The sequence below is a fragment of the Frankia sp. Allo2 genome (genome assembly GCF_000733325.1).
Taxonomy (GTDB): domain Bacteria; phylum Actinomycetota; class Actinomycetes; order Frankiales; family Frankiaceae; genus Frankia; species Frankia casuarinae.
In genome coordinates this window covers 1-57,671 of the sequence record NZ_JPHT01000011.1, presented here as the reverse complement: position 1 = coordinate 57,671, position 57,671 = coordinate 1, and the positions used below count along the sequence as shown (strand labels likewise).

38 protein-coding genes and 6 pseudogenes (1 of these 44 running past the window's edge) are annotated in these 57,671 nt (G+C 71.0%); 23 read left to right on the top strand and 21 right to left on the bottom strand.

Translation table 11 applies throughout. From position 1 onward, the window contains the following. Together ALLO2_RS10230 and ALLO2_RS10225 are read left to right on the top strand one after the other, a co-directional pair. On the top strand, positions 1-1,106 hold the 3' portion of the coding sequence (locus tag ALLO2_RS10230; RefSeq protein ID WP_035731493.1) for a polysaccharide biosynthesis tyrosine autokinase. It extends 706 nt beyond the left edge of the window; the window shows 1,106 of its 1,812 coding nt (coding positions 707-1,812); its start codon lies beyond the left edge, outside the window; its stop codon occupies positions 1,104-1,106. Positions 1,107-1,261: 155 nt separating this feature from the next. Further along, the gene (locus ALLO2_RS10225) at positions 1,262-3,145 is read left to right on the top strand and encodes a DUF4012 domain-containing protein (protein ID WP_369808142.1); all 1,884 of its coding nucleotides are present in this window, start codon (positions 1,262-1,264) and stop codon (positions 3,143-3,145) included. A gap of 75 nt (positions 3,146-3,220) precedes the next feature. Here ALLO2_RS10225 and ALLO2_RS10220 read toward each other — a convergent pair whose 3' ends face one another. From ALLO2_RS10220 to ALLO2_RS10195, 9 genes and pseudogenes are all read right to left on the bottom strand, one after another. Continuing rightward, complete coding sequence (locus tag ALLO2_RS10220) at positions 3,221-4,597, bottom strand: FAD-binding oxidoreductase (RefSeq protein ID WP_011437848.1); 1,377 nt, start codon at positions 4,595-4,597, stop codon at positions 3,221-3,223. Positions 4,598-4,844: 247 nt separating this feature from the next. After that, positions 4,845-5,046: pseudogene (locus ALLO2_RS24310) on the bottom strand (transposase family protein); the annotation flags it as partial. A 30-nt stretch (positions 5,047-5,076) separates the two neighbouring features. Then, a pseudogene (locus tag ALLO2_RS27800) lies at positions 5,077-5,343 on the bottom strand (isocitrate lyase/phosphoenolpyruvate mutase family protein); the annotation flags it as partial. Beyond that, a complete protein-coding gene (locus ALLO2_RS28190) occupies positions 5,249-5,608 on the bottom strand; it encodes an isocitrate lyase/phosphoenolpyruvate mutase family protein (RefSeq protein ID WP_084588392.1) in 360 nt (119 codons plus the stop codon). The gene ALLO2_RS28190 and the pseudogene ALLO2_RS27800, both read right to left, overlap by 95 nt. Positions 5,609-5,630: 22 nt before the next feature. Then, positions 5,631-5,729, bottom strand: a pseudogene (locus ALLO2_RS24300) (transposase); the annotation flags it as partial. A 7-nt stretch (positions 5,730-5,736) separates the two neighbouring features. Then, a pseudogene (locus tag ALLO2_RS26340) lies at positions 5,737-6,469 on the bottom strand (transposase). A gap of 171 nt (positions 6,470-6,640) precedes the next feature. After that, the gene (locus tag ALLO2_RS10205; protein ID WP_035731487.1) at positions 6,641-7,387 is read right to left on the bottom strand and encodes a succinate dehydrogenase/fumarate reductase iron-sulfur subunit; all 747 of its coding nucleotides are present in this window, start codon (positions 7,385-7,387) and stop codon (positions 6,641-6,643) included. Positions 7,388-7,430: 43 nt separating this feature from the next. Next, positions 7,431-9,368 carry a fumarate reductase/succinate dehydrogenase flavoprotein subunit gene (locus tag ALLO2_RS10200; protein WP_035731484.1) on the bottom strand — a complete coding sequence of 646 codons (1,938 nt, stop codon included), beginning with the start codon at positions 9,366-9,368 and terminating at the stop codon, positions 7,431-7,433. 122 nt (positions 9,369-9,490) lie between these two features. Next, complete coding sequence (locus ALLO2_RS10195; RefSeq protein WP_011437844.1) at positions 9,491-10,231, bottom strand: succinate dehydrogenase cytochrome b subunit; 741 nt, start codon at positions 10,229-10,231, stop codon at positions 9,491-9,493. Positions 10,232-10,323: 92 nt separating this feature from the next. Between ALLO2_RS10195 and ALLO2_RS10190 the strand changes: the two genes are divergently transcribed. The 3 genes from ALLO2_RS10190 to ALLO2_RS10180 all read left to right on the top strand — a co-directional run bounded on the left by ALLO2_RS10190 (position 10,324) and on the right by ALLO2_RS10180 (position 13,185). After that, positions 10,324-11,274, top strand: coding sequence for a LysR family transcriptional regulator (locus tag ALLO2_RS10190; RefSeq protein ID WP_035731478.1), 951 nt, complete (start codon positions 10,324-10,326; stop codon positions 11,272-11,274). Between the two features lie 345 nt (positions 11,275-11,619). Then, a complete protein-coding gene (locus ALLO2_RS10185; protein WP_011437842.1) occupies positions 11,620-11,991 on the top strand; it encodes a hypothetical protein in 372 nt (123 codons plus the stop codon). Between the two features lie 96 nt (positions 11,992-12,087). Further along, positions 12,088-13,185, top strand: a complete 1,098-nt coding sequence (locus ALLO2_RS10180; RefSeq protein WP_011437841.1) for an amidohydrolase family protein — start codon at positions 12,088-12,090, stop codon at positions 13,183-13,185. Between the two features lie 31 nt (positions 13,186-13,216). Here ALLO2_RS10180 and ALLO2_RS10175 read toward each other — a convergent pair whose 3' ends face one another. After that, the gene (locus ALLO2_RS10175; RefSeq protein ID WP_011437840.1) at positions 13,217-13,651 is read right to left on the bottom strand and encodes a response regulator; all 435 of its coding nucleotides are present in this window, start codon (positions 13,649-13,651) and stop codon (positions 13,217-13,219) included. A gap of 97 nt (positions 13,652-13,748) precedes the next feature. Then, positions 13,749-14,834 (bottom strand): PLP-dependent cysteine synthase family protein, encoded by a 1,086-nt coding sequence (locus ALLO2_RS10170; RefSeq protein ID WP_035731476.1) that lies wholly within the window; start codon positions 14,832-14,834, stop codon positions 13,749-13,751. A gap of 188 nt (positions 14,835-15,022) precedes the next feature. On the opposite strand from ALLO2_RS10170, the gene mshB reads away from it, so the two are divergent. Both mshB and ALLO2_RS10160 read left to right on the top strand, forming a co-directional pair. Next, complete coding sequence (gene mshB, locus ALLO2_RS10165; protein WP_023840348.1) at positions 15,023-15,946, top strand: N-acetyl-1-D-myo-inositol-2-amino-2-deoxy-alpha-D-glucopyranoside deacetylase; 924 nt, start codon at positions 15,023-15,025, stop codon at positions 15,944-15,946. A 41-nt stretch (positions 15,947-15,987) separates the two neighbouring features. Then, positions 15,988-16,212, top strand: coding sequence for a DUF1918 domain-containing protein (locus ALLO2_RS10160; protein WP_232235012.1), 225 nt, complete (start codon positions 15,988-15,990; stop codon positions 16,210-16,212). Positions 16,213-16,286: 74 nt separating this feature from the next. Here ALLO2_RS10160 and ALLO2_RS10155 read toward each other — a convergent pair whose 3' ends face one another. Both ALLO2_RS10155 and ALLO2_RS10150 read right to left on the bottom strand, forming a co-directional pair. Beyond that, the gene (locus tag ALLO2_RS10155; protein ID WP_232235011.1) at positions 16,287-18,107 is read right to left on the bottom strand and encodes a glycosyl hydrolase; all 1,821 of its coding nucleotides are present in this window, start codon (positions 18,105-18,107) and stop codon (positions 16,287-16,289) included. Positions 18,108-18,650: 543 nt separating this feature from the next. After that, positions 18,651-19,631: a CAP domain-containing protein gene (locus tag ALLO2_RS10150; RefSeq protein WP_023840345.1), complete on the bottom strand. Its 981-nt coding sequence runs from the start codon at positions 19,629-19,631 to the stop codon at positions 18,651-18,653. A gap of 390 nt (positions 19,632-20,021) precedes the next feature. Between ALLO2_RS10150 and ALLO2_RS10145 the strand changes: the two genes are divergently transcribed. Beyond that, complete coding sequence (locus ALLO2_RS10145; RefSeq protein WP_035731473.1) at positions 20,022-23,930, top strand: ATP-binding cassette domain-containing protein; 3,909 nt, start codon at positions 20,022-20,024, stop codon at positions 23,928-23,930. Positions 23,931-23,954: 24 nt separating this feature from the next. On the opposite strand, the gene ALLO2_RS10140 is transcribed toward ALLO2_RS10145, so the two are convergent. From ALLO2_RS10140 to soxR, 3 genes are all read right to left on the bottom strand, one after another. Then, positions 23,955-25,211, bottom strand: coding sequence for an ABC transporter substrate-binding protein (locus tag ALLO2_RS10140; RefSeq protein ID WP_011437834.1), 1,257 nt, complete (start codon positions 25,209-25,211; stop codon positions 23,955-23,957). A gap of 220 nt (positions 25,212-25,431) precedes the next feature. Further along, on the bottom strand, positions 25,432-26,196 hold the full coding sequence (locus ALLO2_RS10135) for an NADPH-dependent FMN reductase (protein ID WP_035731569.1): 765 nt from the start codon (positions 26,194-26,196) through the stop codon (positions 25,432-25,434). A gap of 113 nt (positions 26,197-26,309) precedes the next feature. Next, the gene (gene soxR, locus ALLO2_RS10130; RefSeq protein WP_011437832.1) at positions 26,310-26,801 is read right to left on the bottom strand and encodes a redox-sensitive transcriptional activator SoxR; all 492 of its coding nucleotides are present in this window, start codon (positions 26,799-26,801) and stop codon (positions 26,310-26,312) included. Between the two features lie 234 nt (positions 26,802-27,035). On the opposite strand from soxR, the gene ALLO2_RS10125 reads away from it, so the two are divergent. The 3 genes from ALLO2_RS10125 to ALLO2_RS10115 all read left to right on the top strand — a co-directional run bounded on the left by ALLO2_RS10125 (position 27,036) and on the right by ALLO2_RS10115 (position 30,810). Beyond that, positions 27,036-28,271: a UDP-glucose--hexose-1-phosphate uridylyltransferase gene (locus tag ALLO2_RS10125; protein ID WP_035731470.1), complete on the top strand. Its 1,236-nt coding sequence runs from the start codon at positions 27,036-27,038 to the stop codon at positions 28,269-28,271. 66 nt (positions 28,272-28,337) lie between these two features. Continuing rightward, on the top strand, positions 28,338-29,690 hold the full coding sequence (gene galK / locus ALLO2_RS10120) for a galactokinase (protein WP_023840340.1): 1,353 nt from the start codon (positions 28,338-28,340) through the stop codon (positions 29,688-29,690). Between the two features lie 595 nt (positions 29,691-30,285). After that, a complete protein-coding gene (locus tag ALLO2_RS10115) occupies positions 30,286-30,810 on the top strand; it encodes a hypothetical protein (protein ID WP_023840339.1) in 525 nt (174 codons plus the stop codon). Positions 30,811-30,828: 18 nt separating this feature from the next. Here ALLO2_RS10115 and fxsT read toward each other — a convergent pair whose 3' ends face one another. Next, positions 30,829-33,984, bottom strand: a complete 3,156-nt coding sequence (fxsT, locus tag ALLO2_RS10110; RefSeq protein WP_035731464.1) for an FxSxx-COOH system tetratricopeptide repeat protein — start codon at positions 33,982-33,984, stop codon at positions 30,829-30,831. Positions 33,985-34,015: 31 nt separating this feature from the next. Continuing rightward, positions 34,016-38,098: an ATP-dependent RNA helicase HrpA gene (gene hrpA, locus ALLO2_RS10105; RefSeq protein WP_051875054.1), complete on the bottom strand. Its 4,083-nt coding sequence runs from the start codon at positions 38,096-38,098 to the stop codon at positions 34,016-34,018. 553 nt (positions 38,099-38,651) lie between these two features. Between hrpA and ALLO2_RS10100 the strand changes: the two genes are divergently transcribed. Continuing rightward, entirely contained in the window at positions 38,652-41,303 is a 2,652-nt protein-coding gene (locus ALLO2_RS10100; protein ID WP_232235010.1) for a histidine kinase, read from the top strand. 134 nt (positions 41,304-41,437) lie between these two features. Here ALLO2_RS10100 and ALLO2_RS10095 read toward each other — a convergent pair whose 3' ends face one another. Next, positions 41,438-42,304: a helix-turn-helix transcriptional regulator gene (locus ALLO2_RS10095; RefSeq protein ID WP_011437825.1), complete on the bottom strand. Its 867-nt coding sequence runs from the start codon at positions 42,302-42,304 to the stop codon at positions 41,438-41,440. Between the two features lie 1,261 nt (positions 42,305-43,565). On the opposite strand from ALLO2_RS10095, the gene ALLO2_RS10090 reads away from it, so the two are divergent. From ALLO2_RS10090 to ALLO2_RS10060, 7 genes and pseudogenes are all read left to right on the top strand, one after another. Further along, entirely contained in the window at positions 43,566-43,802 is a 237-nt protein-coding gene (locus ALLO2_RS10090) for a DUF397 domain-containing protein (RefSeq protein WP_011437824.1), read from the top strand. Between the two features lie 185 nt (positions 43,803-43,987). Beyond that, positions 43,988-44,761, top strand: a complete 774-nt coding sequence (locus ALLO2_RS10085) for a hypothetical protein (protein WP_011437823.1) — start codon at positions 43,988-43,990, stop codon at positions 44,759-44,761. A gap of 189 nt (positions 44,762-44,950) precedes the next feature. Continuing rightward, positions 44,951-45,421, top strand: coding sequence for a heme-binding protein (locus ALLO2_RS10080; protein ID WP_011437822.1), 471 nt, complete (start codon positions 44,951-44,953; stop codon positions 45,419-45,421). 281 nt (positions 45,422-45,702) lie between these two features. Next, positions 45,703-46,887 (top strand): ABC transporter substrate-binding protein, encoded by a 1,185-nt coding sequence (locus ALLO2_RS10075; RefSeq protein WP_108913531.1) that lies wholly within the window; start codon positions 45,703-45,705, stop codon positions 46,885-46,887. A gap of 209 nt (positions 46,888-47,096) precedes the next feature. Then, a pseudogene (locus ALLO2_RS10070) lies at positions 47,097-48,086 on the top strand (malate dehydrogenase). Between the two features lie 416 nt (positions 48,087-48,502). After that, positions 48,503-50,017: a cation:proton antiporter gene (locus ALLO2_RS10065; RefSeq protein WP_023840335.1), complete on the top strand. Its 1,515-nt coding sequence runs from the start codon at positions 48,503-48,505 to the stop codon at positions 50,015-50,017. Positions 50,018-50,072: 55 nt separating this feature from the next. Beyond that, positions 50,073-51,467, top strand: coding sequence for a toll/interleukin-1 receptor domain-containing protein (locus ALLO2_RS10060; RefSeq protein ID WP_011437818.1), 1,395 nt, complete (start codon positions 50,073-50,075; stop codon positions 51,465-51,467). Between the two features lie 1,755 nt (positions 51,468-53,222). Here ALLO2_RS10060 and ALLO2_RS10050 read toward each other — a convergent pair. After that, positions 53,223-54,059, bottom strand: coding sequence for an aminotransferase class IV (locus ALLO2_RS10050; protein WP_232235009.1), 837 nt, complete (start codon positions 54,057-54,059; stop codon positions 53,223-53,225). A 194-nt stretch (positions 54,060-54,253) separates the two neighbouring features. Here ALLO2_RS10050 and ALLO2_RS10045 point away from each other — a divergent pair, with 194 nt between their 5' ends. Continuing rightward, positions 54,254-54,727 (top strand): SCP2 sterol-binding domain-containing protein, encoded by a 474-nt coding sequence (locus tag ALLO2_RS10045; RefSeq protein WP_011437813.1) that lies wholly within the window; start codon positions 54,254-54,256, stop codon positions 54,725-54,727. Positions 54,728-54,930: 203 nt separating this feature from the next. On the opposite strand, the gene ALLO2_RS10040 is transcribed toward ALLO2_RS10045, so the two are convergent. Beyond that, entirely contained in the window at positions 54,931-55,833 is a 903-nt protein-coding gene (locus ALLO2_RS10040) for a TerB family tellurite resistance protein (RefSeq protein ID WP_023840332.1), read from the bottom strand. A 344-nt stretch (positions 55,834-56,177) separates the two neighbouring features. Between ALLO2_RS10040 and ALLO2_RS10035 the strand changes: the two are divergent. The 3 genes and pseudogenes from ALLO2_RS10035 to ALLO2_RS10025 all read left to right on the top strand — a co-directional run. Then, positions 56,178-56,405, top strand: a pseudogene (locus ALLO2_RS10035) (protease); the annotation flags it as partial. Positions 56,406-56,475: 70 nt separating this feature from the next. Beyond that, entirely contained in the window at positions 56,476-57,048 is a 573-nt protein-coding gene (locus ALLO2_RS10030; protein ID WP_035731448.1) for an IS607 family transposase, read from the top strand. Beyond that, on the top strand, positions 57,045-57,671 hold a 627-nt coding region (locus ALLO2_RS10025; protein WP_035731446.1), incomplete at its 3' end, for a helix-turn-helix domain-containing protein. The genes ALLO2_RS10030 and ALLO2_RS10025, both read left to right, overlap by 4 nt.

Sequence of the window (57,671 nt, the reverse complement as noted above, 5' to 3'; positions counted from 1 at the left end):
CCAAGCCCCGCTCGGCCCGGGCGGAGGCGTTCCGCCAGCTGCGGACCAACCTGCAGTTCGTCGAGGTGGACACCGGACCTCGATCGATCCTGGTGAGCAGTGCGGTCCCCGGCGAGGGCAAGACCACCGTGGCCTGCAACCTCGCGATCACCCTGGCGCAGGGCGGTGCGCGGGTCTGCCTGATCGAGGGGGACCTGCGACGGCCGTCGTTCGGCGAGTACCTCGGGGTCGAGTCCGCCGCCGGGCTCACCTCGGTCCTCATCGGCGCCGCGGACCTCGACGACGTCCTGCAGCCCTGGGGGGAGGGTCGGGTCGGGGAGGGGCGCGTAGAGGTCCTCGCCAGCGGCCCCATCCCGCCGAATCCCAGCGAGCTGCTCGGCTCCAAGGGCATGGCCGGACTCATCAACCTGCTGTCCGCCCGCTTCGACATCCTCCTGGTCGACGCCCCGCCCCTGCTACCGGTGACTGACGCGGCCGTGCTCGCCACCCGGGTCGAGGGGGTTCTGCTGGTGNCGNGGGCNGGGCGGACCCGCCGCGAGCACCTCCGGCGGGCCGTCGAGGCGCTGCGGGCGGTCGACGCCCGGATGATCGGCACCGTGCTGAACATGGTGCCGGTCAAGGGACCCGACGCCTACGACTACGGCCCGGGCGACGGTTACGTGTCACGCGGCCGGCACGCCAGGACCTCCTCGCCCCGAACCCTGGAGATCCCGGCGCCCGATTCCGGGGTCCGGCCTGCTTGGCCGGTCACCTCGCCTCCGTCGCTGCCGTCACCGGCTCCTTCTTCTCCGGCTCCTGCTTCTCCGGCTTCGGCCGTGACGCCGGTTCCCGCCGCCACGGCGCGTCTCGGGATAGCCGACGGTGGCGACGAGTCGAGCTCGGCGCGGGACCCGCTGCCCGACGGCGCCACGACTGTCCCGAGCGCCACGACTGTCCCGAGCGCCACGACTGTCCCGAGCGGCGGACCGCACGTCAGGGTGCCGGCGGCACGCGGATCGGCCGAGGAGATCATCTCCGTCGGTGGAAGGACACCGCGCGGTACGGACCCGGCTGGCGGGACGACGCCGGATGACAACGGCGCGACCCGGCCGCCGTCCTCCCCATGACGGATTCGCCACCGGGGGAGAGAACCGGGTCCGCTCCGGGCCTGGATCCGGTGGTCCTGGATCCGGTTCCGGACCTGGACCGGGTTCCGGACCTGCTCACGCGGGCGCCCGTGGGTGGGCGGGACGTGGGTGGGCGGGACGTGGGTGGGCGGGACATGGGTGGAGGTGCTGAGGCCAGGGCGGGGCAGCACCGCGTCGGCCGTGGTCGCCGGCGTCACCGTGGTCGCCGAGCCCGGTACCGCCGGCTGGCCGCCGGGGTCGCGACGGCCCTCGTTGTGCTGGTGGCGATGACCGCCTGGGTGGTCGTGCGCGGAGTGCTGGCCAAGTCCCGTCTCGACGAGGCCAGGCAGCGGATCGCCGTCCTGCAGCGGCAGGTTCTGAGCGGAGACTTTCCCCGCGAGGCCGAGCTGCGATCGCAGATCGAGCAGATCCGGCGGCGGGCCACCGCTGCGCGGGCCCTGACCTCGGATCCGGTGTGGTCGGCGTTCGGGCGGCTGCCCGTCGCTGGCTGCCCGATGCGCTCGGCGGCGACGCTGATCCGAGAGGTGGACGCGGCCGCCGGCACCAGCCTGCCGGCCGTGGCCGACCTGGGTCCCTCCCTCGATCCGCGGGTGCTGCGCCAGCGTATGACGATCAATGTCCGGGCGCTCGCCGCGGTCCGCCGCCCGGCCGAGCGATCCTTCAACGCCCTCTCCGCGTTGCGGGCGGCGGCGGAGAACGTACCGGACTGCGGATGGGCCGGGCGGGTCAGCGGCATCGCCGACGCCCGCGCCGAGATGATCGATCGGAGCCGGCGCCTGGCCGGTGCGCTGGACACCGTTGTTCTGGCCGCCCGGGTCGGTCCCGAGATGCTCGGCGGGGGCGGTGTCCGTCGCTACCTGCTGATCGTCCAGAACCCGGCCGAGTCCCGCGCCAACGGGGGGATCATCGGTGGGTTCGGCCTGCTGACCGCGGAGCACGGGCGGCTGTCCATCGACGGCATCTCGGGCAACGGTGCTCTGCCGGGAGGCCCCACCCAGCAGCGACCGGCGACGGGGCTGCCGGTCCCGTTCGCGGCCCGTTACGGCGCCTTCTGGCCCGACCGTATCTGGGCGAATATCAACCTGACCCCCGACTATCCGATGGCCGGCAGGCTCTACAGCGCGTTCTACCGGGCCGGCACGGGCCTCGACGTCGACGGCACGATCAGCCTCGACCCCACGACGTTGTCGTATCTTCTCGCCGCGAGCCGGCCCGCGGTGCTCCCCGACGGCACGTCGGTGGCCGCGGGGCACCTGGTCGATCTCGTCGAGTCGCGCGTCTATGGCGAGATCATGGACGCGGCCGCCCGCGACCGCTTCTTCGCCCAGGTCGGTCAGGCCGTCTATGCGGCCGTGGAGTCGGGAGCCGGCGACACGACGAAGCTGGTGACCGCGCTGGGACGGGCCGCTCGCGAGGGTCGGCTGGAAATATCCAGCAACCACGCCGAGGAGCAGCGGATTCTTTCGTCCACGGCGCTGGGTGGTGCGCTGCCGGACGCGCCTGGGCCGTTTCTCGGGGTCGTCACCCAGAACGCGACGGCGAGCAAGCTGGACTACTGGCTACGGCGGCAGACCACCTACCGCATGCAGCGGCAGCCGAACGGCGCCGGCCTGGCGACGATCACGATCCGGCTCACCAACGCCGCCCCCGGCGGGCTGCCGGCCTATGTGCGCCACCGGCAGGATCTCAAGGATGCCGCTGGGAATCTCCGGGCGCAGAACAATCTCTGGCTCTCGGTGTACACGGGCCGAGGCAGCTGGCTCGTCGCTGCCCGGCTCGACGGTGTGCCCATCGGCCTCGCCGGCGGTTCCGAGTCCGGGCATCCCGTGCTCTCCACCTATCTCACCGTCGATCGCGGCCAGACCCGGACCCTGGAAATCAAGGTCNGGGAGCCGGTAGGCGGCCCGGCACTCACCGTGCGTCCACAGCCGTTGCCCGTCGCGGAGCGCCTGGAGGTGCAGGGGCTACCGGTCGTCCCTCCCTGGTCATCCCAAGGGTCGTCCCAAACCCAGAACTGACTACTCTGACTACAGAGAGTTCTTGACCTTCGCCCGCATCGAGTCGCCCGCATCGGGGCCTGATCCGCTTCGTCCTCAACGCAGCGGATCGAACGGGGACAGCTCGGCCGCGGGCGCACCGGTGGCGATGGCGTCGGCGAGGAGGCGGCCGGTGACCGGGCCGAGGGTGATGCCCCACATGCCGTGCCCGCCGGCGATGAAGACCCGCGGCGAGATGGTCGGGCCGATCAGCGGCAGACCGTCCGGGGTGCACGGGCGTGGTCCCACCCATTCGGCGGCGCGGGTGTCCAGGTCCACCCCGCGCAGCAGGCCGCGGGTCGCCTCGACCACCGCCCGGATGCGCCGCGGGTCGGCCGCCGCGTCCGGATGGCGGAACTCCATCATGCCGGCGACCCGCAGGCCGTCCCTCAGGGGCGTGCAGGCCACCCGGGAGGCGGGGAAGTAGATCGGACCGCTCGGCGGCTGTTCGGTCGCGACCAGGAAGCTGTATCCGCGACCGGCCTGGACGGGAAGGCGGACCCCGAACGGACGGGCCAGCCGGGGAAGCCAGGCGCCGGTGGCGATCACTGCCGCGTCGTAAGGCCCAGCGGGCCCCCCTGGTCCGAGCAACTCCACCCGGCCACCTGCCTCGCGCACCTCGTCGATGGCCATCGCCTCGTGCACGAGGCCGCCGCGTTCCCGGACGCTGTCGGCGAGGGCTGCGACGAAGCGGCCGGGATCGCAGAACCGCTGCCCCTGCACGGATACGACGTACCGGACCTGCTCGGACAGCAGAGGTTCGAGGTCGCGGGCGGCCACCGGGTCCAGCACCTCGGCATCGACGGGCTGGCCGGTCGCCCGGATCTCGGCGAGCTCCGTCAGGAGGGCGTCGAGGCCGGACCGGTCGCGATAGCCGGCCAGGAACGGGGCGGCGGCGCGGGTCGGCGCAGTCACGCCGCCCGCCGCGAGCTCGTCAAAGGCACCGAGAGCAGCGCGGGTCAACGGCACCAGCGCGCGCATGGCGGTTCGCCACCGCGCGGTCGTGCTGTGCCGGACGAATCCGGCGATGAAACGGGCGAGCCCCAGATCGGCGACCGGCGGCACGTACACCGGTGAGTCCGGGCGCAGGAGCACCCGCAGCCCGTAGCGCAGGACCGCGGGCTCCGGCAGGGGCGTCGCGAGCCCCGGGGTGAGCCAGCCGGCATTGCCCCAGGAGGATCCGGCCCCGGCCCAGGTGGGTCCGGCGGTGAGGTGGTCGCGGTCGAAGACCGTCACCCGCCTGCCGCGGTCCTGGAGGAACCACGCCACGCACAGCCCGACCATCCCGCCGCCGATCACCGCGACCTGGTCGGGAACGGCGTGCCCCGGCCGCGGGCGTGACCCGTGCGGCGCGCTCAGCCCCGCGGCGTTCCCGGCCAGTCGGGTCGTGTCCGTCGATTCCGTCACGTCCGCCTCAATCGGGTGATTTCCCACCGCCGCCATTATCCTCCCGCGACGCCGGATCCGCTGTCTACAGCACCACCTCACCGGCCTTCCGACTTATAGTCCGTCGTCGAGTCCCCTCACCGGCAGCCTCGCCCGCGACCGGGGCCACCAGGCCCTGCTCACCGGGCACGGAATCGGCCGGACCCAGGCCGCGGTGTTCCTCGCCGAGCTCGGGGACATCACCCAACCTTTCGTCGCGTTCCGTAGCGACAATGCCATGGGAGCGGGTTGATCTCTAGGTGGTGCGCTGGTGTTCCATGTGGAGCAGCACGAGGCAGGCCTTCACGACGGATCCAATCTTCCAGGGGTCGATCGTGACGTTGCGCAGGACGCTGAAGGTGCCCTTGAGCAGCCCGTTCCCTCGTTCACCGACGGCGCAGCGCATTGTGAATCATGTTGTGCCCCTTGTGCTCGCCGGTCAGGACACCGCCCCTCGGCGCCCCGTCGGGTCGCGTGGCTTGCACAAACACCGCGTCCGCGCCGGCATCCACATAGCGGTTCGCGCGGTTCAAGGCCTCGGCCACGCCGTGCCCGGCCACCAACGCTTCGGTTCGGGCGATCAAGAAACAGCTGGGCTCCAGCCCGCGGCGCGTGGCGCGGAGGCGTTTCTCCTGTTCTTCCACGCTGGCCAGGTCCCGCTCACCGGGGTACAGGATCGACCACTTGTCCAGCGTGTTGTCCTCGATGCACACCGCGCTCGCGCCGGCCTGGGAGATTGTCCGCGCCGCCAGGTCTACCTTGCGCGGGCCCCCCGTACCCGGAATCCATGTCCACAACCACCGGATAACGCGTCGCCCTCACCACGGTCCGTACCACACTGGCCATCTCGGAGGAATCCACTAGTCCGAGATCGGGAAGGCCCAGCACGGCGGACACACAGAAACTGCTCACCCAGACGAAGTCGATGTTCTGCTTGTCAGTCACACAAGCGGACAGGCCATCATGCACCCCCAACCCGAGACGTACAGGAGTATCGGTCGAGAACCAGTCGAGTGTCATGTCAGTGCCCTGTCAAATGATTCGGCGGGAAGTTGACCAGAAGATGGACGTGGTCGCGCTCGCCGTTGAACTCGACCAGTTCGGTCTCGACGTCGACGCACACGGCCCGCATGATTTCGTCTAGAAGATCACGGGAAATCTTGTTCCGCGGCTGCTGTGGTCGGGATCCAGCTGTTGTCGCTGGTGCGGGTGAGCCCGAGGTTGACCAGCCGGCGGAGGTTGGGAGCGGCCGCGCGGTGGTGGAGCCAGCTGTCGTTGCGGGCCACGCCGCGGTAGGGCACCCGGCGGTTGCCGTGGGCTGTCAGCCAGGCGATCCCGCGTTCGACCGGGGGCGCCAGCGGCGGTACTCGTCCGGCCAGGCCGGGTCGGTGGCCTCGTGGCGGGCGGCGGCCAGCAGGGCGTGTTTGGGGTGGATGGTGAGGGTTCGCCCGGTTTGGGAGGTGGCGCAACGGTCACGCGGGCAGGTGCGGCACAGGGTCCTGAACTGGTCCTGGCGGTGACCGTGGGCCTGGGGACGCCCCAGAGGGGTGGTGTGTCCGGCCGGGCAGGTGACCGTGGCGGCGGCGTCGAGCAGCCCCAGCCCGCCCGCGGCCTTCCACCGCAGATCACAGCGCAACGCCCGCACCGTCTCGACTCCGACAACCCGTGCAGGCTCCGCGGCACCACCGTGGCCGCCAGCACCTGCGGTGGCATACTCGGCCGCCCGTTCGACGACGGGTACATGTCGGTGAACATCCCCGCCGGGAACAGCACCTCCCGGTGCTCCGCCAGGAACGCGAACACACTGCCTGCCGGGATCAACTCCCGGCAGGTCTCCCACGCATCCGGCCCGACCGGCTCGCCCACCCACTCACCCTGCATGATCCCAACACTGGCGTCGACCACCACACCAGAACCCGGACCCGCAAGATTTTCAGTGATCTTCCACCCGTGCTGCGCGTACAGCCATTCGTCCAGTCAAACCTACGGACGTCGGGTGGACACCTATGGACGGAAAGCGCCGATCTTCAGGTCGGGGGATGCCTACCGGATCTACCGGAGGCCGATCGAGGCCCGCAGGACCTCGCGGTTGAGCGTGGCGATGCTGTCCAGTGGGATGCCCTTCGGGCAGGCGACGGTGCNCNCCCCGGTGTTGGTGCACCCGCCGAAGCCCTCGGCGTCCATGGCCTCGACCAGGTTGAGCGTGCGGCTCGCCCGCTCCGGGGCGCCCTGGGGCAGGCTGTTGAGGTGCACGACCTTCGCCGAGGTGAACAGCATGGCCGAGCCGTTGGGGCAGGCCGCGACACAGGCGCCGCAGCCGATGCAGGTGGCGTTGTCGAACGCGGTGTCCGCGACGGCCTTGGGCACCGGGGTGGAGTGCGCCTCGGGGGCGCTGCCCGTCGGGGCGCTGATGTAGCCGCCGGCCTGGATGATCCGGTCGAGGCCGGAGCGGTCCACCATCAGGTCGCGGACGACGCCGAACGCGACCGAGCGCCACGGCTCGACGTCGATGACGTCCCCGTCGGAGAACTCCCGCACATGCAGCTGGCAGGTGGTGGTCCGTTCCCGGGGGCCGTGGGCCTGGCCGTTGATGACCACTCCGCAGGCGCCGCAGATGCCCTCGCGGCAGTCGTGGTCGAAGCTGACCGGCTCCTCGCCCCGCAGGGTCAGCCGCTCGTTGAGCACGTCGAGCAGTTCGAGGAAGGACATGTCCGGGTTCGCGTCGGGCACCTCGTAGGTGACCATGCGGCCCGGTTCGTCCGGTCCGGCCTGGCGCCAGATCCGAAGGGTGAGCTTCACGGTCGGCTCCTCGTACAGTCGTGATCCATTGACCGGTACCGCCTCACGCGTAGTTACGCTGGGCGAGGTGGACGTGCTCGAACTCCAGAACCTCGCGGTGCAGCACCGGCGGGGTTTCCGTGCCGGCGAACTCCCAGGCTCCGACGTAGGCGAACCGGTCGTCGTCGCGAAGGGCCTCGCCGTCCGGGGTCTGGCTCTCGACCCGGAAGTGCCCTCCGCAGGACTCCTCGCGGTGCAGGGCGTCGACACACATCAGCTCGCCGAGTTCGAGGAAGTCCGACACCCGGTTCGCCCGCTCCAGGCTCTGGTTGACACTACCCGCGTCGCCCGGCACCTTGACCTGGCGCCAGAACTCCTCGCGCAGCTCCGGAAGGCGCCCCAGCGCCTTGCGCAGGCCGTCCTCGCTGCGCGCCATCCCGCACTCGTCCCACATGATCTCGCCGAGCTCACGGTGGAACGAGTCGACGGTGCGGTCACCGTTCACGGCGAGCAGGCGGGTCAGCCGGCCCGTCGCCTCGGCCGCCGTCTCCGCGACCGCGGGATGGCTCGCGTCGACCGCGCCCAGCTTCGTCGAGGCGATGTAGTCACCCAGCATGGGCGGCAGCACGAAGTAGCCGTCGGCGAGACCCTGCATCAGCGCGCTCGCGCCGAGACGGTTGGCGCCGTGGTCGGAGAAGTTCGCCTCCCCGATCACGAAGAGCCCCGGAATACTGCTCTGTAGATCGTAGCCCACCCACAGCCCACCCATGGTGTAGTGGACGGCCGGGTAGATCCGCATCGGCACCTTGTAGGGGTCCTCGGCGGTGATCCGCTCGTACATCTCGAACAGGTTGCCGTACTTCTCGCGGACCTTGTCCTCGCCCATCCGCTTGATGGCGTCGGCGAAGTCGAGGTAGACGCCGAGCCCGCCCGGACCCACGCCGCGACCGGCGTCGCACTGGTACTTCGCCGCCCGCGACGCGATGTCACGGGGGACCAGGTTGCCGAATCCCGGGTAGATCCGCTCGAGGTAGTAGTCGCGCTCGTTCTCCGGGATGGTGTCGGGCGAGCGGGTGTCGCCCGCCTTCTTCGGCACCCAGATGCGGCCGTCGTTGCGCAGCGACTCGCTCATCAGCGTGAGCTTGCCCTGGTAGTCGCCGGAGCGGGGGATGCAGGTCGGGTGGATCTGGGTGTAGCACGGGTTGGCGAAGTACGCCCCGCGCCGGTGCGCCCGCCAGATCGCGCTGGCATTGGAGTTCTTGGCGTTCGTCGACAGGTAGAACACGTTGCCGTNCCCGCCGGTGGCGAGCACGACGGCGTCGGCGAGGTAGGTGGAGACCTGGCCAGTGACCAGGTCGCGGGCGACGATGCCGCGGGCGTGCCCGTCGATGACGATCAGGTCGAGCATCTCGGTGCGCGGGTGTATCTCCACGCCGCCGGCATCGATCTGCCGGGACAGCGCCTGGTAGGCGCCGATCAGCAGCTGCTGACCCGTCTGGCCCCGGGCGTAGAAGGTCCGCGAGACCTGCACGCCGCCGAACGAGCGGGTGTCGAGCAGGCCGCCGTACTCCCGGGCGAAGGGCACACCCTGCGCCACGCACTGGTCGATGATCTGGGTGGACGTCTGCGCGAGACGGTAGACGTTGGACTCCCGGGAGCGGAAGTCGCCACCCTTCACCGTGTCGTAGAACAGCCGGTGGACCGAGTCGCCGTCGTTGCGGTAGTTCTTCGCCGCGTTGATGCCGCCCTGCGCGGCGATGGAGTGCGCCCGGCGCGGCGAGTCCTGGTAGCAGAACTGGATGACCCGGTAGCCCTGCTCGGCGAGGGTGGCGCCGGCGGCGCCACCGGCGAGCCCCGTGCCGACGACGATCACGGTGTGGCGGCGCCGGTTGGCCGGGTTGACCAGCTTGGCGGTGAAGCGTCGCTTGTCCCAGCGTTGCTCGATCGGCACGTCCGGCGCCGCGGTGTCGGCGATGTCGGCACCGAGGTTGTAAAACGACATGTCAGCCCTTCCCATGCTTCCGGCACCGCGCCACGCAAGGTCGGCCGCGGAGCCGTCGGCTGTTCAATCCACCAGTGCAGTGACCCATCGGTGCAGTGACCCATCGGTCCAGTGCCGTGCCGTCAATCCACCAGGCCGGCGAGAACCGACACCGGGACGATCACGAATCCCACCGTGAGGAGAACCGCGAGGACATTGGCGGTGGCCTTGAAAACTCGGTCCCGTTTCGGGTTGTTGACACCGAGGGTCTGGGCCGCACTCCAGAAGCCGTGCTGGATGTGGAGCCCGAGGGAGATCATGGCGGCGATGTAGATGAGCGTGACCCACCACACGCTGAAACTCGACACGACGTTGTCGTAGGCGGCACCTTCGACCCCGTGTCGGTTGAGGGTCAGCGTCGTGAAATCGAGGATGTGGTACACGATGAACAACGCGAGGGTGATTCCACCGTAGCGCATCACATGCGTGGCATAACTGGCCCGGGCTCGTTGGCGGTGGACGTACTTTGTCGGCCGGGCCCGCAGGTCACGCCGGCTGAGCTGGTACGCGGACACCGTGTGCAGGCCCACGGCCAGCACCAGCACGACGCGTTGGATCCATAGGTACCACGTATCGTGCAGGACCGGCTCGCCGATCGTCCGGAGCCAGCCGGCGTAGTGGTCGAAGTCGTCGCGGCCAAAGAAAATCTTCAGGTTCCCGAGCATGTGAGCGATCAGGAACAGGAGCATCAGCAGCCCGGTGACGGCCATCACGGTCTTTTTGCCGATGGTTGACCGCCACAGGTTGCGCAGGACGGACGAAGATCGCGGGGGCCGCGGGGTGGGCGCAGGGGACGCCGACCGCGCCGGGGTTGTCACAGCCACGAGCGCACCCTAGAGCGCACTCCCTCCAGTGGTCCAAGACATGATAAACCTGGACTCGATAGTGCCGTCCTATCGACGTCTACGCTGGCGGCGTGCAGCTCCACCAGCTCGCCTATTTCGTCGCCGTCGCGGAGACCCGGCACTTCACCCGGGCCGCCCAGCGGGTGCATGTCGCCCAGCCGTCCCTGTCCCAGCAGATCCGCGCCTTGGAACAGGAGCTGGGCACACCTTTGTTTAACCGCGCGCGGGGGAACATCAGCCTGACCCCGGCGGGGGAGACGCTCCTGCCGCTCGCCCGGCGCATCCTCACCGATACCGAGACCGCCCGCCAGCGGGTCACCGAGCTGCTCGACCTACGCCACGGCACGGTGCGCCTCGGTGCCACCCCGAGCCTGTGCACCGGCTTCCTGCCCGACGTGCTGCGACTGTTCCACCAGCGGTACCCGGGCATCCGCCTGCTGGTCGAGGAAGGGGGATCACGCGACCTCGTCCGCGATCTGGCCGCGGGCAGCCTGGACCTGGCGTTGATCATCCTTCCGCTGCAGAGCAGCGACCCGGCCCTGGCGACCTCGCCGCTGATCCGCGAGAGCCTGNTCCTCGTCTCGTCGTTGGACGAGCCACCGATCGTCGCCGGACGCCCGCTGACCGTGGCCGATCTGCGTAACCACCCGATGGTGATGTTCCGCCGCGGCTACGACCTGCGGGAGGCCACCGTGACGGCCTGCCGGGAGGCCGGATTCGAGCCGATTTTCGCGATCGAGGGCGGGGAGATGGACGCCGTGCTCGGTTTCGTCGCGGCGGGTCTGGGCAGCGCGGTGATTCCGAGCACGGTCGCCCACCGGCTCGGCATGCGGGTCACCCCGTTCGTGCTCCCGGGGCTGCAACGCACCATCGGGCTGGCGCGTCGCCGCGACGTCGAGCCGACCCGTGCCGCCGTCGAGCTGCAACGGGTCCTGTGGGAGTACCTCCGCGACGCCGCGGCCTCGGGCAACCTTCCCGACGGCACCCGGCTCCTCGCCGGACCGACCTCCGCCGGCACGTGATCTGTCATCTTCGGGCTCTCGTGCAACGTATTCGATGAGGCAGACTTTTCATGGCGTGACGATCAGGTTCTTTTCGCGTGAATCGCCATCGCTTTTTCTGGTTCGGCGTGTGGTCCGCCTGTCCACCGAGCCCATTTTTTCCGCCCACCCGCACGCGATCCGGTCGGGTGGGCTTAAAGTTGTGCGAGCGGTCGTAGATCGGGCGGTTTCCGGTCTACGGGGACTGGCTGCGGGGATGACTGGCTGCGGGGACGACTGTCAACGCGCGGTTCGCGTGAACTGGCGCCAGTGCACAACGGGGGCAGCGTCGGAGCTGCCGTCGACCTCGAACACACGGGAGGCGATATGAACAGCGTCGACATTGCCCTGAAGGAATCGCTCGAGATAAGCGGGGCGCTTGGGGTTGCCCTCGTCGACTTCACCAGTGGAATGACCCTCGGAACGGCCGGTAACACGCATGTGATCGACCTTGAGATCGCCGCGGCCGGAAACACCGAGGTTATCCGGGCGAAGATTCGGACGATGGAGAGTCTCGGGCTTCAGGACACCATCGAGGACATCCTGATTACGCTGGGTCGCCAGTACCATCTGATCCGGTTGTTGCAGAGCCATTCCGGCCGTGGCCTGTTCCTCTATCTGGTGCTCGACAAGCCGCGCGCGAACCTCGCGCTGGCCCGTCATCGGCTGCGCGCCGTCGAGTCGCAGCTCGACGTCTGAGTGCTTCCGGGGCCCGATCGGGCGGCGCGTCCTCGCCACGGGCCTGGTGCCGGCGCGCCGGTGACCGGACGACGGTGATAGGGATATGACGTGAATATGAACGTGCCGGCGCTGCGGATCCGTGGCGGCGTGCTGGTCAGTCCGACGGAGGTCCGTGACGAGGTCTGGGTCGTCGATGGCCGGATCACCTTCTCCGCCCCCACCGGCCCGGCGGCCCGGGACGTACGGACGGTCTCCGGGTGGGTGTTGCCCGGCCTCGTCGACGCTCACTGCCATGTCGGCCTCGCCGCGCACGGCGCCGTCGACAGGCCCACCGCCGAGCAGCAGATCATCACCGACCGGGCGGCGGGCGCGCTGCTGCTGCGCGACGCCGGTTCCCCGGCCGACACCCGGTGGATCGACGCCCGTGACGACCTGCCCCGGCTGGTGCGGGCCGGCCGGCACATCGCCCGGCCCCGGCGATACCTCCGCAACTACGCGGCGGAGGTCGAGCCGGCCGACCTCGTCGCCGAGGTCCTCGCGCAGGCCGGCCGGGGCGACGGGTGGGTGAAGCTCGTCGGCGACTGGATCGACCGCGGGCTGGGTGACCTGGCGCCGTGCTGGCCCGCGGACGTGGCGAAGGCCGCGATCGACGCGGCGCACGCCGCCGGAGCCCGGGTCACCGCCCACTGCTTCGCCGAGGACTCCCTCGCGGATCTGGTCGAGGCAGGGATCGACTGCATCGAGCACGCCACCGGTCTCACCGAGCGCACGATCCCGCTGTTCGCCGAGCGGGGGGTCGCCATCGTGCCAACCCTGGTGAACATCGCGACCTTCGAGGACATCGCCGCGGGCGCCGAGGCGAAGTTCCCCGCCTACGCCCGGCACATGCGTGCCCTGTACGCCCGGCGCCATGACACGGTGCGGGCGGCCTACGACGCCGGCATCCCGATCTTCGTCGGTACCGACGCCGGGGGAAGCCTCCCGCACGGGCTGGTCGCCGCCGAGGTGGCCGAGCTTCGCCTGGCCGGGCTGCCGGCGGCGGCCGCGCTCGACGCGGCGACCTGGGGGGCCCGCTCCTGGCTCGGTTATCCGGGCCTGTCCGAGGGCGCCTGGGCCGATCTGGTGGTGTATCCGAGCGACCCGCGGGCCGACGTCGCGGTGCTCGGCGCCCCGGACCTCATCGTTCTGCGCGGACGGCCGGTCTCTGCCTGAACGTCCCCGCGTCCCCCGGGTATGCGGCTGGTCAGCGGGGAGCATCGAGGACCTGCCGGACCTTGTCCAGCAGGGTGCGTTCGGAGAAGGGTTTGGTCAACAGCGATACCCCCGGGTCCAGCTTCCCCTGCGCGGTGAGGACGGGATCGGCGTATCCCGACATGTAGAGCACCCGGATGCCGGGTTGCTGGGCCCGGATGCGGTTCGCGAGCTCCCTGCCCTGCATGCGCGGCATGATCACGTCCGTGAGCAGCAGGTGGATGTCGCCCCGGTGCTCGATCGCGATCGAGCACGCGTCGAGGGCGGTGGAAGCCGCCAGCACCTCGTAGCCGTTGCGGCTCAGGATCCGCCGGGCGACCTCGAGCAACGCGGCATCGTCCTCGGCGATCAGGACCGTCTCGCCGTGCCGGGCGGGCTCGGAGTCGGCCGGTCGTTGCCCGGCCGGATCCTGCGACAGGTTCCGCATAAAATCACCGCAGTAGGTAATTTGCCGGTTGCATTTAGTGGCCAGAGGAACCGTAGCATCGCTTTCGGTGAGTCGCCACCGCGCCGGCCAGGCCGCTTCAGCCCGGCCAGGCCGCGGAGGTCACGGCCTGGCACAGGATCTCGGTGAACGGCCGCGGGTCGAGGCCGGCCGCGTCGAGCCAGGAACCGGAGTAATACGTGTCGGCGTACCGTTCGCCGCCGTCGCAGATCAGGGTGACCACGCTGCCGCGGTGACCGGAGGACACCAGCTCGCAGGCGAGCCGTACCGCGCCCCAGAGGTTCGTCCCGGTGGAGGCACCCGTCCGGCGGCCCGTCAGCGTCTCCAGGAACAACATGGCCGCGACGGACGCCGCGTCGGGCACAGTGATCATCCGGTCGACGATGTCGGGGAGGAAACTCGGCTCCACCTGTGGGCGGCCGATGCCCTCGATGCGGGAGTGCCCGCCGGTGACGTGCGGGTCGCCGGTGGACCAGGCGCGGTGGAACACCGAGCCCTCGGGATCGACGACGCACAGCGCGCAGTTGTGCTGCCGGTACCGCAGATAACGCCCGATCGTGGCGCTGGTGCCCCCGGTGCCGGCACCGACGACGATCCAGGTGGGGATGGGATGGCGCTCCAGCGCCATCTGATTGAAGATCGATTCGGCGATGTTGTTGTTGCCGCGCCAGTCCGTCGCTCGTTCCGCGTAGGTGAACTGGTCCATGNAGTGACCGTTCGTGGCCTCGGCCAGCCGCCTGGCCTCCGCGTACACCGTGGTGGCGTCCGCCACCAGGTGGCAGCGACCCCGCTCACGTTCGATCAGGGCGATCTTCTGCGTACTGGTCGAGGCGGGCATGACGGCGATGAAGGGGAGTCCGAGCATGCGGGCGAAGTAGGCCTCCGAGACCGCCGTCGACCCGGAGGACGCCTCGACGATCGTCGTCCCCTCCCGGATCCAGCCGTTGCACAGTCCGTAGAGGAACAGCGACCGGGCCAGGCGGTGCTTCAACGAGCCGGTGGGATGCGTCGACTCGTCCTTCAGATAGATGTCCACGCCCCGTTCCGCCGGCCACAGGTGCAGGGGGAACAGGTGGGTGTCCGCCGACCTGTTGGTGTCGGCCTCGACTCGGCGAATGGCCTCCCGAGTCCATCGGACGTCCTGTCTGGTGGGTGCATCACTCATGCCCTTCCCGTTCCCCGGATCATGCTTGGATGAAGATCTTTGTTCTTTCCGCCCGCCTTCGTCGATTCGTTGATCTGTGAGCTGTTTGTCTCTTATGGGTTATCGATGCGGTTGCGGGCTCTGTATCCGCAAGTTACCGGTTCGATGGTCGAGATGCGCCGTCCGTGGGTCGCCCCTACCGTCAAGCTATGCCGGTTACTCAAGGTTCCGGTGCGCTGCCGGCCCGTCGGATCGTGTTCGTCCATGCTCATCCCGACGACGAGACGATCGCGACCGGGGCGACGATGGCCTGCTACGCCGCCGATCCCGACACCCAGGTGGTCCTTGTCACGTGCACGCTGGGCGAGATGGGCGAGGTGCTGGTCCCCGAGCTGGCCAACCTGCGGGCGGACCGCGCGGACCAGCTCGGCGGATACCGGATCGGGGAGCTGGAACAGGCGTGTACCGAGCTCGGCGTCACCGACTACCGCTTCCTCGGGGGCGCCGGTCGTTGGCGGGACAGCGGCATGTTGGACAGCCCCGCGAACGACGACCCGCGCTGCTTCTGGCGGGCGAACATGGACGACGCGTCCGAGGCGCTCGTGCGGATCGTGCGGGAGGTCCGGCCGCAGGTGATCGTGACCTACGACGCGATCGGGGACTACGGTCATCCCGATCACATCAGGGCGCACGACGTCACCGTCCGGGCCTTCGCCGACGCGGCCGATCCGGACTTCGCTCCCGACGCGGGTCCGACCTGGCAGGTCTCGAAGTTGTACGAGACGGCGCTGTCCCACTCCGCGGTCGAGTCCGCGGTGGACCGCATCTGGCGGTCCGACCTGGCGAAGACGGTCCCCGAGGGGATCACGATGCCCTCGGACATGCTGCTGTCGGTTCCCGATACCAAGGTCACCACGACGATCGAGGCGCCGGGCTTCTTCGCCGCGAAGATCGCGGCAATGCGGGCCCACCGCAGCCAGATGACCGTGGACGGATTCTTCTTCGCTCTGGTCGACGGGAACGGCCGGTCGGCGAAGGCCACCGAGAACTTCGTGCTGGCCCGGGGGGCGGTGGGCCCGGGCTCGGGTTCCGGCGTGGAAACCGACCTGTTCGACGGAGTGGCGACGCGCTGATGCCGGAACGGACCGCGAACGGACCGCGGGAGGGAATCCTGATGTACACTGGGAACATCATGTACGCCAGGGTCGGGGACCGCCTCGTCGTGCGTAATTCGGCAACAGGTCGTACCGAGCGCCACGGTGTGATACTCAAGATTCGCGGCGAGAGCGGCCGAGCGCCGTTCATCGTCCGGTGGGACGACGGCCGCGAATCGTGGTACATCCCGGCCGCCTATGAATCGGTCGAGCTACGTCCCAGCCGCGACCGGCGGCCCGGCTGAGGACCCCCTCGGGTGGAGGGGTGCCGCCCACTGAATCATTGCCGGCGGGCGGCACCCGGCGTCNCCTCCGGAGCCTACTGCCCGGAGTAGAGCTGTTTATAGCGGGCGCCCGCCTGCCGGTTCAGGTAGAGACACGTGGCGCTGAGCGGTCGGTACAGGTTCGAACCGACGTTGTTCGGGTCGCAGTTGTTGAAGTAATACTCGTAGGCCAGCCCCTTGCCGGCATGGGCCACGAACCAGTCGTACATCCACTGGATGTAATTGGCGTTGTCACCGCCACCGTTGTTGCCGCTGGTACTCACCACCCCCCATTCGCCGACGCCGAAGAGCTTGTTGTGCGCGCGGGCGAAGTTGAACCAGTAGTTCAGCCCACCGGGGGCGTTGGCCTGGGCGTCGAACTCGGCCTTTGTCCGGGACGGCGGCCAGTGGTCGTACGCGTCGAGGCCGACCCCGTCCACCCAGGCGTCGCCCGGATACATGTCCATCGGGTTGTGGCTCGGCGGGTTCTGCGAGTAGTGAGCGTTGAGGCACCAGCACAGGGTGGGGTCCGGCTCCGCGGTCGAGTTGATGGCGTCCGCGACGTGGCGCCAGCAGTTGACGTAGTCCTTGGGGTTGGTGGCGGACCATTCGTACCAGTCGCCGTTGCCCTCCCAGGCGATTCGCAGGTAGGAGTTCTGCCGGCCGTAGGCGTTCAGTACGCGGCCGAAGGTCTTCCAGTACTCGTCGTAGGCCCCGGTGGCGCAGGTCGCGTTGCTGGCACCGATGTGCTCCGGGAAGGGGGGGATGGAGATGATCAACCGGCCGGGCCAGTTGGCGAAGGTGCGCAGCAGATCCACCGGCTGGCTGACGTTCGCCCAGCTGTTCCGGGTGGTGTAAAGCAGGGTGAAGTCACAGGGCGCCCCGCGCCAGGTGCAGAACGCCTCCAGGTTCTGCTGGTTCATCACCGGATCGGGATAGGTTCCGGTCAGCCACCCTTTGCCCGAGCGGGGCCCGGCGTAGGACGGCGGGGCCGGCGGCGGGTTCGCTCCGGTGGTGACCTCCGCCCGGTCGAAACCGACGTTGTTGCCCTGCGAGGAGGTGTTGCGCTGCCCGGTATTCGTCAGGGTCAGGGTGTGCGTGCCGGCGGCGAGCTTGTCCGAGCTGTAGAACAGGGTGATGCTCGAGGTCGGCGCGTAGGTGTCGACGTTGACCGGCTGGCCGCCGTCCAGGCGGATCGTGCTGAATCCCCCGATCGGGCCCTTGGCGCCGTAGATGTTGACCTGCGTTCCGCTGAAACGGATCGTGGCGACCGCGCCGGCGGTCGCCGAGTAGTAGAAGCTGTTGTTCGGGGAGGTAATGCAGCCGGTGCACTTCGTCCACCCGGTCGAGTAAGAGACCTGGTTGGTGCCGGTGCCGATCGTCGTGTCCTCGATGGTGAGCGCCGTGGGCACCGGCGGAGTCGGCGGGGGNGGCGCCACCTCGTTGATCGCCTCGGCGCGGTCGAAGGCGACGTCGTAGCCCCGGGACGCGGCATTGCGCTGGTGCAGGTTGGTGATCTGCACTGTGTGGGTGCCCGCGGTGAGCGTGTTCGAGGTGAAGATCGAGCTCGCGACCGCGACCGTAGCGAAGGTGTCGACGAGCTGCGGGGTGCTGCCGTCGATGCTGATCGCGGCCTGGCCGCTCCACGGCCCCTTGACCCCGAAGATGGTCACCCGCGTGCCGATGAACTGGAACGAGGCGACGCTGCCGTAGGTCGACGAGTACCGGAAGCCGTCGTCGAGGGGCCCGGCTATGCACCCGGTGCACCGGGTCCACGTCCCCGTGTAGGAGACCTGGTTGAGCCCGGTGCCGATGGCGCTGTCCTCGATGATCGTCGGGGCCTGCGCGCGGGCAGGCCCGGTCAATGCCCCGGTCATCAGGGCCACGGTGAGGGTGAGTAGCAGCCCGCCGATCCGGTGGCGACGTGCTCGAGTCCGCGCGTGACGGCCGTTCGAATATCTCCTGGGCTGGGACGCTGTCCCGTCCCGTTTGTTCTCTGTGCGCATTCTCCAGTCCTGTCCTGGGTTGTGGAACGCGTGTCGAGCTTGTCGATGAAAGCTGACTCATCAACCAGGAAGGAAGCTAGATCAATGGTTCGCGGGCATGGTCGAACGTCGTTGTCCGGAGATTCGACGCGCACTTCTCCAGGGGTGGGCGAAGACTTGTGACGTCGTCCTTCCCGGCGGTTCGGGTGGAACGTGCACAGCCGGATTGCGCAGATTCTCCGCTCGCGGCGGCGGTGTCACCGGTTCTGGCGGTTCCTTGGGGTCGGCGCAGGAAAATCGTGATCCGTTCGGCCCGGTCGGTCAACGCCCGCGCGGGAATGCCGATACCTTTGTAGCCGAAGGTGCGACCTACCTCCGGTACGCCTGCGGTCTGAGTGCCTGCGGTCTGAGTGCCTGCGGTCAGAGTGCCAGCGGTCAGAGCAGGGTGCCGAAGACCTGCGTCCAGTAGCGACCATACTCGCCGCCGGTGGCCTGCCCGACGCCGATCTGGCGCAGCCGCGGGATGAGGATGTTCGCCCGGTGGCCGGGGCTGTTCATCCATCCCGTCACCACCTCGTCCGCGCTGCTCTGGCCGGCGGCGATGTTCTCGGCGACCTGGGCGTAGCGGTAGCCCAGAGCGCTCACCCGGTCGGACACCGTGCGTCCCTCCGGGCTGGTGTGCGCGAAGAAGCCACGGGTCGCCATGTCCACGCTGTGCGCCTCCGCGGCGGCGGCCAAGCGGTCGTCGACGGTCAGCGGCGCGAGACCCTCCCGGGCGCGCTCGGCATTGGTGAGCGTGACGACCCGCGCGAGCACGAGGGTCAGATCACCCTCCCGGGTACCCCGACCCGTGGAATCGGGGTACCCGGGAGGGTCACGGCGTTGACCCTGGCCCTGGTGGCCCTGGTGGCCCTGGTGGCCCTGGTCGCCCTGGTCGCCGTCGTCGATGTCGACTCCGAAGTCCCGGGCGAGACCGGCGAGGCCGTCCGCGTAGCCCTGCCCCACCGCCCGGATCTTCCACGCGGGGCCGCGCCGGTAGATCTCCACCAGCGTGACCACGGTCTCGCGGGACAACGGCGGTGGTGCGAAGCGGGCGATGAGGTCATCATGATCATTATGGATGGTGACGGCGAGAGCTGGCAGCCGTCCGAAGGGCGTCGTACCGTCCTCGGGGCTGGCGGCGATCACGACACGTTCGGCGCCCAGGCGCAGCCGGCCCGGATCGACGGTCACCGCGCCGCCCGAGAGTGCCACGCCTGGCGCCCTGGGCTGGTTGTAGAACACGAAGTCGCTGTCCGCGGCGACCTTGCCGTTCGCGCCGGTGACGAGCGCACAGACGTCGAAGGGACCGGCGAGCCGGACCGAGACGGGGCCGGCAGGCAACGGCCCGTTCGCGCCAGGCACCAGGTCCCTCATCCGTTTCCACCCCTGTAGCCGTGGTCGTCCGCCATCGAGCGTTCGTCCGATGGTGCCATCCCGGACGTTTCGCGGTGTGCCCACGTTCCGTCACCCCCGACCAATCCGTGGGGTTAGGTAGCTTTCGCGAGGTTCTGTGGCTCTTATGCTATTCGGTGGCTCTCGTGGGGTTCGGTGGCTGTTGTGGCTGGTTTGATTGCCTTGTCGGNCTGTCCGGTCGTACCGTCACCTCGGTTGCCGTGATCATATGATCAATGGTCTGGCCTGCGGATTTTCCGGTGGGCTCACGCCGCTCATCGCGATCGAGGAGAGCCGGCGACCATTGGTGGGGGGCCGCTGAGGGATGATCGAGGCACCGTTCCGCGGTGCCCGGAGCAGGGTGGACCGCCGTTGAATGACGTCATGGGCTACGCCCTGCTCAGTCTGGGCACGGGCGCGCTCTACGCCCTCGTGGCCTCGGGTGTGGTGGTCATCGCCCGCGGGGCCGGCGTGCTCAACCTGGCCCAGGGCGCGCTGCTGGCCTGGGCGGCCTATGCCTTCCATGGGCTGCACGCCGGGTGGGGGCTGCCGCTCGGCCTCGCGGCGCCGCTGGCCGTGCTGTCGACGACCGTCATCGGGGTCGTGTTCCACCTGCTGGTGATGCGGCCACTGCGCGAGGCGACCTCGCTGCTGCGGCTGATGGCGACGCTCGGCCTGCTGATCATCTTGCAGTCGTTGCTGACGCTGATGTTCGCCGGTGCCGTGCGTACCTCCCCGACGGTGCTGCCGACCGGCAGGATAACGCTGTTCGACGAGCCCGTCGGCGTGTCCGTGTTCGTCCGGCTGGCTGTGGTCGCCGTGCTGGTCGCGGGGCTCTGGGCGGTGTTCCGGTTCACCACGGTGGGCCTCGCCGCGACGGTGGCGGCGGAGAACCTCAGGGCCGCCGCGACCTTCGGCTGGTCGGCGGACACCGTCGCCGCCGCTGCCTGGGGCGCCGGCAGCGCGCTGGCCGGTCTCGGCGGGGTCCTGCTCGCGCCGCTGCAGAACCCGTTGTCCTCGGCGAACCTGCTCCTGCTCATCGTCCCGGCGCTGGCGGTCGCGCTGGTCGCGCGGTTTCGCTCCTTCCCGATGGTGCTGGCGGGCGGGCTCGCCCTCGGGGNCGTCGAGGNGGAGACCCAGTTCCAGCTGGTCGCCGAGCACCCCTGGTGGCGCGGGGTCGACCGGGCTGTGCCGCTGGCGGTCATCGTCTTCTACCTCGCGATCCGCGGGCAGGGAATACCCGAACGCGGCCACCTCGCCGAACGTCAGCCTGCCCTCGGTAGCGGCCGGGTGCATCCGCGCGCCCTCGCGGTCACCGTGGCGGCCACCCTGGCGGCGATCTGGTGGCTGCTGCCGGTTGACTGGGTCGACGCGATCGACGCGAACGCCCTGTGGGCGCTGGTCATCCTGTCCGTCGTCGTGCTCGTCGGGTTCACCGGGCAGTTGTCCCTGGCGCAGCTCGCCTTTTCCGGCATCGCGGCGTTGATCGCCGGACGGCTCGTCGCGACCCGCGGCTGGCCGTTGGAGGCGGCCATGCTCGTCGGGGTCGCCGGCACGGCCGCGGTCGGACTGTTGTTCGCCCTGCCGGCGCTGCGGACCCGGGGCCTGCAGCTCGCGGTGGTGACCCTGGGCCTGGGCACCGCCGTCGACGCTCTGCTGTTCCAGCGCGGCTACCACTCCCCGGCACCGAGGAGCGCGGGCTCCATCGGTTCGCTGTTCGGCGATCTGGCCTCCCCGGAGGGCACGGTCGTCGGCCGTCAGACATTCCTCGGCATCGAGTTGGACAAGGTTGCCAACCCCCGCGGGTTCGCGACCGTCTCCGTCCTCGCCTTCGTCCTCGTCGCGCTGGCCGTCGCCAACCTGCGGCGCGGGCGCGCGGGCCGGCGACTGATCGCGGTGCGGACCAACGAGCGGGCCGCCGCCGCGCTCGGCATCAGCGTGGTCGGCGCGAAGCTCTACGCCTTCGCGCTGTCGGCGGCCATCGCCGGATTCGGCGGGGTGCTCTATGCGTTCTACGTCTACGGGGAGCGCGGGAACATCGACTATGGCGGTGGCGCCTTCGCGCCGTTCTCGTCGATCATGCTCATCGCCTACGCGGTGCTCGGCGGGGTCGGCTGGGTCAGCGGGGCGTTCGCCGGGGCGACGATGGCCGCCGGGGCGCTCGCGACCCGGCTCGGCGGCTGGGTCGGCGACCTGCTCGCCCGGCTCGGCGTGCTGCTGCGGGTCGTCGTGGCGGCCCTCGCCGGGCTGCTCGGCCTCGCCGCCGGTGCCTCGCTCGTCAGCGCGCCGCGCCCGCGCCGCCGGCTCGGCGCCGCCGCCCGGTACGCCCCCTGGGCCGTCGCCGCCGTCGCCGCCCTGGTCGCAGCGGTCTTCGGCGGCTGGGTGCGGGACTGGCTGGCCGAGCTCGACCGCTACGTGCCGCTGATCGGCGGGATCGTCCTCGTCGTCGTGCTGTCCCGGTCGGGTGGGGGCATGGCGCCGGAGAACGCCCGCACCGCCAGGCTGCTCCACGACCGGGTCCCGGCGGCGGCCGCCCGCCGCCGTCGCCGCGATGCCGCCCGCCTGGCCCGCCTGCTCGGCGCGCCGCCCGCCGCGCTGCCCGCCGTGCCCGCCGTCCTGTCGGTCTGGGGTCTGACGGTCCGGTTCGGCGCGGTCACCGCGGTGCGCTCGGTCGACCTGCGGGTGGAACCCGGTCAGATCGTCGGGATGATCGGCCCGAACGGCGCGGGCAAGACGACGGTCATCGACGCGATCACTGGTTACACCCCGTCCTCGGTCACGTCGGTCACGTCGATGACGTTGGGCGGCGTCCGGCTGGACCGTCTGCCGGCGCACCGGCGGGCCCGCGCCGGCATCAGCCGGTCGTTCCAGAACCTGGAGCTGTTCGACGATCTGACGGTCATCGAGAACATCCAGGCGGCCAGCGACCGCCGGGACACCCGCGCCTATCTCACCGACCTGCTGTTCCCCCGGGGACGTCCGCTTGAGCCGGCCGCGGTCGCCGCGGTCGACGCCTTCGGGCTGCGCGACGATCTCCTGCGCACCGTGGCGGAGCTTCCCTACGGTCGTCGTCGGCTGCTGGCCATCGCCCGGGCCGTCGCGGCGCGCCCCGCCGTGCTGCTGCTCGACGAGCCGTGCGCCGGGCTGGACGAATCGGAGAGCGCGGAGGTCGCGGGCCTGCTGCGTCGGCTCGCCGACGACTGGGGACTGGGCATCCTGCTCAACGAACACGACATGGACGTGGTCATGGGGGTCTGCGACCGGGTGGTCGTGCTGGACGCCGGGGAGCGCATCGCCGAGGGGACGCCGGAGCGGGTGCGCGACGACCCCCGGGTGCGGGTCGCCTGCCTGGGGGAGGCGGCGGTCCCGGCCCGGCCGGCCGTCTCCTGGACTCGGCCGGCCGTCTCCTGGACTCGGCCGGCCGTCTCCTGGACCCGGCGGGCCGTCTCCTGGACCCGGCCGGCCGGCCCGTCCGCGGGCGGGACCGGGGACCGCGTCGCCGACAGGACGGACCCGGCCCGGTTCGCGGCCGGCCCCGCGGTGCTGGCGGCGCGGGGCCTGTCCGCCGGCTACGGCAACGGCCCGGTGGTCCGCGACCTCAACCTGGAGGTTCACGCCGGCGAGGTCGTGACCCTGCTCGGCCCGAACGGCGCCGGCAAGACGACGACACTGCTGGCGCTGGCCGGCGCGATCCCGTCGGCGGGAGGCGAGGTCCTGCTCGCCGGGGCCGTGACGACCGCCGCGCTGCACGAACGGTGCCGACGTGGCCTGAGCCTGGTTCCCGAGGAACGCTCGGTCATCATGGACCTCACCGTCCGGGAGAATCTCCGGGTCGGTCGATGCGACCCGGACCTCGCCCTCGCGGTCTTCCCCGAGCTTGCCGAGCACCTCGATCGGCGGGCGGGGNTGCTCTCCGGGGGGCAGCAGCAGATGGTGACCCTCGCGCGCGCCTTGGCGCGCCGGCCCACGGTTCTGCTCGCCGACGAGCTCTCGCTGGGCCTCGCGCCGCGCGTCGTGGACCGTCTGCTGGCGGCGGTGCGCGCCGCCGCGGACGATGGGCTCGCCGTGATCCTCGTCGAGCAGCACGTCCGCAGCGCCCTGTCGATCGCCGATCGGGTGCACGTCCTGCGGCATGGGGCCCTCGCCTGGTCGGGCACCGCCGCCCAGGCCCGTGCCGACCGGGAGACCCTGCTCGGCGCCTATCTGTCACCCGGACGGCCGGCGGACTCCGGCAATGGCGCCCCATCCGGCAATGGCGCCCTCAGCGGCCCGCGTGCCTGACCCGGGTCAGCGCGTGCCTCAGAGTCAGGAGGCGGCCCGGCGCAGGATGTCCAGGCCGGAGTAGGTCTCCGGGCCGAGTGGCACGAAGCTCTTCGACGCGCTGTCCCAGCGGGCTCCCCGCAGCGTGGTGTTGAAGATCCGTTCCGCCCCGGGGATCGGCGTCGTCGCCGTGAGGTTCAGCCGCGGGACGATGCCGCCCAGGTCCAGGTCGGTGGTCCGGTTGAGCTGGTCGAGCAGGGTGCGGGCGGTGAGCGGGCCGGACACCTTGTTGCCCACCTTCTCGGCGATCTGCACGGACAGCCACGCGCCGGTGGTGGTCGTCGTGGTGCGTAGCGCGGGGGCCGCGTCCGCGTCCCCGCCGGCCTGCTCGGCGTCCAGTTCGGAGATCATCCGGGCCACCTCGGGGAACTGGCCGGCCTGGCTCAGCTCGGGGAACGCGGTCGCGACCACGAGGTTGTCCGCGGCCGGACCGAGCGTCGACAGGTACTTCGGCGAGAGGGTTCCGGCCGCGTGGCAGGTCCGGACCCGCTGGCCGGCCTGGGAGATCACCGCGTAGGCGGCCTGGTCGAACACGACGAGCACGGCTCCGTCGGCACCGGACCGGGTGAGCTGGGAGATCGCCGGGGTGAAGTCGCTCGTCGTGATCGGAATACGGATCTTCGGATTGATCGGACGGTTCACCGCCTTCGCGCCGCCCTCGGCCATGATGATGAGCCGGTCGCTGGCGCTGAGGTCGTAGCCGACCAGCCCGAGGCGGGTGGCTCCCGCCTTGGCGAGCAACGACGGGCAGACCGCGGGGTAGAGCGCCAGCGGGCTGATGACGTAGCTGATCGGAGAGCTGAGCTCGGATCCGTCGGCCGAGATCCCGGCCGAACCGATGGACGGGATCCCCGCGTTCTCCAGGATGGGCATGATCCCACCCGAGCCGCTGACCTCGCCGACGACCGCGAGCACGTGCTGATCCACCGCCTGCTGGGCGCACTTCCTGGCCACGGCGGCGTCGTTCTTCTCGTTGCAGTGCACGAGCTCGACCCGGTGGCCGGCGATCCCACCCCGGGCGTTGACCCCGCGCACGGCGGCCCGGGCGGCGGCCACCATCTCCGGGTAGTTCGTTCCGGACGTGCCCACCGGGGCGATGATCATCAGTTTGACCGTTGATCCGGCCGAGGACGTGCCGGTGGCTTCGCCGTCCGAGTCGCCACCGCACGCGGCGAGCGTTCCCGCCAGCACGGCGCCCAGAACCGCCGCGGCGAGCCACCGGAGCCCGTACCGTCGTCCCACCGTGCCGCCTCCTCGTCGAGCGTGCCTCGTCCGCGTTCCGTGTTCCGGTCCCCTGCCGGGCCCCGCTGTCCCCTGCCGGGCCCCGCCACGGTAGACCTGCCTGCTCAGGACGGATACGCCCGGGTTGGCTGGGACCCGCGGGAGCCTCGGCGTGGGATCGCGTCCCGGCGTCAGAGCACCTCAGAGCACCTCAGAGCACCTGAGGTCACCTGAGGTCACCTCAGAGCACCTGGGACCAGGCGTAGGTGAACCCCATGATCTGGTCGGCGAGGGTGTCCAGGCGGGCCGCGACGGTCCGGTCGAGCACTCGCCCGTGCGGGTCGAAGAGCGGCACCGCGGTGTTCAGGGTGACGCCCAGCGGGGTCGGCCAGCCGCGCAGGGCGTGCACCGTCGAGCGCAGGGCCGTCAGCGTCGTCCCGGCCGCCTGCGTGCCCCGGGCGCCGACGATCAGTGCGACCGCCCGGCCGTCCAGGTAGGGCCGGGGCGCGCCGCGCAGGTCCTCCAGATAGTCCAGGGCGTTCTTGACCTGGCCCGATATCCCGCCGTGGTAGCCGGGAGTCGCGATCACGAGGCCGTCGGCCCGTTCGACGGCGGCGAGGAGGCGCAGCGCGGCGGCGGGACGTTCCTGGCGTTCCGGCGCGTACATCGGCAGGTCCAGGTCCGCCGCACCGAGCAGCATCGTCTCCGCGCCGGCCTGCCCCATCATCGCCAGCACCGTCGCCAGGGCCTGGTGGGTGGTGGAGTTCGCCCGGCTGCTGCCACCGATGCCGACGATTAACGGGCGGCGGCGACGGGCCCGCACCGGACCGGGACCGTCCGGCGGCATGTCGGGCGAACGGTGCGCCGAGACCCGGCTGGGCAGCCCGGAGACGGGATCCGTACCGACCGTCTGGCTGCGCCCGCTCCTCGGTTCGCCGTNGCTGGCACCCGGTTGGAACATGCCGAATGTGTCTCCCACTACCCCTCCTCGTCCCGGATCCGGCATCCCGGTCCGGCATCCCGGTCCGGCGTCCCGGATCTGGCTCATGTCGGTCCGGCGATGGACCGCCACCCGCGTACCGTCGCGTCTGTCCTATCGCGGATGTCCTGTCCGATGTCCTATCGGACGGGCTGACCACACCGATCGAGGGGGTTGCGGGTCCGGCGCAGCGCAGCCGGCAGCGCGCGAGCGCCCGGCCCCAGCTCGGCGATCCGGTCGTGCGGATTCGAGATGCGGCAGCTTCGCAGCGACAAGCAGCCGCAGCCGATGCACGAGTTGAGTCCGTCACGCAGAGCGACCAGGGCCGCGATCTCGTCGTCCAGCCGGCCGCGCCACCGCCGCGAGATCGCGGACCAGTCCGCCTTGGTCGGCGTGCGCGACTCGGGCAGCGTCGACAGGGTCTCCCGCACCTCGTCGAGACTGAGCCCGACCGCGGTGGCGGCGCGGATGAACGCCAGCCGCCGCAGGACATGGCGCTCGTACCGGCGCTGCCCACCCGAGGTCCGGGTGGCGGTGAGCAGGCCCTGCTGTTCGTAGAAGCGCAGCGCCGACGCGGCGAAGCCACTTCGCTGCGAGAGCTCACCCACAGTCATCATATCGGTAGGAAGCATGCCCGCAGACTATGGCGTTGAAGTTGAACTCAACATGAGGTTCCCGGAACCCGGCGGCGCCGCGACGGGCTGGTCGTCACGCCTCGTCACGCCTCGTCCCGTCATGTCCCGTCACGCATCGTCATGCTTCGCCGCCCCTCGTTGCCCCGCGTCGCCCCTCGTCACGCCTCGGCTTCGTGGTAACGGGGATCACCCCGGGCCGTCCCGGCAGCGCGTTTGCCGCGGTCGCCGCCCATGGCAGGCTTCGTCGCAATGGACGACATCACGCATCGGCGGTTCAACCCGCTCACCGGCCGTTGGGTTCTGGTCTCGCCGGGGCGGACGCGGCGACCGTGGCACGGCGGTCAGGAACCACCGCCGGTGCCGGCCGCGGTCGCCCATGATCCTCTATGCGACCTCTGCCCGGGTAACCTCCGGGCCGGCGGTGAACGTAACCCCTCCTACTCCGGTACCTACGTGTTCACCAACGACTTCCCGGCGCTGCGTCCCGACCCGGTTCGGCCCGCAGCCCTGCTCGTCGCCCCGCCCGCCGACCCGCCTGTCGCCCCGTCCGCCGACCCGGCCCCGGTGTGGCCGGCGGGTCCCGGATCGGGCCTGCTGCGCAGCGAACCGGCCCGGGGGACCTGCCGGGTCGTGTGCTTCGGCCCTCGTCATGATCGCGGGCTCGTCGACATGACTCCGGCCGAGGTCCGGGCGGTCGTGGACACCTGGGCGGCGCAGGAGGAGGAACTCTCCCGCACCTGGCGCTGGGTGCAGGTCTTCGAGAACCGCGGCACCGCGATGGGCGCGTCGAACCCGCACCCCCACGGTCAGATCTGGGCCTGCGACGCGTTGCCCGACGAGCCAGCCGCCGAGGACGCGCGGCAGCGGGAGCACTTCGCCCGGTCTGGCAGCTCCCTGCTGATGGACTACGCCGAGATCGAGACGGCGGCGGGGGAGCGGGTGATCCTGGCGGAGGAGCACTGGCTCGTCGTCGTGCCGTTCTGGGCGCTGTGGCCGTTCGAGACCCTGCTCCTGCCCCGGCATCCGGTCGACCGCCTCGCCGCGCTCTCCGACGACCAGCGGGACGGGCTGTCCCGCCTGCTCGNCCGCCTCCTCACCGGCTACGACGCCCTGTTCGACCATCCTTTCCCGTTCTCGATGGGCTGGCACGGGGCTCCCGGGCCGCATCCCGCGCCCGGACCCCGGCCGGGGCCGGAGCTGGGGTCGGAGCCGGAGCCGGAGTCGGGGCTGGGGCCGGAGTGGGGGCTGGGGCCGGACCTTGATCCTGGTTGGGGACCCGGCGATCCACCCGCGGCGTTCTGGCAGCTGCACGCCCACTTCTATCCGCCGTTGCTGCGCTCCCCGACCATTCGCAAGCATCAGGTCGGCTACGAGATGCTCGCCGACGTGCAGCGCGACCTCACCCCGGAGGCAGCCGCGGACCGGCTGCGCGCCGTCATGGCTCCCGTCGCCGCGAACCGGACCTGAGCCGAGCCCGCGCGGCCGTGGTCATTCCGCGTGCCGCAGGGCCCGCGACTCCCCGACACTGGCGTCATGAGAGCCGCCGAGTATCCGGCCACCGAGCATCCGGCCACCGAGCGTGCGGTGCGCGCGTTCGTCGAGACCTACGGAGAGCGGCCCACCCACCTCGTCCGCGCGCCCGCCCGGGTGAACCTCATCGGCGAGCACACCGACTACAACGACGGCTTCTGTCTTCCGGTGGCCATCGACCGGGAGCTGTGCATCGCCCTGCGCCGTAACGAGGCACCCGAGCTCCGGCTGGTGTCCGAGCAGGACGCGGTGCCCGCCGTGATCCCGCTGCCGCCGCCGGGCCTCGACACGCCGGTGTCCGCCCGGGCACCCGGATGGGTCCGGTATGTCGAAGGCGTCGCGGTGATGCTGGCCGCCGAGTCGGCCTCCCGCGCCGCCGCCGGATCGGGGGGCTCCCGTGCCGCCGCCGGGTCGGGCTTCCCCGCCGGAGGGGGCTTGGTGCCCTGGCGTGGCACGCTGGCCAGCGACATCCCCGTCGGCGCGGGACTGTCCTCCTCGGCCGCGCTGGAGCTGGCCGTCGCCCTGGCCGGTGCGCATCTCGCCGGGTTGACGCCATCGCCGACGGAGCTCGCGCTGCTCGCCCAGCGGGCGGAGAACCTCTGGGTGGGGGCGGCGACGGGCCTGCTCGACCAGTTCGCCTGCGCCGCAGGCGTGGCCGGCCACGCGCTGCGGATCGACTGCCGCACGCTGACAACCGAGCCGGTGCCGCTGCCGGGCGGGCTGGCCGTGGTGGTCATCGACACCGGCTCGCGCCGACAGGTGGTGACCAGCGAGTACGCCACCCGCCGGGCGGAGTGTGAGCGGGCGGCGCGGGCGCTGGGCGTCGCCGCGCTGCGGGACCTCACGCCCCGGTCGATGGACGAGGCGGTGGCCCGGCTCGGCAGGTCCGCCCGGTCGGATGGGACAACCCGGCCGGGCGGAGCGGCCGGCGGGACCGGGCCGGATCCGGTCGCGCTGGATCCGGTCGCGCTGGATCCGGCCGCGCTGCGCCGGGCCCGGTTCGTCGTCGCCGAGAACGCCCGGGTCGACGCCGTCGCCGCGGCACTGCGCGCGGGCGACGCCCCAACGGCCGGGCGGCTGTTGCTGGCGGGGCATCGCGGGATCCGGGAGGACTTCGAGGTGTCGGGTCCGGAACTCGACGCGGCGGTCCAGGCGGCTTCGGCGGCTCCGGGGTGCTTCGGCGCCCGGATGACCGGCGGTGGTTTCGCGGGCTGTGCGGTGGCCCTCGTCGACCGGTCCCGGCTGACCGCCTTCACCGACGCGTTCGAGCCGGCGTATACCGCGCTCACCGACCGGCGGGCCGTGCTGCACGTCTGCTCGGCGGTCGCCGGCACGTCCGTCCTGGACCTCGGGTAGCGACCGGGGGGCGGAAGTCGGCGGCCCATGGTGGGGGCGAGCTCCGCGGCCAGATCGGCGAGGGGCGCACGGAAGATCATGGTCAGGGCGGGATGGGAACAGCAGGCCGCACGGCCCAGGCCCGCGTCACACCTGGTCGCACTCGTGCGGCCCTTCTCATGTCCCGCGGGCCACTCGTCCCGTCCGATCCCCAAGTCCCGTCCGATCCCCAAGTCCCACCCGATCCTCAGGCCGTTGACAGCGTCCACGTCTGCCGCATCCCGGATTTTGTCGAGACGGAGTGGCTCGGCGTCGCAATGGGCAGCCGGAGCTCGATGCTCATGGCTGTCGATCATGGCTCTGGCCTGGGCTGTTGCACTACCGCCGGACCGCTGCAAAAGTAGCCCCTGGACCATCGTAGATCATGGCGTTGACCTGCAGCTTTACCAGCGGGTCGCTGATCATCCCTGGAGGGATCGCAACACCGGTACCACCGCGGCCGGTCCGGCACATCAAGATGTCGCTGATCATCCCTGGAGGGACCGTGGTGGGGGGCACGGCGGGCCGGTGATGGTGGGATCATGACGGTGAGCCTCAGGGACGGGAGAAGACTGTGATGTCCGAGGAAACCGCCGATCCGTCAGGTGAGCCCGCGGCCGAGCGTGAACCGGGGGCGCGGTCGCCAGCCGGTCGGGAACCGTCCGGGCAGCCGGCGCCCGATGCCGAGCCGGGGCCGGACGCCGACGCGGGGGCGGATGAGGCTGGGGCGACGTTTGCGGGCAGGTTCGACTTCCGTCCGGTCGACTGGGACGGCTCGTTCAGCAGGGTGTGGAGGGCGCGGCATGGCCAGGAGCTGACGAATGAGCTTGCCGCCGAACAGGAGCGGCGGGAGAACCGGAAGTGGTTCGAGCGGTATAGGCAGGAGCTGCTGGACCGGATGGATGCGGAGTCCGCCCGGGAGGCGGCACGGCGCCGGGCGGAGGACCGCGAGCGGGCGGTGGCGGAGGGCGGGCGGCCGGCGCGGGGGGCGGCGGACGAGGCGCTGCTCCGCAAGCTGGAGCTGCTTGATCGATTTCCGCCCGTCGACCCCGTCGACCCCGACGAGCCGGCCGCATCCGACGAGCCAGCCGACCCGCGGTGACCGGCGTGCCGGCGCCAGTCAGGGGTCGCGGTGGCGGAATCTCGGCTCCACCGGGATCGGCCGTTCGAGGGGCGGCGGCTGATCGTGGCGGGTCTCGCCGACAGTGTCGGCGAGGGTGCGACGGGCCCGGGTGCTGTCCGGATAGAACGGGCCGTGCTCGCGCAGCGCGTCGGTGAGCGCGGCGCGGTAGAGGGGGACGGCGTCGGCGGGCCGGCCGGCCTGGCGGTAGGTGTCGGCGAGGGCGCCCCGGGNGGCGCGGGNGTCGGGGNGGCCGGGGCCGAGGAGCCGCTCGCGGACGGCGAGGACACGTTCGTTCAGGCCGACGGCCTGCGGAAGCCGGCCGGTGGTCCGGTAGACCTCGGCGAGCCCGTCGGCGGTGCGCAGGGTGCGCGCGTCGCCGACGCCGTGCGCCCGGCTCCGGTCGGCGAGCAGCCGTTCGAGCAGCGGCACGGCCGCCTCAAGCTGCCCGGTGCGCCGGTAGGTCGTCGCGAGGGCGTTCCGGGCCTCGACAGTGTAAGGGTGCGCGCGGCCGAGGACGTGCTCGTGGCGGTCGAGGGCGCGTTCGAGATGGGGGACGGCCTCGCCGGGCCGGCCCAGCCTGAGGTGGGCGGTGGCGAGGCTCTCGCGGGTCTCGGTGGTCTCGGGGTGGTCGGGGCCGAGGGCGCGTTCCCGGCCGGTCAGCGCGCGGCCGAACTCGCGTGCGGCGTCGTCGAGCCGTCCGGCGTACAGGTGGGCGCGGGCGAGTCCGTCGACCGTTTCGAGGGTGTCGGGGTGGTCGGGGCCGAGGGTGCGCTCGCGGCCGGTCAGCGCGCGGCCGAACTCGCGCGTGGCGTCGTCGAGCCGTCCGGCCTGGTGATGGGTGACGGCGAGCTGGTGGCGGGTGCCGAGGGCGGCGGGATGCTCGGGGCCGAGGACCCGTTCGCGGGCGGCGAGGGTCTGCTCGAACAGCGGCACGGCGTCGCCCACCGCGCCGATCCGGCGGTAGGCGACGGCGAGGCTGTGGCGGGTGTCGAGGGTGGCGGGGTGCTCCGGGCCGAGGATCCGCCGCTGGTCGGCGAGGGTGTCCCGCAGCAGCCGGGCCGCCTCGTCGCCGCGGCCGGCGGCGTCGTAGGCGCGGCCGAGGCTGTGCCGGCCTTCCAGGGTGTCGGGGTGCTCGGGGCCGAGGATGCGTTCCCGGGTGGCGAGGGTGCGCTGGAACATCTCGACCGCGCGGTCGGTCTGGCCGACCTTCTGGAATAGCTGGGCTAGGGTGTCCCGGCTGACCAGGGTGTCGGGGTGCTCGGGGCCGAGGATGCGTTCGCGGTCGGCGACGGTGTGTTCGGCCAGGCGGCCGGCGGCGTCGATCCGTCCGGCGCCGAGGGCGACCCGCGCGAGGGTCTCCCGGCAGGCCAGGGTGTCGACGTGCACCGGGCCGTCGAGCCGCTCGCGGGCGGCCAGGGCGCGGGCCGCGAGGGGGAGGGCCTGATCGGCTCGGCCCTGCCCGAGCAGGTAGGCCGCCGAGCGTTCCGCCAGCCAGGCGGCCTCCGGCCCGTCGGCCTCCGGCCCGTCGGCGTCGGTGGAGTCGGCGTCGGTGGAGTCGGCGTCGGTGGCGTCGAGCACGGCGAGCGTGTGCGGGAGCAGCTCCCGCCAGGCGGGCCAGGCTTCCGGGTTGGCCGTGACGGCGTCGGGCAGGGCCGCGCGCAGCATCCGGGCCATGGTCGCGACGATCTCGTCGGCCTGGTCGGGGCCGGTGTGGGTGTGCACGGCGGCCCGCACCAGCCGGTGCATCGTCACGGTGTCCGCGTCGCGGTGGGCCAGGCCGTACCGCTCCAGGACGCCGACGGTGTCGGCGAGGGCGAGCGGGTCGCCGGCCGCCGCCCGCAGCCCGGAATCGGGGATCACGTCCGGCTCGGCGGTGAACAGCCGGATCGGGATCGGTTCGTTGTCGCCGTGCGCGACGATCCGCAGCAGGTGGCCGGCGGCCGGTGCCTCGGCGTCGAGCCGGCGGATCGGCTCGTCCCAGAGGGNGGCGGCGGTGGCCCCGGGCCGCCCGCTCACCTCCCCCTGCGCCAGGAGGACCTCCGGCCGGTCGATTAACACCTGAAGGTAGGTCTCGGCGGGGGNGCGGCCGGNGCTGATGCGGNGGGCGGCCTGGTCGAGGGCGAGCGGGTGGTCCCCGAGCCGCTCGGCGATCCGGTCGGCGACCGTCCGTTCGACGGCGGGCAGCCGGCCGGCGAGCAGGGTGACGGACTCGGCCCGGTCCATCGGTCCGACCGGCACGACCGGGCCGAGATGGTCCCAGCCGGGGTTGCGGGAGGTCAGTAGCAGCCGGCCGGGTTCGGTGGGCCGCAGCCAGTCCGGCAGCGTGTCGGCGTCGGCGGTGTCGTCGAGGACGATCAGCCAGCGGCCGTCGGCCCGGCCGAGGTTCGCGATCACGGCGGCCGGTTCCGCGTGGCCGGGCAGGCCCACCGCCGGGGCGAGCTCGCGCACCCGCTCGCCGATCAGCTCGGGGCGTTTCGCCGGCACCCACCACACGGCGTCGAGATCCGCCCGGTGCTGGCGGACGTACTCGGTGACCAGGCTGGTCTTCCCGATCCCCGCGATTCCCGTCACGGTGACCAGCGGCGAGCGGGACAGCGCCTCGTCGAGCCGGGCGAGCGCGGCCGTCCGGCCGACGAACCGGGCCGGCTGATCCGGCACGTTCCACACCGCCGGCAGCTCCGGCGGGAAGATCCCCCGCCGGCCCGGGAAGCCCGGCGGCTGTTCCGGTTGTGGCCGGTCGCCGCGCAGGGCCGCGAGCAGGCTGGCCCGGACGGCGATCTCGCTGCGGTCGAACAGGTCGACCGGGACGAGTTGGCCTAGCAGACCGGGCAGCGGCCGGTCCGCCACCCTGGTCACCAGCAGCCGGCGTTCGCCTCCGGTCGGGTCGGCCGACCACGCCGCCGCCCATTCGGCGACCGCGGGCGAGGAGCGCAGGTAGCCGTCGGAGACCACCGCGATCGTGTGCCGGGCCTGGCTCACCGCCCGGTCCAGCCACCCCACCCGATGCGTCCCCGCCGGCGCCCAGGACTCAAGCAGGACCTGGTAGCCGGCATCCTCCAACGTCCCGGCGATCCATTCGGCCCAGGCCCGCCCGTCGTCCGCGTACGACACGAAACAGTCGGGAGCGCCGTGCCCATCGCCCCCGCCGGTCACCGTCCCAGCATGGCATAGTCACCGAAACGGATTAACCGAGGATGGCGTCGATCGCCCGGTAGACGCGTTCCTCGGAAACCGGGTACGGGGTGCGCAGGCTCTGCGCGAACAGGCTCACCCGCAGCTCCTCGATCATCCAGCGGAGGCGCCGGATCTCGGGCGCCGGCTCCCGGCCGGCGGGGNCGGTGGCGAGCAGCTCCCGATAGGCGTCCTGGACGCGCCCGACGGTCGCGGTGTTGAGCCTGTCCCGCCCGGGATCGCGGGGCAGCCGCTCCAGTCGCCGTTCCAGCGCGGTCAGGTAGCGGACGAGGTCCGCCAGCCGGTCGGCCCCGGTGTCGGTGACGAATCCCCGGTAGATCAACGAGATGAGCTGGTCACGCGCGTCGGCCACCGACGCCGCCACCGCCGGGGCACGCAGCTCGCGCAGCGCCAGATCGACCGCGTGGGCGAGGCCGAGCACCTGCTGAACCTCGCGGACCACCTCGAAGGCGGCCTCGGGCAGTCCCGCGCGTACCGCGGCGAGCAGCGCGGTGAAGCCCGCTTCGTCCCAGGCGGGCCCGCCGGCCGCGGCGATCAACCGGTCGGCGGCGGCCCGCACACAGTCGTCCAGCAGGTCGGCGGCGTCGCGGTGCGGGTTGTGGCTCAGGGCCAGCTTCGCGGCGTTCGACAGCCGGGCGTTGAGGCCGCGCACCGGGGAGGGGACGCCCAGCAGCACCAGGCGCCGGGTGCCGGCCCACATCAGCTGGCGCTGTTCGGCCTCGGTGTCGGCGGCTCGCACCGCGACCGAACCGCCCTCGTCGACCAGCGCCGGGAACGCCTTCACCACGTGGCCGCCCGCCACGTTGCCGCCGCGGCGCAGCTCGACGACCTTCGGCAGGGTGCCGAGGTCCCCCCACGCCCGCAGGCCGGCCCGCTCGAGGCCGTCCGCCGCGGCAGCGACGGCCTCCCGGGTCCTCGGGCGCAGCCGCTCCTTGATGGCGTCGAGGTCCTTGCCCTCGGCCAGTACCCGCCCGCCGGCGTCCTCCACCCGGAAGGTGAACCGCAGGTGATCCGGCACACCCGCCAGCGACCAGGAATCGCGCGGGATCTCCGGCCCGCCCATCCGGCGCAGCTCGTGTTCCACCGCGGTGAGCAGGGGCGCCTGGCGTGGCGTGATGTTCGCCAGGACCGCCTTGGCGTAGTTCGGCGCCGGGACGAAGCTGCGCCGCACCGCCTTCGGCAGCGCCCGGATGAGGGCGGTGACGAGCTCCTCGCGCAGCCCCGGCACCTGCCATTCAAAGCCCTCGGCGCCGACCTGGTTCAGCACGGCCAGCGGGATGTGCACGGTGACCCCGTCGGCCGCCGAGCCCGGTTCGAACTGGTAGCTCAGCGGCAGCGCGAGGTCGCCCGCCTGCCAGACGTCGGGGTAGTCGGCCTCGGTGATTCCCGTGGCGTCCGCGGTGACGAGCATCGAGCGCGGGAAGTCGAGCAGGTCCGGGGTCGTCCGGCGCGCCTTGCGCCACCAGGCGTCGAAGTGCCGGGCGGACACGATGTCCGCGGGGACGCGCTCGTCGTAGAAATGGAACAGCGTCTCGTCGTCGACGACGATGTCGCGCCGCCGGGCCCGGTGCTCCAGCTCCTCGACGTCGGCGAGCAGCTCCCGGTTGGCGTGGAAGAAAGTGTGGCGGGTCTGCCAGTCACCCTCGACCAGTGCGTGCCGGAGAAACAGCTCCCGGCACAGGACCGGGTCGATCCGGCTGTACTGGACCGGCCGGGAGGCGACGATCGTCACCCCGTACAGAGTCACCTTCTCGTCGGCGAGCACCGCGCCCTGCCGGCGCGACCAGCGCGGTTCGCTGTACGTGCGATGCACCAGGTGGGCGGCGAGCGGCTCGATCCAGTCCGGGTCGATCCGCGCGGCGGTGCGGCCCCACAGCCGGGAGGTCTCCACCAGCTCGGCGGCCATCACCCAGGCGGGTGGTCCGGACGGCCGCTTCGGCGCGTCCTCGCCCGCCGGGTCCCCCGGGTTCGCCGACGTGGCTGTCGGCCCGGTGCGCTCGGCACGGTTCGACCGCCGGGCCAGGACGGAGCCCGGCCAGAGCGCGAAGCGGCCGCCGCGGGCGCCGGCGTACTCCCGGCGCTCCGGGTCGTAACGACCGATGTGCGACAGCAGCCCGGTCAGCAGGGCCCGGTGCACGGTTCGTGGATCGGCCGCGCCGGAGCTGTCGTCCCGGGGGGTGAGCCCCAGGCCGCGGACCACCGCGGCGAGCTGGCCGTGCACGTCCTGCCATTCCCGGATGCGCAGGTAGTTGAGGAACTCCGTGCGGCACATCCGCCGGAACTGGTTGGCCGACAGCTCGCCGCGGGCGTCGCGCAGGTAGTTCCACAGGTTCAGGTACGCCAGGAAGTCCGAGGTCGGGTCCGCGAACCGGGCGTGGCGGGCGTCGGCCGCCTGCTGGTGCTCGACCGGGCGCTCCCGGGGATCCTGGATCGCGAGCGCGGCGGCGATGACGAGCACCTCGCGCAGGCAGCCCTGCTCGTCGGCGGCGAGCACCATGCGGGCCAGCCGGGGATCCACCGGGATCTGCGCCAGCCGCCGGCCGAGGGGAGTGATCCGGTGACGGGGATCGGACGCGGTGGCGTCGAACGCCCCCAACTCGGCGAGGAGCAGTTCGCCGTCGCTGATCTGGCGGGGGTCGGGCGGATCGAGGAACCCGAACGTGGCCATCTCGCCGAGGCCAAGGTCGGCCATCCGCAGGATGACCGAGGCCAGGTTCGTCCGCAGGATCTCCGGATCGGTGAACTCCGGCCGGCCGGCGAAGTCCTCCTCGCTGTAGAGGCGGATGCAGATGCCGTCGGCGGTCCGCCCGCAGCGCCCCTTGCGCTGGTTGGCGGAGGCCTGCGAGATCGGTTCGATGGGCAGCCGCTGCACCTTGGTGCGGTGGCTGTAGCGGGAGATCCGGGCGGTGCCCGGGTCGATCACATAATGGATCCCCGGCACGGTCAGCGAGGTCTCGGCGACGTTGGTGGCCAGGACCACCCGCCGTCCGGTGTGCGGCTGGAACACCCGGTGCTGCTCGCCGGCGGACAGGCGGGCGTAGAGCGGCACGATCTCGGTGTTCGGCCGCTGCTCGCGGGTGAGTGCCTCGGCGGTGTCGCGGATCTCCCGTTCGCCGCTGAGGAACACCAGGATGTCGCCCGGGCCCTCCGCGCACAGCTCGTCGACCGCCTCGCTGATGGCCTGGGTCTGGTCGCGCTCGGCCTCGCCGTTCTCCCTGCCGGTCCTCCGCGCGTCGGCCGGGCCGCTGGCTGGTCCGCCGGCTGGGCCGCCGGCTGGGCCGCTGGCCGCCGGGACGAGCGGGCGGTAGCGGACCTCGACCGGATAGGTGCGCCCGGACACCTCGATGACCGGGGCACCCGCGAAGTGGGCGGAGAACCGGGCCGTCTCGATCGTCGCGGAGGTGATGACAATCTTGAGATCCGGCCGGCGGGGGAGCAGCGACCGCAGGTAGCCGAGGATAAAGTCGATGTTGAGGCTGCGCTCGTGCGCCTCGTCGATGATGAGCGTGTCGTAGCGGCGCAGCTGGCGATCGGAGGAGATCTCGGCCAGCAGGATGCCGTCCGTCATGAGCTTGACCAGCGTGTTCTCGTGCACCTGGTCGGTGAACCGGGTCTGGTAGCCGACGACGCCGCCCATCTGGGGAGCCGGGGTGCGCAGTTCCTCCGCGATGCGGTCGGCGACGGTACGCGCGGCGATTCGGCGCGGCTGGGTGTGCCCGATCATCGCCCGGACCCCGCGGCCGAGCTCCAGGCAGATCTTCGGTAGCTGGGTGGTCTTGCCGGACCCGGTCTCCCCGGCGACGACGACCACCTGATGATCCCGGATCGCGGCGAGAATCTCGTCCTTGCGCTGGGTGACCGGAAGGATGTCGGGGTAGTCGAGCGTCGGAACGCTGGCCCGGCGCCGCTCCAGCCGTAGCGATGCCCGGTCCACCTCGGCGGCGATGGCCTGTAGGGCCCGCTGGCGCGCGGCGGGCTCGCGGGTGCGCCGGCTCTCGGCGAGCCGTCGGCCCAGCCGATGGGCGTCGCGAGGAGACAACCCGGTCAGCCGCGCGGACAGCTCCGCCGGTGGCACTGGGCCTGCCGGTGGCACTGGGCCTGCCGGTGGCACTGGGCCTGCCGGTGGCACTGGGCCTGCCGGTGGTGACGGCTGCTGCGGCGGCGTGGGCGGCGGCGTGGCGGGAGGGTTCAAGAGCTGCCTTTCCACACGTCGTTAAGCCTAGGGCACAGCTGTCCCGGCGGCGTTGCGTTCCTCCGGCCCGTCGGGCGGCGGCGACGACTCTTCGGCCGGCGAATTTTGGGGACCTGAGCACGGTCTGCGGTCCCTGGACCGTGTCTTGCTCCCCTGAACTGGAGGTCGGGCCATCCCGTTACCTCTTCGACGGATGAGAGGTTCGACGGATGAGAGGCGAGGCGGTCCTTTGCCGACCAAGGCGAGGTGCGGCCGGTAGCCTGCCAACAGCCCACCCGGTCGGCGGGGGGCCGCCGCTCGACGCCGTCGCGGCCTTTATGCCGTCGCAACCTCTGTGCCGTCGCAACCTCTGTGCCGTCGCAACCTCTGTGCCGTCGCAACCTTGTCGTCGACAGGAACCTCGATGTTGAGGGGGCTGAGCCCTCATGATGATGAGGTGCGAAGTCGGCCCCCACCCTGGTCCGGGCGACCTCCTCGGGCCGGGCAGGGCGTGACCGCCGACGGGCGGGAGGCGGCCTCGTCCGGGGTGCGCGAGGCGGTCCCGTCCGTGGCGCCGGCCACCGTGCCCACGGTCGCCTCCGCCTCCGCCTCCGCCTCCGCGGGCACGGTGACCGCCTTCGGGGAGGGCGCGCTCGAGCTGGGCCGAGCCTCCGTCGAGCTGGGCCGGGCTTACCAGGCGCTGGAACAGGTCATGGGGCGCGTCCTCGTCACCCTGCGGGCGGTCGCGGTTCTGCTGACGGTGTGCTACGTCGCGGTCTGGCGCTGGTACGACCACAGGCCGGCGGCGATGGCCGTCGCGGGGCTGACGGCCATCGGCGGNCTCGTCTTNTNCGTCGTCGGCCTGCGACGCGGGATCCGTCGATCGATGACCACCGTCACGGTCGCGATGTCGGCGGTCCTCGCCCTGACGGCCTCGTCCTGGTTGCCGCCCGCTTCGGTGGGGGACAGCGGGAACTTCGTCTTCCTGACCGCCATCAACGCCGGGATCGTGACGGTCTGGACATTTCCGACGGCCGTCGCGTCGGTCCTGCTCCTGACGCTGTGCGGCGCCACTCTCGTAGGCGGCTGGGGCCACAATCCCCAGGTCTTCTCTCAGACCGCCATGCTGCTGATCATTCCCGGTCTACTCGGGCTGGCGATCGGTCGACTGCGCCGGATCGCCCGCACGGCCGACCAGCGCTGGGCGAACGTCGCGGCCCGGCACCGCAGCGAGGCGGTCGTCCTCGCCGTCGCCCGCGACCGCCGGGAACGGGAGCGAGTCATCCACGACACGGTGCTGAACACCCTGACCGGCATCGCCTGGGGCGGGGGACGGGACGTGGAACTCACCCGGCGTCGATGTGCGCAGAGCCTCACCGCCGTGCGCGGCCTGCTCGACCGGGACGACGAGGTCGGTCCNCCGATCGGCGAGCGGCTGGCCGAGGTCGTCCGCGACGCCACTCGACGGGGGCTGCAGGTCAGCCTCGACGACCAGCGTCTCCCAGCCATCGCGGGGGAACCTCCCGGTGAGCCCCCGGCGGTGGTCGTGGAGGCCTTCGTCGGAGCGGTCGGCGAGGCGCTGGTCAACGTGGAACGGCACGCCGGCACCCGGCGTGCCTCGCTGCTCCTCGGCGGTGGCCCGGGCCTGCTCATCGTGACGGTGTCCGACGCCGGGTGCGGCTTCGACCCGCGGCGGGTCGACTCCGCCCGGCTCGGGCTGCGCGAGTCCATCGTCGGACGGCTGGTGGATGTTGCCGGGACCGCCCGCATCGACGCGCGCCCGGGGCAGGGCACCGTTGTGGAACTGCAGTGGCGCGCCCCGGACGCGACGACGGGGCACGTGACGCGACCACATCCAAGCGATGATCGCGATGATCGTGGCGATCGGGATGATCACGGAGCCGGAAGGGCCGGCGGGCGGGTCGCCGATCGTCGGGACGTCGCCGCGATCGCCGCCGAGCTACGCGACGCCTATGCCGCCGGGCTGCGCCGGGCGCTCGGGCAGATCGCCGGGCTGTGGCTGATCATCATGCTCGTGCCGTTGGTCGGCACGGGTGGGTGGGTGCGGACGATGGCCGGAGCGGGAGCGCTGTGGCTGCTGGTGGCCGTGCTCACCGTCGTCTTCGTCCGGCGCGGACGGAGTCGGCCGATCAGCGGTCCCGAGGCGGCCGTGCTGCTGTTCCTGGCCGTCGCCGTCGCCGTCGCCGGCATAGCGAACACCGTCGGCGCGGACATCGTCCGGATTGCGGACTGGCCGTTGCTCGTGCTTCCCCTGCTCCTAGCGTTCATCACCGCCTCCCGGCCACTCTGGGAATGGGTGGGTGCGCTGCTGGTCGCGATTGCCATGATGATCGTTGCGGTGTTCCTGCGCGGTAGCACCGAATCGCTGGTGCTGGCGCGGCTGGGGGTACTGATCTACGGTGCGTGCGGGGTGCAGATCGTGACCGCGATGCTGGGTCCCCTGCTGCGCGGCACCGCGGAGACGACCGCCCGCGCCTTGGCCGCCGAGGCTGAGGTCGCCGCCCAGGTGGATGCGTCCACCATGATCAGGTGGGAGCGGGCGCAGTGGTTGCGCACCGTGGGGTGGGAGGTGCTGCCGTTACTCGACGGGGTCGCGGGCGGTTGGTTGGACCCGCGGGAAGCCGCCGTTCGGAGCAGGTGCGCGATGCGGGCGGCCGCTGTCCGTCGCATGATCACCGGGGGTGGTCCGTCGTCGGCGCTGGCGGACCTCGACGTGGTCGTCGCCGACGCCGAGGCCGCGGGAATGACCGTCCAGATCCAGCTGTCCGGCGATCTGCGGCTCGCGCCAGCTCCTGTGCGGGCCATGGTGGCCGATCAGGTGCGGGAGGTGCTCGCCGCCGTCCCCGGCGGCCGGGCGATTGTGACGGTCCTGTGGACGCCGGCCGGCGGCAGTGTTTTCGTCTCGCTGCCCTGGCCGCAGGGCCTGCCGCCCCCGCAGCTCGGCCGCGGGGGAGAGGACGCGGGCGGGATCGAGGTCGCGGTGGAGCTGGACGATCGGTGTCTCAGCCTGGAGCTGACCTGGCCGGCGGCGAGCGCGGTCACGGACCCGACCGGGCGGGTCGAGTCGATCGGTGGGCTGGCGGAGTAGTAGGCCGGCGGAACGGCGGGATGGCGGAGCAGTAGGACGGCAGGCCAGCAGAACGGCGGGCCGGTGGGCTGGCCGAGTAGTTAGGCCGGCGGGCCGGCGGGGCAGCCGGTCGGCGGGCTGGGAGCGAACCGCGTTCAGAGCTCGGTGATGATGCGCCGTAGCAGCTCGGCAGTGTCACCCGGGGTCGTGCTGTCGACACTGAGCCGGTTATACACCTCCATGTACCGGTCGACGTCCTCGCGCTTGTCGAGGTAGGCGGAACCGGTGAGCTGCTCCAGGTAGACCACGTCCGGCAGGTCCATTTCGGGGAAGCGGAGGATCGTAAAGGCCCCACCCTCCGCCGCGTGGCCGCCAAAGGCGAACGGCATCACCTGCAGGGTGAGGTTCGGCAGCTCGGACACGGCGATGAGGTGCTCGAGCTGGGCCCGCATCACCTTCGGTCCGCCGATCGGCCGACGCAGCGCCGCCTCGTCGATGACTATCCAGAGCCGTGGCGGGTCCTTACGGCACAGCAGCTTCTGCCGGTTGAGCCGCACGCTGACCCGGCGCTCGATGACGTCGACTGGTAGGCCACCACTACCTTGCGTGATGATCGCTCGGGCGTAGTCCTCGGTCTGCAACAGGCCCGGAATGAACTGGAGTTCGTAGGTCCGGATGAGCTGGGCCGCCTCCTCCAAGCCGATGTACGGCTGGAACCAGGACGGGAGAACGTCGTTGAAGTTCTGCCACCAGCCAGCGGCGTTCGCCTCCCGGACAAGGGCCAGCAATGGGGCGCGCTCTGCATCGTCCGTGACCTGATAGAAGGTCAGCAGGTCGGCGACGTCGCGTTCTTTGAAGCTGACGCGGCCAAGCTCCATCCGGCTGATCTTCGACTCTGATGCGCGGATGTGGTAGCCGGCGGTCTCCCGGCTGATGCCCTTCTCCTCGCGAAGTCGACGGAGCTGAGAGCCGAGCAGGATCCGACGTACGGTCGGTCCACTTCCCGGCTGAGCTGTCGTCACGGTCGGCCCCCTCGCCATGGTCAACGCAAGAGTAAGATACTCGATCTTCTGGTTCCGGATGGGTGGCTGGTTCTCTCGTCTGGGTGACACGCGCGTGTTTAGCGTGGTGAGGATTATTTGTATACACGCTTACGGGGAGCGCCGACGACGGGTCTCCGTTTAACGGGGGGTAGGGGTGCCCCCGGCTGTCGGGTGCAGGCGCAATGGTGTGGACGATGACATGTCCGGACATTCCACTCTCACGGTGCCAGATTCCAGGGGCGTGAGGACTTCGGGCCCCCGGACGGCGATCGTGTGCTTCCTAGTGTTACTCTCCACGGCTGCACCCCTCTTCGCTCCTCCCCCCACTCTCCCCATCGGGTTCCCCTCCGCCGTCCGGTCCCTCCGCCGTCCGGTCCCTCCGCCGTCCGGTCCCTCCGCGGATCTCTCCGGGTTCACGCCGGCGCTCTTCGCCGCCGCGCTGGTTCTGGTGCACGATCTCCGTCGAGTGCTGTCGAGGTGTCCCCCGTTGTTTTACAGCTATGTCGCGGGCCCCGGGACCACGAGTGGACCGGAAGGGCCACGGTTTTCGCTACGCCGAGGCTATGACCTTGTGCACAGTCAGGTCGCGCGCGGCCGGCCTCCCGTCGTCCGGGGAGCCGGAGTGCCCCGTCGTGAGCGCGCGTCTCGCCCCAGACCGGGGATCTTTTTCTCCCGGCTCGGTCCGCGGCCGCCTTGTACGGGTGCCTGGCGCATGGGTCGGATTCGTCACTCTTCGGATTTTTCGGACGTTTCGCCTAGTGGGGTCGAGGCCCGTCCATGGTCCTTCTGCGGAGCCTCACGGGCGGACTGGGCGCAGATTCGTGGTGCCTGCATGGTTCTTGTGATGGGATTTTTAGTGCTTTTGGTAGTTATATCAACATTCTCGGCGCCTTCGTCGGAAGCTGTCGATGCTCCCTTGATCTTCTCTTGATCTTTCTTTGGGCTTCCCTGGGGCCGCCCCGGGACTGGTTCGGCGTGGAGGCCGCGGCGGCGCGAGGCGTCGGGCCGGGCATCTGTCACCCGCTTGATGCACGTGCACCCGACCGTGCTGTATCGTGAGCCAAAGTTCGTGCAGCCGCACACGCTGGCATGATGGGACGGTCTTCCGGGGGGGTGTTCCATCGTGGGTTTGGCTGGCGGTCGGCCGGCGGTCGGTGGTTGGCCCGTCGGTGGTATGGCGAGCGGACGGCGTGGGTCGGGGCCGTGGCGGCATGGCTTCCCGGGGCTTCAGGAGATCGACATGACCAAGATCTACAGCGGTATGTCCGCCGCGGCACTGCAGCGCGTGACATGGCAGAAGAGTCGTCGGAGCAACTCGCAGGGAAACTGCGTCGAAATGGCGAAGCTTCCGGGTGACGAAGTTGCCGTCCGTAACTCTCGGCATCCAAACGGACCCGCTCTGGTGTATACCCGAGCTGAAATCGAGGCTCTGATACTCGGGGCCAAAGACGGCGACTTCGACAACCTGCTCCAGTAGTCGCGCCCGTCATGGCCTTCCCGGTTCCGGCAGCCTCGACGAGGCGGGTACGTTCCATCGCCGTGTGGGCTCCCTATGCAGGGAGCCCACACCGGGTCGTGGACGGTGTGGGCACCGCGGCCGATTGTGGCCTGGGGGGCGGTGCCCGGCCGGACCGGGCGGGCGCGTGGCGAGACGGAGACAGTATGCCCACGTCGATCCCTGAACGGATCTTCAGCTCGGAGGATCTGCCGCTCCTCTCACTTCCCGGTGCCGACGGGCTCATCACCTGCCAGTGGATTCACGAGTCCATGAGGGTGCGGACCCCGTCAGGACGCGGCTGTGACGCCATCCGCGGCTGTGACGCCATCGAGGAGCGGCGGCGCGCGCAGGTCGGTTTCGTCCTGGTCGAGCCGGCCTGGCTGGTTCGCGCGGCGGCCGAGCGGCTCCGCGCGCCGGGAGTCGACGCCATCGTCCTGCACGCTCAGGCCAGCCCGCCAGGTCGCAGCGCGCTGGCCTTGGCGTTCGCCTCTCATCTGCGCAATGCCCTGAGACGGCCGGGAGCAGGCGGTACGCCCGCCCCCGGCGGCCCCCCCGGGTCCGGCAGCGAGCCGGAGGTCGGTGACAACGTCGTCACCGCCGGGGTGCGGCCGGATCTCAGCGGCTTCGCCGATCTGATCCGGGTACCCCATCTGGTGACCGTCACCGACGGCACCGGTGCCGTCGCGGACACGGTCGTGTGGGAAATCATGACCGGCGCGCGGTTCGACACCTGGCTCGATGGAGCTCCCCGGCCCGACCAACGAGCCATCGAGGCGCACCTGCCCGGTCTGTTGCGTCTGCGCGGCCTGCACCGGGTCGGCCGGCTGGATCATCCGGGCGCCGGTGCTCTGCTGGACCTGCTGGGCGGCGGCTATCTCTCCAGCAGGTTGATCCACCGCTGCCCCCGGGCCGTCCTCCCGCTCGTCGCCGCGACCTGACCCTCCGGTTCCCCGGCCGGGGGCCCGGGGATACCCGGTGTCCACCTGTATCCTGCCGTTATCCTGCCGTTCGCCGCTCGGGAGTGCCATGCGCGACGGTGGTTACGCGGCGCGCCTTCCACCACCTGACGGTCAGCCAGGGCCTATGGTCAAGCGCACCGGAACGCCGCTTTATGGGGAGAGTCGCGGATGACCGTATCGCTCGAGGACGCCCGTCGGATCATCGCCGCCGGGGAGAAATATGCGGTTCACCTCGGTCAACCGGTTAACATTGCTGTCGTTGACCACGCCGGAATTCTGGTTGCCCACGTCCGGATGGACAATGCCCGGCTCGAGACCGCGGATATCTCCGTCGACAAGGCGTGCGCGGCTCGGGCCTGGGCTCCGCCGGCCCATCTGGTCAGTCATACCGGTGGCGAGGGACACGCTGGCGGCGAGGCGCATGCCGGCGGCGAGGCGCATGCCGGCGGCGAGGCACCTGCCACGGGTGACGGCCGCGTCGGACGGGAGCGTCCGTCGCCGGCGGAACCGGTCGTCACCGGTCTGCCCGGTGCGCTGCCGCTGTGGCGGAACGGGGTGATCGTGGGGGCCGTCGGGGTGAGCGGTGGTCCCGCCCCCCTTGACCAGGCCATCGCCCGGGCCGCCGCGGCGGCGTTCTGACCGGGCCGACCGGACTGACCGGGCCGACCGGGCCCCACCCCCACGCGGTATCGCTCCCCACGCGGCACCGCGTGGGGAGCCCGAAGCGGGATCGGATCCTGAAACCGGGAGCGATCGATCTTCGGTGAATCTCACAAAATCAACGGAATGGCATCGAAGGGTGGTTCTTCTGGTTCAGGCTTGATGGAGTGGGGAGCGTCACGGCTCTGGGAGTCGGGCCGCACCGGCCTCGGCGCCGTCGTGCGGACCGCCGGGCCGCGCTGCTCGGGCTCGTGAGCCTCCTGATCGGCTTGGGAGCGGTCGGCTGCCGGGTCTCCACCGACGGGCCGACCGCGTCCCCGGCCTGCGCGGCGCCGGGCGTCGCTCCGGACGCGATCAGATTCGGCCTGCTCTATCCGGACACCGGAAACGCGGCGTCACTGTTCCGCTCCTTCCGGGCCGGGGTGGACGCCCGGCTCGGGGTGGCCGACAAGGCGGGCGGTGTGTATGGCCGAAAAGTGGTCTATGTCTGGCGGGATGACGCCTCGAATCCCGCCGGAAACCAGGCCGCCGCCCGGGGGCTCGTGGAGAACGACCAGGTGTTCGGAATCATCGAGTCGACCTCCGTGGCCAGTGGTTCCGCCGGTTATCTCAATAGCCGGCGAATACCGGTGACCGGTACCTCGCTGGAGGCGGCCTGGACCCATAACGACAACATGTTCAGCTACTCAAATATGATCTTCGACGGGCCGTCCGTCACGACCTGGGGTGAGTTCGTCGCCGAGCGCGGCGGCCACCGGGCGATCATCGCCCAGTCCGGGTTCTCGGCGACCTCCGTGACCCTCGCCGACAAGATGGCGTTGAGCCTCGCCGCGGCCGGGGTGCGGGTGCTCGGCCGGATCGACGCGACCGGGCCGATCGACATCCCGGGCATCGGCCGGAAGGTGCGCGACAGCGGCGCGGACGTCCTGGTCGGCGCCGTCACCGGCGCCGCCTTCGGCCAGGTGGTCCTGGGCGCCCGGGCGGCCCGGGCGGATCTGCGGGTCATCCTGTCGCCCACCGGCTACGACCAGCGTCTCCTGCAATTGTTCGGCGGAGTGCTGGCCGGGGTCTACAGCTTCGTCGACTACCTGCCGTTCGAGCAGGAGACTCCCGCTCACCAGCGGTTCCTGCAGGCCATGCTGGAGTACGCGCCCCAGGTGTCCCCGCCGGCCCAGCAGGCGGCCCTGTCCGGGTGGATCTCGGCGGACATGTTCCTGCGCGGTCTGGTGGCCGCCGGGCCATGCCCCAGCCGGGAGACGTTCATCAGGGGCCTGCGGGCGGTGCGCGGCTATGACGCGGACGGGTTGCTGCCCGTCCCCGTCAACTTCGCCACCCATTTCGGGCAGATCAACCGTTGCTACACCTTCCTTCAGGTCACCGCGGACGCGAAACGTTTCGCGCTGGTCCCGCCCGTACCACGGTGCGGGACCGAGATCGGCCGGTAGCACGTGCCCCATCGTGGCGCCGCGATGTGAGCCGCGTCCGCGCCGCCCGTGCCTCCTGACCAAGAACTTCGGACTAGCCTCGGACTAGCATCGCTGGGGCGGCAGAAGACGTTCCAGCTCCAGGACCGGTTACCCGGCCGGCTCGGGATCGTTACGAGGACGACACGGGCCGCACCCCGATCTTCCGTGATCTGCACCAGGAGAAGCCAGTGAGCTCAACGCCCGTCAACGTCACCGTAACCGGCGCTGCCGGTCAGATCGGCTACGCGCTGCTGTTCCGCATCGCGTCGGGCCAGCTGCTGGGTGCGGACACGCCGGTGAAGTTGCGTCTGTTGGAGATCCCGCAGGCCGTGCGGGCGGCGGAGGGCACGGCGCTGGAGCTCGAGGACAGCGCCTTCCCGCTACTGGCGGGGGNGGNCGNGTTNGACGACGCCAAGCGGGCCTTCGAGGGCACTAATGTGGCCCTCCTCGTCGGCGCACGCCCGCGGACCAAGGGCATGGAGCGTGGCGACCTGCTGTCCGCCAACGGCGGGATCTTCAAGCCGCAGGGCGAGGCGATCAACAGTGGTGCCGCCGAGGACATCAGGGTCCTCGTCGTCGGGAACCCGGCCAACACCAATGCGCTCATCGCCCAGACGCACGCTCCGGACGTGCCCGCCGAGCGGTTCACCGCGATGACTCGGCTTGACCACAACCGCGCGATCGCGCAGCTCGCCAAGAAACTCGGCGTGCCCAGCGCCGAGATCAAGAAGATCACGATCTGGGGTAACCACTCGGCTACCCAGTACCCGGACATCTTCCACGCCGAGGTGGGCGGGCGCAGCGGCGCCGAGGCGGTCGGCGACCAGGCATGGATTGCCGACGAGTTCATCCCGCGGGTCGCCAAGCGGGGCGCCGAGATCATTGAGGTCCGCGGCGCCTCGTCCGCGGCGTCGGCCGCCTCCGCGGCCATCGACCACATCTTCACCTGGGTCAACGGCACCCCGGCGGGCGACTGGACCTCGGCGGCGATCCCGTCCGACGGCTCCTACGGGGTGCCCGAGGGGCTCATCTCCTCGTTCCCGGTCACCGCGTCCGGCGGCCGGTTCGAGATCGTGCAGGGTCTGGAGCTCGACGCCTTCTCCCGGGAGAAGATCGACGCCTCGGTGCGTGAGCTGGCCGAGGAGCGGGAGGCGGTCCGCGCGCTCGGCCTCATCTGAGCCGATTTCTCCCCGCCTGCNCAGGCCGGTGAAGCCTGCGCAGGCCGGCGGAGCGGAGGGACGTGTGGAGGGTCGGTCACGGTTGCCGGCCCGGAAACGTGATTATCCCTCCACGGCTCCGTGTCAGGCGGCGGATGCGGCGGGAGATGACACGAACGGCGGACTTTCCGGCGTCCGTTGTGGTTTCTTCTTGAGGGACGCCGGTACCAGTGCCGGTGCCCGCGGCGTCAGCCGACCGAATCGCAGGCGCGCGGGCGACGGGGGCGACGGGGGATGACGAGGAATCCGGTATCCGGTATCCGGTATCCGTGATTCCGGCTCTCGGCTGGCCTGTCGCCGATGCGCCTGCCGGTCGTCGGACGTCGGCCTGGAGCCCTCGCCGCCGTCAATGGTGGCGAGACGTCCGAGGAGAGACATTGTCCCTCACGTCCACTCGGCCCGTCCCCTCGATCCCGCCGCATTCCCTGTTGCTGTTCCTGCTTCAGCTCGCCATGCTGCTCAGTCTGGCAATTCTGCTCGGACGTGTCGCCGTGCGCCTGCGGATGCCTGCCATCGTCGGTGAGCTCTGCGTCGGCGTGCTCCTCGGCCCGTCGTTGCTCGGAACGCTGTGGCCGACCTTCTCGGACTGGTTTCTTCCGCGTGACGCCGCGCAGTTCCACCTGCTCGACGCGGTGGGACAGCTCGGTGTCCTCTTCCTGGTCGCGCTCAGCGGGTTCGAGATTGATACGCGGATCATCCGCCGGCGCAGTCTCACCGTCGCCCGGATCAGCCTCGGTGGGTTGCTCCTGCCGTTGGGTTTCGGGATCGTCACCGGCGTGCTGATGCCGTCCTCCCTGCTGGGCCCCGACGGCGACCGGACGGTCTTCGCGCTGTTCCTCGGGGTGGCGATGTGCGTGAGCGCCATCCCGGTGATGGCGAAGACGCTCATGGAGATGCGTCTGACCCATCGGGAGGTCGGGCAGCTCGCGCTGGCCGGCGGGGTCATCGATGACGCCGTTGGCTGGCTGATGCTGGCGGTCGTGTCCGCGATGGCGACCACCGGTGTCCGGGCGGGCGACACGGCGTTGTCGGTGCTTTACGTCCTCGGGGTGGGGATCTTCGCGTTGACGATCGGCCGGGTCGTCGTCCGGGCCGTGCTGGGACGGATCATTGCCACGAGTGGTGCCGGGGCCGGGGCTGGCGCCGATCCCGGCGCCAGGAGCGGGTCGGTCGTGGCCTTCGTGGCCGTGCTGGTGCTCGCGTCGGCGGCCGGGACGCAGGCGTTGGAGCTGGAGGCGGTGTTCGGCGCCTTCCTGGGCGGGGTCGTCCTCGGGTCGTCCGGCCTGGTGGATCATGCCAGTGTCGCCCCGTTGCGAATCGTGGTGATGGCGGTGCTTGCGCCCATCTTCTTCGCGACGGCGGGCCTGCGTGTCGATCTCACTGCTCTGAGTGAAACCCGGGTTCTGCTCGCGGCGGTGATCGTGCTCGCGGTCGCGGTCTTCGGCAAGTTTGCCGGTGTGTACGCGGGGGCCCGGGCCAGTCGGCTGACCCCCTGGGAGGGTCTCGCTCTGGGCGCCGGCATGAACGCGCGGGGAGTCATCGAGATCGTGGTGGCCAGCGTCGGCGTGCGGCTGGGGGTGCTCTCCACCGAGACGTACACGATCATCGTTCTGGTCGCGATCGTCACGTCGGTCATGGCTCCGCCGATCCTGCGCCGCGCCATGCGACAGGTCGAGCAGACCGCGGCCGAGGAACAGCGTCGCCTTGTGCTGGACGGTCACCATGCGAGCGGTGCCGGTGGCGTCGGTGCCGCGGAGGCGGGTGTCATCACCCGTCGCGAGACCCGGACGCTCCCCGCGGCTCGGTCCCGCGCACGATACCGAAGGTCGGTGAACCCATCCAATACAACGGGTAGGGACGGGTTAGAATTCGAGGACGAATCCGCCGGCTGACGGACCACCTACCGTCGCGTCGCCGGATTTCTGCGGGCATGCCTACGGGGGACTCGTGACGGACCGGCTGACCGAGGCGGAGATCGAGGCGCTTTCCGCCACTTTTACCAACCAGATGAAGGCGACTCATCTGTTGGAACGTGCCGGGCTGGCGCGTCGGCACCATCCGCAGTTCTACCCGGGTGAGTCGTCGTTCGAGTTCTGGTCCGAACTCGCGTCGCTGTTGGAGAACGGCCTGTTGCCGGACGGCCGGAGGCGCATCCTCACCGAGGCGCATCGGGACTATCGGGGCAACCGGATCTTCGCCGACGCCGTCCGGGAGGACGGTGTTTCCCGTGGCGAGGGCGCCCCGTGGGAGGACGGCGTCCCGCGGCATGTCAGCGTCTTCTGCCTGGATGCCAGGCACTACAGCCGTCAGGACATCGCGACGCAGGCGAGCTGGCGGGAGGGGCTGCGCCGGATCGTCGATGAGGCGGTCGGAGGCGCCGGCCTGCCTCCCCGGTCGATCCGGCTGCGCCAGGATCGCGGCGACGGCTTTCTTGCGGCCGTGGCCGCCGACGCTCCCAAGGCTGTCCTCGCGACCGAGTTCGTCCGGGAACTGCGGATCGCGCTGCGGACCTACAACCGGGGGCGTGACGAGACCGGCCGAATCCGGTTGCGGTTGGCCCTGCACCAAGGCGAGGTGGGTATCGGCGGCAGTGGTTTCGTCGGCGACGCGGCGGTGGTCGCAGCCCGGCTGGTCGACGCGGACCCCGTCCGGCAGTTGCTGGAACAGGACAGGGACGCGGAACTGGCACTCGTCCTGTCGTCCGAGTTCTACCACAGTACGGTGGCCGGGCGGCTGCGGGATCTCGACCCGGCGCAGTACCGCCGAGTCGAGGTGTCGGTGGCGGGCAAGTACGAGGGCCTCGCGTGGATCACGCTGCCGGGGCGCCCGTTTCCGGTGGTGCGGACCCCGTCGAACGGCTCCGATCAGGGGCCGGTCGCGGACGGGAAGTGGGACTTCCTCATCTCCGCGGATCCGTCCGATGAGGCCTGGGGCTCCTGGATTGCCCGCGTGTTGGAAGGCCGTGGTCATTCGGTGCATCTGGCGGCCCTCGACGCGCTGCCCGGTGAGCACGAGATCGGTCTGCTGCATGAAGGGATCTCGCAGTCCCGGCGTACCCTCGCCGTGCTGTCGAAGAGCTACCTGGCCTCGGAGAAGATGCAGGCGGCCTGGCAGGCGGCCTGGCAGGCGGATCCCAACGGCGTGAAGCGCACGCTGATTCCGATCCGCGTCGAGACCTGTGACCCGGCCGGGCTGTTGCGCGGCATCAGCTACATCGATCTCGTCGACAAGAAGGACGGTGCGGCGGCGGAGCTTGAACTGGTCAGGCAGATCGTCCGGTCCCTGAACGGCCGCGGTTCCCGGCCGTCGACTCCGCCACCCTTCCCCGGGCAGCGATCCTGACCGGCCGCCGGCNGGGATCCTCGCGGTCCGCCGCCTCGACGTCGTCGGAGTCACCAGCGGTGCCGGTATCGGGGTCACCAGCGGTGCCGGCGTCGATCAGCAGTCGGCCGAGCCCGCGGCCGTAACTCGTGCTTCCCTCCAGCCTGGACCAGTCGGCCAGCGCCGTCATCATGGCCCGCAGTCCCGCTGCGGACGGTTCTCCGGCAACCGCCTGCTCGGCCTGGCTCTGCACTCTCGCCAGCCAGGTCAGCGCCTCGTTGCCGGCTGTCCGGGCGCGCCGGGCCGCCTCGTCGATCCGGGCCCTGCGCAGGATCGGCCGGCCTGCCGCCGTCGGCGCCCCGGCCAGCCGGAGCAGTCCGGCGGCGCGCCCGCCCTCCGACCCGGCGCGCCCGTAGGCGGTCAGGGCCCGCTGCCACAGTTCCTCCGCGCGTTCCGGATAGGCCGTTCGCGACCGGATGACCCGGCTCCCGCCGGGCCGACGGCCGAGCGTCTGCGCCCCGCCGTCCGGGAAGCCGGCCCAGTCGCCGCGCACCAGCGCCGCATGGGCCAGTGTCGCGTGGTCGGACCCGGCGCCGGCCTCGACCGCGTCCAACGCCATGCCGGCCTCGGCCTCCTGGTTCGCCCGGAACAGCAGATCCGCCCGCAGGATCCGCGCGTACGCCGCCGCCTGTGGCACCGGAAGCTCGTCGAGATGGGTGACGAAGAGATCAGCCGTGGCCAGGGCCTGCATTACGAGTGTTCCGGCAGGGTCGGCGGTCCGTGCGGCGCGCGGCGGATCGGCGCCGTGACCGTGCACGACCACGTGACGGGGCAGGCGATAGGACATGCGATGGGGGATGTGATGGGGGCCGGGCTCGTGCCTCCGGCCGGTTTCGCGGTGGTCGACGCGGAGACCGGTCAGGGCCAGTTGTGCCCGCGCCACCCGAATGCCGGGGATGATCGCGGCGCCGAGCACGCAGATGACCGCGGTCGTCGGTTCGAGCAGCGCGTGCCGTTGACGGGAGATGACCTGCGTCGTCCAGGCGATCAGCGGGGCGTCCGTCATGGTTCGCGACGGCCCGGCTGGTTTGGCCAAGCCGGCCGGAGGCGGAGCGAACGTCCTCGTGGCCCAGGCTCGGACGACGCCGACGTCATCAGGGGACCAGTTGAGGTCGAGAGCCAGCGCGGCGAGGTAGAGCGCCTCGTGCGCCGCCATGTGATCGGGGTCGGTCGGGTCGTGTTCGCTCTGCCGCAACTCCCGCAGTGCTCCTTTCGCCCGGCNGGCGGCGAGCGCCGTCGCCGCGCCGATGAGATGGCGTTCCGCGGGAGGCGGGGAGGGGTAACGGAGAGGCACACCCGCGGGCTCGACGCGGTGCTGTTCGTGCAGCAGGAGCGCTACCAGGAGCCGGGCTGAGGCAAGCGGCATCGTTGCGGTGTTCCTTCACGGACAGCGGGATGGGTCCGGAGCCAGATTTCATCGGAAGAAAGGAAAAATAGCGGGGCATGCCGACAGTATCCGGCGACCCGCCGCGCGGAAATCCATTCCGGCGCTCTCGCCGCGGCCAGGTCGTGGTATCTCTGGTATCTCGCTATATTTTTATAATTCTGAAAAATGCTATTCATTGTCTCTCGGGAAATACGAAGACCGGGGTGGACGTATGGTCGGGGTGGACGCGGTCCTCAGGCCTCCGCAGGAGCATCCGGGCATGTGGGACGCCGTCGACCTGGCTCAGATCGGATCCCATGGCACCGCGTCGTAGCGGCGGGTAAGCGTCGTCATGAGCCATTCGGATCCCATGGCACCGCGTCGTAGCGGCGGGTAAGCGTCGTCATGAGCCATTCGGATCCCGCGAAGAGGTGGCCGTCGATGGCCGGACGGGCGCGATCCCGCGTGAGTTGGTGACGAAGGCGGCCTCGGCCCGCCAGATCCGCCAGTCGCACGGGGGCCCGTACGCTGGGCGGGCCGCCGTCCGCCGGTGCCTGCTCCAACAGCGTCATGGTGACTCCGCGCAGGGCGGGAGCGTCCGGCCAGACGATCATGTTGCCATCGAAGAAACCGATGTTGGTCATTGCGCCCTCCGCGACGAGCCCGCCGGGGGCGGTCAACAGGGCGTCGTCGTAGCCGTCACGGCGGACGAGCCGGCCGTGCTGGATCTGCGNGAACGTCCCGAGATGCTTGAGGTGGGCGAACGGGCGCAGGTACGGCACTGACCGCAGCCGTTGTGGGGTGGTCGGCATGGTTGCCGGTTCGCCGATCGCGACAATGACGCGCACCCCTGCGCCGTCCGGCTGCTCGGTGACGACAATCCGGACCGTGGCATCCAGCGTGGTGGCGGCTGTCGCCGTGGCCTCGGAGCCGGCGGCGGCCGTCTCGGTGGCGTACAGTGCCTGCCGGATGCGGTGGCGAACCAGCTCGCCGTCCAGAGGCTCGCCGTAGAGCTCCTGGTTCGCCTCATTCAGCCGGGCGAGATGCCACCGCAGGCCCCGGGCCCGACCGGCTCGCACCTGCAGCACTGTGAAGTGGCCGTGGGGGAGCAGGGCTAGGCGGTGTGGCTCATCGAGGGGAACGGGGTGCCCGTCGATTTCGACGCGTCGAAGTGTGGGAGTGACCACCTTGGCCACGATAGTGACCCGCCGGCGGGCGGCGGNTNCGTGGGCTGGGCCGTCCGTGGCTGGGCCGTCACGCGCGATGTTCCGGTTGCGTCGCCCACGGAACCGCCGCCGTGTCGTCTTCGCTAGCGTGCTCGTGCGTGCTGCCGACAGGCTGCCGCCCACGAACGCCAACACGAACGCAAAGGAGTGTGGCTATGTCCGATCTTGCCGTCGATTCCACGGCCGACCCGGCGAAACTCGTCAGCGGTCTGCCCGCTATGTCGGAGCGTGAGGTCTCCGACCTGCTGGGTGGGCCGGCCGGTGACGCGGTGCTGGACGAGGTCTTCCGGCAGATGCGCGACACCTTCCGCCCAGAGCAGGCACAAGAAGAGAACGCTCTGGTCCGATTCGTGCTCAACGGTGGACCGGGCGGCGCCGTGCGCACCTACGAGCTGCGGGTCGCCGACGGTGTCTGCACTCTGGCGACACCGCCCGCCACCGGGACCCCGAGTGAATCCGCGGGGGAGCAGACGCTGACCATTATCACGGATCGTGTCCGCTTCGTTCGGGTGGTCTCCGGTCAGGCCAGCGGGGCCAAGCTCTTCCTCACCAGAAAGATCAAGATTGATGGTGACCTGAAGTTCGGAGGCAGGATCCTGTCTTGGTTTGAGATCAAGAAGGAGAGCTGACCGGCGGCGGTCCCCACCGGTGCCGCCACGATGAGGTGCCGGCTGGTGCGGCCGGTGCTGGACGTTCGGGAGTACGAGTTGCCCGCCGGGGCCGACATGGCCGCTCTGTGCCGTCGCGCCGAGGAGGTCAGCTGGGAAGGCCAGCCGAGGAGGCCATGAGCGGACGGGTCGGCGACGTCGTTCAACCGGCGCCGGCTCGCCCCTCACAGGGCGAACTCGGCGGTGTTCAGGCCGAGGGCGAGGGCGGCCTCCCGCACCACGGCCCGCTCGCTGGCGACGAACTCGCCGTCAACCAGGCCGATCACCTGCCCGATGCGCACCACGGCGGCGGCTTCCGTCGCCCGCCCCCGCACCTTGGCGATGTCGGCCAGCGCGGCCTGTTTGCCGGCGGCGAAGTCTGCGGTGAGACGGCTCAGATGTTCATCGAAGAGCCGTTCCACGTCCTGTTCGGGAAACTGGGACATCACCGGATCCGTGGCGATGAAGCCGAGTAGTCCCTCGCGTTCCGCCGGATCGATGCGACCATCGGCCGCGGTGACGAGGGCACAGATCGCCACGGCGGCGTCCCGGAAAGTGAGGCTGCGCAGCTCCTCCCGACGGGCGAACAGCTGCGCGCGCAGTGAGGCCAGGGAGGGCAGCCGCCGGTTGCCGACGGCGGGATCGAGGCCGCGCCAGAGCGGCCAGCCTTCGGCGAGCCAGCGACGTACCACCTCGGCCATCGATAGCGGGCGCAGGCGTGTCGCGAGGAGCACGTTGATGTTAACCGGAACCAGCGTGTGCTCCCCCCAGCGTGACGGCGTCGGGATGTCGGACGGCCAGAAGCCGGCGAACATGATACTGAGCACGTGATCGGTTGCGGATTCAGGTGAGTGGCCGGTGATGGTTCCGTCGTGCTCGACCGCCCCGATGAACTGCCGGGAGATCGTCCGAGGGCCGGCGAGGCGGCCTACCTGCCGTTCGAGAGCGTCGTCCGTGCTCTCTCCCGCCGCCACCGGACCGCCCGGAAGGACATGCCAGGCTTCTCCCGGCGGGCGAGCGAGGAGAATGCGGTCGTCAATCCGTACGAGAAGCCGAACATCAAGCCGAATAGCAGCCTGCAAAGGCATACCGAAAGCCTCCTGAAGACGCACGGCACAAGGCGGGTTACGCGCAGGCACCATCATCCACCAGATGGCGGAGCGAGTGGACGCGGCGGTCCGGAACTACTCATCTGCGCTGCCGGCGTGACCGCTCGGTCCGGGTGCCGCGTGCCGCCGTAGACCGCCGGGCGTCGCGCAGGTCCGCGGCCAGTGGTGGGGTGGGATCGGCCAGTCTCGGAAGGATGATGGTGTCTGTGGCGGCTAGGACGTCGAGCCGTCCGGACCTTAGCGCCGAGGCGTGGGCGCGGCGCCACCGGATCCGTATCCAGACCGTCCGCGCCCGATCCTAGGCCGATCCTGAGAGGCATACCGTGACCAAGTTTCTGCTCAGCGTGCATGTCCTGGCCGCGATCCTCGCGATCGGACCGGTCACCGTGGCCGCCAGCATGTTCGCCCCGGCTGCGCGCCTGGCGCTGACCTCCCCGGGCGACGAGCGTGCTGCCGGGATCGTCCGCGTGCTGCACCGGATCTGTGGCGTCTACTCCGCGCTCGGCCTCGTCGTACCGATCTTCGGGTTCTTCACCGCGCAGAGCCTGGGGGATGAAAGCTGCTGCCGAATCAGCGTCCGATGGCGTCTGATGGCCTCTGATGGCGTCGTATGATGTTCGTGTGAACCTTAAGGAGTGGGCCGCCGCGAACGGCGTCGGGTACACCACGGCGCGGCGCTGGTACCGCGACGGCCTGCTCCCGGTCCCTGCCCGCAAGGTCGGTGGGCTGGTACTCGTCGACGAACCCACCGTGCCGGCCGGGCGCCCCGTCGCGGTGGTGTACGCCCGGGTGTCGTCCGCTGACCAGAAGCCGGACCTTGACCGGCAGGTCGCCAGGATCGTCACCTGGGCGGCCAGCCAGAACCTGGCTGTCGGCAGGGTCGTGACCGAGGTCGGGTCGGCGCTCAACGGTCATCGGCGGAAGTTCCTCGGCCTGCTGCGCGACCCGGCCGTGGCGACGATCGTCGTCGAGCACCGGGACCGGTTTGCCCGGTTCGGCGCCGAGTATGTCGAGGCGGCGCTGTCGGCGCAGGGCCGGCGGCTGCTGGTCGTCGACCCGGGCGAGGTCGACGACGACCTGGTGGGCGACGTCACCGAGATCCTGACGTCGCTGTGCGCCCGGCTGTACGGTCGTCGGGCCGCGGCGAACCGGGCCGCCCGCGCCGTCGCCGCCGCCACCGAGGCTGGCGAGTGACGACGCTCCAGGCGTACCGCTTCGCCCTCGACCCGAACCAGGCCCAGCTCGCCGGTATCCGCCGCCACGCCGGGGCGTCGAGGTTCGCCTACAACTGGGGCCTGGCCCGGGTGAAGGCCGCGCACGCCCAGCGTGACGCCGAGCAGTCCTACGGGCTGACGGGCGACCTGCTCACCCCCGTCCCGTGGACGCTCCCCGCGCTGCGCCTCGCGTGGAACGCGGTCAAGCGGGACATCGCCCCATGGTGGGACGAGTGCTCGAAGGAGGCGTTCCGCGCCGGGCTCGACCAGCTTGCCCGCGGGTTGAAGAACTTCACCGACTCCCGGCAAGGGAAGCGGAAGGGCCGGCGGGTCGGCTTTCCCAGGTTCAAGAAGCGGGGAAAGGCCCGTGACTCGTTCCGGTACACCACCGGCGCCTACGGCCCGGCTGACGAGACCTACGTGAAGCTGCCCCGGATCGGGCGGGTGAAGGTCCACGAGCCGATGGGCGCCCTGACCGGCCGGCTGGCCGACGGACGTGCCCGACTGTTCGGCGTGACCGTGTCCCGGACTGCTGACCGCTGGTTCGTGTCGTTCACCGTCGAGGTCGACCGCGACGTTCCCGAGCGGCCGTCGCGACGGCAA

What these genes read in the sequence shown, in the direction of transcription:
- ALLO2_RS28190 (WP_084588392.1), bottom strand. Translation starts at nt 5,608, where the DNA reads ATGACACTCGACTGGTTCTCGACCGATACTCCTGTACGTCTCGGGTTG.
- ALLO2_RS10185 (WP_011437842.1), top strand. Translation starts at nt 11,620, where the DNA reads ATGAACAGCGTCGACATTGCCCTGAAGGAATCGCTCGAGATAAGCGGG.
- ALLO2_RS10180 (WP_011437841.1), top strand. Translation starts at nt 12,088, where the DNA reads ATGAACGTGCCGGCGCTGCGGATCCGTGGCGGCGTGCTGGTCAGTCCG.
- ALLO2_RS10175 (WP_011437840.1), bottom strand. Translation starts at nt 13,651, where the DNA reads ATGCGGAACCTGTCGCAGGATCCGGCCGGGCAACGACCGGCCGACTCC.
- mshB (WP_023840348.1), top strand. Translation starts at nt 15,023, where the DNA reads ATGCCGGTTACTCAAGGTTCCGGTGCGCTGCCGGCCCGTCGGATCGTG.
- ALLO2_RS10160 (WP_232235012.1), top strand. Translation starts at nt 15,988, where the DNA reads ATGTACACTGGGAACATCATGTACGCCAGGGTCGGGGACCGCCTCGTC.
- ALLO2_RS10150 (WP_023840345.1), bottom strand. Translation starts at nt 19,631, where the DNA reads ATGAGGGACCTGGTGCCTGGCGCGAACGGGCCGTTGCCTGCCGGCCCC.
- soxR (WP_011437832.1), bottom strand. Translation starts at nt 26,801, where the DNA reads ATGCTTCCTACCGATATGATGACTGTGGGTGAGCTCTCGCAGCGAAGT.
- galK (WP_023840340.1), top strand. Translation starts at nt 28,338, where the DNA reads ATGAGAGCCGCCGAGTATCCGGCCACCGAGCATCCGGCCACCGAGCGT.
- ALLO2_RS10115 (WP_023840339.1), top strand. Translation starts at nt 30,286, where the DNA reads ATGTCCGAGGAAACCGCCGATCCGTCAGGTGAGCCCGCGGCCGAGCGT.
- ALLO2_RS10090 (WP_011437824.1), top strand. Translation starts at nt 43,566, where the DNA reads ATGACCAAGATCTACAGCGGTATGTCCGCCGCGGCACTGCAGCGCGTG.
- ALLO2_RS10085 (WP_011437823.1), top strand. Translation starts at nt 43,988, where the DNA reads ATGCCCACGTCGATCCCTGAACGGATCTTCAGCTCGGAGGATCTGCCG.
- ALLO2_RS10080 (WP_011437822.1), top strand. Translation starts at nt 44,951, where the DNA reads ATGACCGTATCGCTCGAGGACGCCCGTCGGATCATCGCCGCCGGGGAG.
- ALLO2_RS10045 (WP_011437813.1), top strand. Translation starts at nt 54,254, where the DNA reads ATGTCCGATCTTGCCGTCGATTCCACGGCCGACCCGGCGAAACTCGTC.
- ALLO2_RS10040 (WP_023840332.1), bottom strand. Translation starts at nt 55,833, where the DNA reads ATGCCTTTGCAGGCTGCTATTCGGCTTGATGTTCGGCTTCTCGTACGG.